Origin of the sequence: Erwinia mallotivora, from assembly GCF_000590885.1 — a bacterium.
GTDB lineage: Bacteria > Pseudomonadota > Gammaproteobacteria > Enterobacterales > Enterobacteriaceae > Erwinia > Erwinia mallotivora.
Window position 1 is genome coordinate 1 of record NZ_JFHN01000065.1, and the last position, 57,671, is coordinate 57,671.

Annotated in this window: 44 protein-coding genes, 1 tRNA gene and 3 pseudogenes (1 of these 48 running past the window's edge); 24 read left to right on the forward strand and 24 right to left on the reverse strand. The window is 51.0% G+C overall.

The annotated features are described in order from the left end of the window. Window positions 1-34: 34 nt before the first annotated feature. The 3 genes from BG55_RS17150 to rpiA all read right to left on the reverse strand — a co-directional run bounded on the left by BG55_RS17150 (window position 35) and on the right by rpiA (window position 3,529). Window positions 35-1,251, reverse strand: a protein-coding gene (locus BG55_RS17150) for an IS3 family transposase (RefSeq protein WP_152542550.1) whose coding sequence is annotated in 2 segments (ribosomal slippage) — window positions 35-904 and window positions 907-1,251 — 1,215 coding nt in all. Because the reading frame shifts where the segments join, the coding sequence is not laid out codon by codon here. Between the two features lie 107 nt (window positions 1,252-1,358). Beyond that, entirely contained in the window at window positions 1,359-2,594 is a 1,236-nt protein-coding gene (gene serA, locus BG55_RS17160) for a phosphoglycerate dehydrogenase (RefSeq protein WP_034940073.1), read from the reverse strand. Window positions 2,595-2,869: 275 nt separating this feature from the next. After that, window positions 2,870-3,529 carry a ribose-5-phosphate isomerase RpiA gene (rpiA, locus tag BG55_RS17165; protein WP_034940075.1) on the reverse strand — a complete coding sequence of 220 codons (660 nt, stop codon included), beginning with the start codon at window positions 3,527-3,529 and terminating at the stop codon, window positions 2,870-2,872. 194 nt (window positions 3,530-3,723) lie between these two features. Between rpiA and BG55_RS17170 the strand changes: the two genes are divergently transcribed. Further along, the gene (locus tag BG55_RS17170) at window positions 3,724-4,620 is read left to right on the forward strand and encodes a LysR family transcriptional regulator ArgP (RefSeq protein WP_034940077.1); all 897 of its coding nucleotides are present in this window, start codon (window positions 3,724-3,726) and stop codon (window positions 4,618-4,620) included. Window positions 4,621-4,647: 27 nt separating this feature from the next. Here BG55_RS17170 and BG55_RS17175 read toward each other — a convergent pair whose 3' ends face one another. From BG55_RS17175 to epd, 6 genes are all read right to left on the reverse strand, one after another. After that, window positions 4,648-5,373 (reverse strand): oxidative stress defense protein, encoded by a 726-nt coding sequence (locus BG55_RS17175; protein WP_034940079.1) that lies wholly within the window; start codon window positions 5,371-5,373, stop codon window positions 4,648-4,650. Window positions 5,374-5,527: 154 nt separating this feature from the next. After that, entirely contained in the window at window positions 5,528-6,142 is a 615-nt protein-coding gene (argO, locus tag BG55_RS17180; RefSeq protein WP_034940082.1) for an arginine exporter ArgO, read from the reverse strand. Window positions 6,143-6,316: 174 nt separating this feature from the next. Next, a complete protein-coding gene (gene mscS, locus BG55_RS17185; protein WP_034940084.1) occupies window positions 6,317-7,189 on the reverse strand; it encodes a small-conductance mechanosensitive channel MscS in 873 nt (290 codons plus the stop codon). 338 nt (window positions 7,190-7,527) lie between these two features. After that, window positions 7,528-8,607, reverse strand: coding sequence for a class II fructose-bisphosphate aldolase (fbaA, locus tag BG55_RS17190; RefSeq protein ID WP_034940086.1), 1,080 nt, complete (start codon window positions 8,605-8,607; stop codon window positions 7,528-7,530). Window positions 8,608-8,700: 93 nt separating this feature from the next. Next, on the reverse strand, window positions 8,701-9,861 hold the full coding sequence (gene pgk / locus BG55_RS17195; protein WP_034940089.1) for a phosphoglycerate kinase: 1,161 nt from the start codon (window positions 9,859-9,861) through the stop codon (window positions 8,701-8,703). A 22-nt stretch (window positions 9,862-9,883) separates the two neighbouring features. Next, window positions 9,884-10,930: an erythrose-4-phosphate dehydrogenase gene (epd, locus tag BG55_RS17200; protein WP_034940091.1), complete on the reverse strand. Its 1,047-nt coding sequence runs from the start codon at window positions 10,928-10,930 to the stop codon at window positions 9,884-9,886. Window positions 10,931-11,399: 469 nt separating this feature from the next. On the opposite strand from epd, the gene BG55_RS17205 reads away from it, so the two are divergent. After that, window positions 11,400-12,128, forward strand: a complete 729-nt coding sequence (locus BG55_RS17205) for a bactofilin family protein (protein ID WP_034940094.1) — start codon at window positions 11,400-11,402, stop codon at window positions 12,126-12,128. A 38-nt stretch (window positions 12,129-12,166) separates the two neighbouring features. Here the strand turns inward: BG55_RS17205 and tkt are convergent, their stop codons facing one another. Beyond that, the gene (gene tkt, locus BG55_RS17210; RefSeq protein ID WP_034940097.1) at window positions 12,167-14,158 is read right to left on the reverse strand and encodes a transketolase; all 1,992 of its coding nucleotides are present in this window, start codon (window positions 14,156-14,158) and stop codon (window positions 12,167-12,169) included. A 269-nt stretch (window positions 14,159-14,427) separates the two neighbouring features. On the opposite strand from tkt, the gene loiP reads away from it, so the two are divergent. Continuing rightward, entirely contained in the window at window positions 14,428-15,177 is a 750-nt protein-coding gene (gene loiP / locus BG55_RS17215; RefSeq protein WP_034940100.1) for a metalloprotease LoiP, read from the forward strand. 6 nt (window positions 15,178-15,183) lie between these two features. Here the strand turns inward: loiP and speB are convergent, their stop codons facing one another. Both speB and speA read right to left on the reverse strand, forming a co-directional pair. Beyond that, complete coding sequence (gene speB / locus BG55_RS17220) at window positions 15,184-16,119, reverse strand: agmatinase (RefSeq protein ID WP_034940102.1); 936 nt, start codon at window positions 16,117-16,119, stop codon at window positions 15,184-15,186. Between the two features lie 183 nt (window positions 16,120-16,302). Next, window positions 16,303-18,279 carry a biosynthetic arginine decarboxylase gene (speA, locus tag BG55_RS17225; RefSeq protein WP_034940104.1) on the reverse strand — a complete coding sequence of 659 codons (1,977 nt, stop codon included), beginning with the start codon at window positions 18,277-18,279 and terminating at the stop codon, window positions 16,303-16,305. A gap of 644 nt (window positions 18,280-18,923) precedes the next feature. On the opposite strand from speA, the gene metK reads away from it, so the two are divergent. The 8 genes and pseudogenes from metK to ruvX all read left to right on the forward strand — a co-directional run bounded on the left by metK (window position 18,924) and on the right by ruvX (window position 26,226). Next, window positions 18,924-20,075: a methionine adenosyltransferase gene (metK, locus tag BG55_RS17230; protein WP_034940107.1), complete on the forward strand. Its 1,152-nt coding sequence runs from the start codon at window positions 18,924-18,926 to the stop codon at window positions 20,073-20,075. Window positions 20,076-20,489: 414 nt separating this feature from the next. Next, window positions 20,490-21,887 (forward strand): sugar porter family MFS transporter, encoded by a 1,398-nt coding sequence (locus tag BG55_RS17235; RefSeq protein WP_034940110.1) that lies wholly within the window; start codon window positions 20,490-20,492, stop codon window positions 21,885-21,887. A gap of 69 nt (window positions 21,888-21,956) precedes the next feature. Then, window positions 21,957-22,475 (forward strand): SprT family zinc-dependent metalloprotease, encoded by a 519-nt coding sequence (locus tag BG55_RS17240; protein WP_052018923.1) that lies wholly within the window; start codon window positions 21,957-21,959, stop codon window positions 22,473-22,475. A gap of 111 nt (window positions 22,476-22,586) precedes the next feature. Further along, a pseudogene (endA, locus tag BG55_RS17245) lies at window positions 22,587-23,300 on the forward strand (deoxyribonuclease I). A gap of 75 nt (window positions 23,301-23,375) precedes the next feature. Continuing rightward, entirely contained in the window at window positions 23,376-24,107 is a 732-nt protein-coding gene (gene rsmE, locus BG55_RS17250) for a 16S rRNA (uracil(1498)-N(3))-methyltransferase (RefSeq protein ID WP_034940115.1), read from the forward strand. A 102-nt stretch (window positions 24,108-24,209) separates the two neighbouring features. Then, a complete protein-coding gene (gshB, locus tag BG55_RS17255; protein WP_034940118.1) occupies window positions 24,210-25,154 on the forward strand; it encodes a glutathione synthase in 945 nt (314 codons plus the stop codon). A gap of 92 nt (window positions 25,155-25,246) precedes the next feature. Then, on the forward strand, window positions 25,247-25,810 hold the full coding sequence (locus BG55_RS17260) for a YqgE/AlgH family protein (RefSeq protein ID WP_034940120.1): 564 nt from the start codon (window positions 25,247-25,249) through the stop codon (window positions 25,808-25,810). Beyond that, the gene (gene ruvX, locus BG55_RS17265) at window positions 25,810-26,226 is read left to right on the forward strand and encodes a Holliday junction resolvase RuvX (protein ID WP_200871643.1); all 417 of its coding nucleotides are present in this window, start codon (window positions 25,810-25,812) and stop codon (window positions 26,224-26,226) included. The genes BG55_RS17260 and ruvX overlap by 1 nt, the downstream gene beginning before the upstream one ends. Window positions 26,227-26,243: 17 nt before the next feature. On the opposite strand, the gene BG55_RS17270 is transcribed toward ruvX, so the two are convergent. Further along, a complete protein-coding gene (locus BG55_RS17270) occupies window positions 26,244-27,239 on the reverse strand; it encodes a type IV pilus twitching motility protein PilT (RefSeq protein ID WP_034940126.1) in 996 nt (331 codons plus the stop codon). A 15-nt stretch (window positions 27,240-27,254) separates the two neighbouring features. Here BG55_RS17270 and BG55_RS17275 point away from each other — a divergent pair, with 15 nt between their 5' ends. Genes BG55_RS17275 through hemW form a run of 4 tightly spaced genes read left to right on the forward strand, consistent with a single transcriptional unit; the run spans window position 27,255 to window position 30,278 of the window. Continuing rightward, window positions 27,255-27,962 carry a YggS family pyridoxal phosphate-dependent enzyme gene (locus BG55_RS17275; protein ID WP_034940129.1) on the forward strand — a complete coding sequence of 236 codons (708 nt, stop codon included), beginning with the start codon at window positions 27,255-27,257 and terminating at the stop codon, window positions 27,960-27,962. An 8-nt stretch (window positions 27,963-27,970) separates the two neighbouring features. Continuing rightward, the gene (locus tag BG55_RS17280) at window positions 27,971-28,522 is read left to right on the forward strand and encodes a YggT family protein (RefSeq protein WP_034940132.1); all 552 of its coding nucleotides are present in this window, start codon (window positions 27,971-27,973) and stop codon (window positions 28,520-28,522) included. Between the two features lie 30 nt (window positions 28,523-28,552). After that, entirely contained in the window at window positions 28,553-29,146 is a 594-nt protein-coding gene (locus BG55_RS17285; protein ID WP_034940135.1) for an XTP/dITP diphosphatase, read from the forward strand. Then, the gene (gene hemW / locus BG55_RS17290) at window positions 29,139-30,278 is read left to right on the forward strand and encodes a radical SAM family heme chaperone HemW (RefSeq protein ID WP_034940138.1); all 1,140 of its coding nucleotides are present in this window, start codon (window positions 29,139-29,141) and stop codon (window positions 30,276-30,278) included. The genes BG55_RS17285 and hemW overlap by 8 nt, the downstream gene beginning before the upstream one ends. Before the next feature lie 479 nt (window positions 30,279-30,757). Here the strand turns inward: hemW and BG55_RS21515 are convergent, their stop codons facing one another. From BG55_RS21515 to trmB, 4 genes are all read right to left on the reverse strand, one after another. Further along, window positions 30,758-35,308: a hypothetical protein gene (locus BG55_RS21515; protein ID WP_052018924.1), complete on the reverse strand. Its 4,551-nt coding sequence runs from the start codon at window positions 35,306-35,308 to the stop codon at window positions 30,758-30,760. A gap of 480 nt (window positions 35,309-35,788) precedes the next feature. Beyond that, window positions 35,789-36,517, reverse strand: coding sequence for a YggN family protein (locus tag BG55_RS17300; protein ID WP_034940140.1), 729 nt, complete (start codon window positions 36,515-36,517; stop codon window positions 35,789-35,791). A gap of 351 nt (window positions 36,518-36,868) precedes the next feature. After that, on the reverse strand, window positions 36,869-37,195 hold the full coding sequence (locus BG55_RS17305) for a YggL family protein (protein ID WP_034940143.1): 327 nt from the start codon (window positions 37,193-37,195) through the stop codon (window positions 36,869-36,871). Beyond that, a complete protein-coding gene (trmB, locus tag BG55_RS17310) occupies window positions 37,195-37,914 on the reverse strand; it encodes a tRNA (guanosine(46)-N7)-methyltransferase TrmB (protein ID WP_034940146.1) in 720 nt (239 codons plus the stop codon). Before trmB ends, BG55_RS17305 begins: the two co-directional genes overlap by 1 nt. 150 nt (window positions 37,915-38,064) lie before the next feature. Between trmB and mutY the strand changes: the two genes are divergently transcribed. Genes mutY through mltC form a run of 3 tightly spaced genes read left to right on the forward strand, consistent with a single transcriptional unit; the run spans window position 38,065 to window position 40,559 of the window. Next, the gene (gene mutY / locus BG55_RS17315) at window positions 38,065-39,156 is read left to right on the forward strand and encodes an A/G-specific adenine glycosylase (protein WP_034940231.1); all 1,092 of its coding nucleotides are present in this window, start codon (window positions 38,065-38,067) and stop codon (window positions 39,154-39,156) included. Then, window positions 39,156-39,428: an oxidative damage protection protein gene (locus BG55_RS17320; protein ID WP_034940149.1), complete on the forward strand. Its 273-nt coding sequence runs from the start codon at window positions 39,156-39,158 to the stop codon at window positions 39,426-39,428. The genes mutY and BG55_RS17320 overlap by 1 nt, the downstream gene beginning before the upstream one ends. Window positions 39,429-39,479: 51 nt before the next feature. Next, window positions 39,480-40,559 carry a membrane-bound lytic murein transglycosylase MltC gene (gene mltC, locus BG55_RS17325; RefSeq protein WP_034940152.1) on the forward strand — a complete coding sequence of 360 codons (1,080 nt, stop codon included), beginning with the start codon at window positions 39,480-39,482 and terminating at the stop codon, window positions 40,557-40,559. A 68-nt stretch (window positions 40,560-40,627) separates the two neighbouring features. Here the strand turns inward: mltC and BG55_RS17330 are convergent, their stop codons facing one another. Beyond that, entirely contained in the window at window positions 40,628-41,455 is an 828-nt protein-coding gene (locus BG55_RS17330; protein ID WP_152542828.1) for a phosphoenolpyruvate hydrolase family protein, read from the reverse strand. 2 nt (window positions 41,456-41,457) lie between these two features. Then, window positions 41,458-42,678 carry a Tm-1-like ATP-binding domain-containing protein gene (locus tag BG55_RS17335; protein ID WP_034940156.1) on the reverse strand — a complete coding sequence of 407 codons (1,221 nt, stop codon included), beginning with the start codon at window positions 42,676-42,678 and terminating at the stop codon, window positions 41,458-41,460. 305 nt (window positions 42,679-42,983) lie between these two features. Between BG55_RS17335 and BG55_RS17340 the strand changes: the two genes are divergently transcribed. Continuing rightward, entirely contained in the window at window positions 42,984-43,595 is a 612-nt protein-coding gene (locus BG55_RS17340; protein ID WP_052018925.1) for a TetR/AcrR family transcriptional regulator, read from the forward strand. A 38-nt stretch (window positions 43,596-43,633) separates the two neighbouring features. Here the strand turns inward: BG55_RS17340 and BG55_RS17345 are convergent, their stop codons facing one another. Continuing rightward, window positions 43,634-45,775, reverse strand: a complete 2,142-nt coding sequence (locus BG55_RS17345) for an ornithine decarboxylase (protein ID WP_034940161.1) — start codon at window positions 45,773-45,775, stop codon at window positions 43,634-43,636. Window positions 45,776-46,466: 691 nt separating this feature from the next. On the opposite strand from BG55_RS17345, the gene BG55_RS17350 reads away from it, so the two are divergent. Both BG55_RS17350 and BG55_RS17355 read left to right on the forward strand, forming a co-directional pair. Then, window positions 46,467-46,542: transfer RNA gene (locus BG55_RS17350), tRNA-Phe, on the forward strand. Window positions 46,543-46,702: 160 nt separating this feature from the next. Next, window positions 46,703-47,960, forward strand: a pseudogene (locus BG55_RS17355) (tyrosine-type recombinase/integrase). A gap of 216 nt (window positions 47,961-48,176) precedes the next feature. On the opposite strand, the pseudogene BG55_RS17360 reads toward BG55_RS17355, so the two are convergent. The 4 genes and pseudogenes from BG55_RS17360 to BG55_RS17375 all read right to left on the reverse strand — a co-directional run bounded on the left by BG55_RS17360 (window position 48,177) and on the right by BG55_RS17375 (window position 53,531). Beyond that, window positions 48,177-49,056, reverse strand: a pseudogene (locus BG55_RS17360) (integrase domain-containing protein). A gap of 924 nt (window positions 49,057-49,980) precedes the next feature. Next, window positions 49,981-50,196, reverse strand: a complete 216-nt coding sequence (locus BG55_RS17365) for a helix-turn-helix domain-containing protein (RefSeq protein WP_034940164.1) — start codon at window positions 50,194-50,196, stop codon at window positions 49,981-49,983. After that, the gene (locus BG55_RS17370; protein ID WP_034940167.1) at window positions 50,193-50,654 is read right to left on the reverse strand and encodes a hypothetical protein; all 462 of its coding nucleotides are present in this window, start codon (window positions 50,652-50,654) and stop codon (window positions 50,193-50,195) included. Before BG55_RS17370 ends, BG55_RS17365 begins: the two co-directional genes overlap by 4 nt. A gap of 681 nt (window positions 50,655-51,335) precedes the next feature. Then, window positions 51,336-53,531, reverse strand: coding sequence for an AAA family ATPase (locus tag BG55_RS17375; protein WP_034940169.1), 2,196 nt, complete (start codon window positions 53,529-53,531; stop codon window positions 51,336-51,338). Window positions 53,532-53,729: 198 nt separating this feature from the next. Here BG55_RS17375 and BG55_RS17380 point away from each other — a divergent pair, with 198 nt between their 5' ends. From BG55_RS17380 to BG55_RS17390, 3 genes are all read left to right on the forward strand, one after another. Further along, the gene (locus tag BG55_RS17380; RefSeq protein WP_034940173.1) at window positions 53,730-54,347 is read left to right on the forward strand and encodes a DUF6088 family protein; all 618 of its coding nucleotides are present in this window, start codon (window positions 53,730-53,732) and stop codon (window positions 54,345-54,347) included. Continuing rightward, window positions 54,347-55,414 carry a nucleotidyl transferase AbiEii/AbiGii toxin family protein gene (locus BG55_RS17385; RefSeq protein WP_084276358.1) on the forward strand — a complete coding sequence of 356 codons (1,068 nt, stop codon included), beginning with the start codon at window positions 54,347-54,349 and terminating at the stop codon, window positions 55,412-55,414. The genes BG55_RS17380 and BG55_RS17385 overlap by 1 nt, the downstream gene beginning before the upstream one ends. A gap of 183 nt (window positions 55,415-55,597) precedes the next feature. Further along, window positions 55,598-57,671, forward strand: partial view of a tellurite resistance TerB family protein gene (locus BG55_RS17390; protein ID WP_034940176.1) — the 5' portion only. It continues 254 nt past the right edge of the window; only the first 2,074 of its 2,328 coding nucleotides appear in the window; the start codon lies at window positions 55,598-55,600; its stop codon lies beyond the right edge, outside the window.

Sequence of the window (57,671 nt, forward strand, 5' to 3'; positions counted from 1 at the left end):
GACTAGTCCTGGCATAGGTTGACACTTTACGCCCTCAAAACGCCTGATGTACTGCATCTGGCGTTTTATATTTCAGCGACAGATGCGGTCGCTGGCTATTGTAGATTCTTACCGACTCCGCCACCATTATTTCTGCCTGAACGATGTCTGCCGGGCGCGTTATCAGCAGCTCGTTTTTCAGTATTCCGTTGACCCTCTCCGCAATGGCGTTCTGATAACAGTCATACCCATCCGTCATTGAGCAGATTAGCCCGTGTCTTTCATGCACCGACTGGTACATCGCTGAGCAGTACTGTATGCCGCGATCGGAGTGATGGATCAGCGGTGTCCTGCCATGCCGGTTTTTCAGTGCCATCTGTAGCGCCTTCACCACGTGCTCTGTATGAAGACTTTCATGCACATGGTAACCCACTATTTTCCGTGAGAATGCGTCGGTTACCAGGCTCACGTAAGCCGTGCCGGTTCTGACCGGAAGCCAGGTAATGTCCGCCACCCAAACCTGCTCCGGGCCGGAGATGACGGTCCGCCCCGGCCCGTCTTTCAGCAGGTTTGGATGCTTATAAAAGCGATGATGGCTGTGGGTTGTTTTATGATAAGCCCTGGCCGGACGTACCCGCAGCCCGGCCTCCCGGAGTACGGTAAACAGGCTGTCCCGCCCGATATGCAGTTCAGGTGCATCCCGACAGTTAAGGATATGGTGCAGCTTGCGCGTGCCCAGGCGCGGTTGCTGCATCCTGAGGTTTTTCACTTCCTCAGTAATGCGGCAGGCCTGCTCTGACTTACGTTGCACGCGCTGACACCCCTGATACCAGGCCTGACGGCTTATTTTTAAAAACCGGCAGACCCTGACGATGGTCAGTCCGGGTGTTTTTGCCTGCGCGATAACGAAGCTAACTGCTTTTTTGTCAGCGTGGCACCGAACTCAGTGTTCATGACCTTCACGACGGCCTCAAAGAACTGCGCCTTCACTTCGGATTCAGCCAGCTGCTGCTCAAGCTCTTTGATTCGTTGTTCAGGCGTAAGGGGAAGGGATTTTTTCATGAGTCCTCCACGTGCGCTGCGCTGCTTTGAAGAGTGCCAGTCCAGCTGGCCATATTTACGCAGCCACTTCAGAACGGTGGAGCACCCCTGGATACCGTAGCGCTCCTGAGCCTGACGATAAGTCATCTCACCTTTTTCAACCTGCTCAACGACGGCCAGTTTAAAGGACAGAGAGTAGTCGCGTTGTGTACGTTTAACATATTGCTTCATCACATTCTCCTCAGAATCGCGGGAAAATGTGTCAACGCTATTCAGGACGGGTCAAGAGCATAAAAAAGGGCGAACCTGCGTCGCCCTTTTACACTCTGAGGCCAGGCTCAGTAAAGCAGTCGGGCGCGAATCGTTCCGGGAATAGATTTCATCAGCTGAAGTGCCGTATTCGCCACATCCTGCGGCGCATCAATATCAATGACCACATAGCCCATCGATGGGGTAGTTTGCAGATACTGCGCGGAGATGTTAATGCCCTGTCCGGCAAAAATATTGTTGATGGCAGTCAGCACGCCAGGGCGGTTCTCATGAATATGCAGCAGACGACTCTGGTCGCCGTGCATAGGTAATGAAACTTCCGGGAAGTTAACCGCTGACAGCGTCGAGCCGTTATCGGAATATTTTGCCAACTTACCGGCAACTTCAATACCTATATTTTCCTGAGCTTCCTGGGTGGAGCCACCAATGTGCGGCGTCAGGATCACGTTATCAAATTCACACAGCGGTGAATTGAACGGGTCGCTGTTAGTGGCAGGCTCTTCAGGGAAAACGTCGATAGCCGCGCCGGCCAGATGTTTATCAGCCAGCACTTTGCACAAGGCAGGAATATCGACCACCGTACCGCGCGAAGCGTTTATCAACAGTGAACCCGGCTTCATCATCGCCAGCTCCTGCGCTCCCATCATGTTCTGCGTCGAGAGGGTTTCCGGCACATGCAGGCTGACCACATCACTCATGTTTAACAGATCGGACAGGTGCGTTACCTGAGTCGCATTGCCTAACGGCAATTTGTTCTCAATGTCATAAAAGTAAACATGCATCCCCAGGCTTTCCGCCAGCACACCAAGTTGCATACCAATATGACCATAGCCGATGATGCCCAGCTTTTTACCACGTGCCTCAAACGACCCTACCGCCAGTTTGTTCCACACGCCACGATGGGCTTTGGCATTGGCTGCCGGTACACCGCGCAGCATCAATAACAGCTCACCGATAACCAGTTCTGCTACCGATCGGGTATTGGAGAAAGGTGCGTTAAAAACCGGGATCCCGCGTTTCTCTGCCGCAGCAAGATCGACCTGGTTGGTGCCGATACAGAAACACCCCACCGCAACCAGCTTTTCTGCCGCTGCGAAAATCTCTTCGCTCAGATGAGTGCGCGAGCGGATACCGATAAAATGCGCGTCACGGATCGACTCTTTTAATGTTTCGCTATCCAGTGCGCCTTTATGAAATTCGATGTTGGTATAGCCAGATGCCCGCAGATTATCTACTGCGCTCTGGTGCACGCCCTCCACCAACAGGAATTTAATCTTGTCTTTCTCCAGTGATACTTTTGCCATTTCCCGATCCTATTTAGCAGACTTCAGATGTGGCTGATATAGTTAAGCCTTATGTCAAAATATCAAAATTTACGCCGCAGCAATACAAACGATTGCCTGCCAGACATCAGGTGAGAGCTTCGGGCCTGCAAAAATCGACAGATAATCAGGACGTGGCAAACATCCTTAGCAGGAACACCCTCCCGGACGTTATTTTGTGACATAAGTCACCAAATCCCAGCCACAAAAGAAAAGATGTTTTTTTGCAGAAATTAAGCGCTGTCAGGCCAGCAAGATCATTTCACAATGGTTTTCACGCCCGATGCTGTGCCAACCAGCGCAACATCTGCCCCACGAGCAGCGAACAGACCGACGGTCACCACGCCAGCAAGTGCGTTAATCGATTTTTCCAGCGCAACAGCATCCAGAATCTGCAAATTGTGTACATCAAGAATAATATTGCCGTTGTCGGTTACCACATGCTGACGATACTCTGGCAGCCCTCCCAGTTTCACCAGTTCTCGCGCAATATAGCTGCGGGCCATAGGAATAACTTCCACCGGCAGCGGAAATTTACCCAGAACGTCCACCTGTTTGGATTGATCAACAATACAGACAAATTTATCAGCCACCGCCGCGATGATTTTTTCACGGGTCAGCGCTGCGCCGCCGCCTTTGATCATCTGCATCTGACCATTAATTTCATCTGCGCCATCAACATAGACCGACAGTGCATCTACTTCGTTGAAATCAAAAACCTGAATCCCCAGGCTTTTCAGCTTAAGGGTTGACGCCTCTGAGCTGGAAACGGCCCCCTCAATCTGATGTCGCATGGTGGCAAGCGCATCAATAAAATGCGAGGCGGTTGACCCTGTTCCCACCCCAACCACGGTGCCGGGTTTAACATAGTCCAGTGCCGCCCAGCCAACGGCTTTTTTCAGTTCATCCTGCGTCATGATATTTTTACAATCCGTGCGGCTTTAGAGAGGCGACAGTATAAAGCAACCCCGCCCCTGTCATGCAGCATTTGTTGACGCTTTGCGGCCGGCCCCACAAAGCGTTGCTCTGATAAGTTCATGTTGTACAGCCCAAAGTGAGTAATCTGTGGCATAGTGCTGGTTCCACACCTGAAAGAGAGTTGAAGCAACTAATGAAACGCCCGGATTATCGAACGCTTCAGGCGCTGGATGCAGTGATCCGTGAACGTGGTTTTGAACGTGCCGCACAAAAGCTGTGTATCACCCAGTCAGCCGTTTCTCAGCGTATCAAGCAGCTTGAAAACATGTTTGGCCAGCCGCTGCTGGTGCGCACCGTTCCACCTCGTCCGACGGAACAGGGACAAAAGTTGCTGGCTTTACTGCACCAGGTTGAGCTGCTGGAAGAAGAGTGGCTGGGGGATGAAAATGGCGGCACCACGCCCCTGCTGCTGTCACTGGCGGTCAACGCCGACAGTCTTGCAACCTGGTTACTGCCTGCGCTGAAAACGGTACTGACCGACTCACCTGTGCGACTTAACCTCCAGGTTGAGGATGAAAGTCGTACCCAGGAGAGACTGCGTCGCGGAGAAGTGGTAGGTGCTGTCAGTATCCAGCCGCAACCGTTACCCAGTTGCCTGGTCGATCAGCTTGGCGCGCTGGACTATCTGTTTGTCGGATCGAAAGAGTTTGCCGCACGTTATTTCCCAAACGGCGTGACCCGTTCAGCGCTGCTGAAAGCACCGGCAGTTGCTTTCGACCATCTTGATGATATGCATCAGGCTTTTTTACAGCAGAATTTCGACCTGTCTCCTGGCAGCGTGCCCTGCCATATCGTCAATTCCTCTGAGGCATTCGTGCAGCTGGCACGTCAGGGTACAACCTGCTGTATGATCCCACACCTGCAAATTGAACGTGAGCTGGCCGAAGGTGAATTGATCGATCTGACGCCGGGACTATTACAACGCAGGATGCTCTACTGGCATCGTTTTGCTCCGGAAAGCCGTCTGATGCGTAAGGTGACCGATGCGTTGATCGCCCACGGACATCGCGTACTGCGCCAGGCACCCTGAGGTGCCTGGCCGTGAAACACTGCGGTTTTACTGATTACGTTGCAACTCGAAAACCACATCTACCTGATCGTCGAAATGAATACTCTGCTGCTCATAGGTTTGTGCAGCAGACGTCATTGGCGCTGCATCTGCTGTTTTAAACATGCGGGTAAGCGGCACAGGCTGGTAGTTGGCAACCCGGTAGCGAATACTCCACACCGGGCCAAGCTTTGCATTAAAGCCTTTTGCCAGCACCCCGGCCTGATGAATAGCGTTATCGATTGCGGCCTGCCGGGCCTGGTCCCGATAGCGGTCCGGTTCAGCCACGCCCAGCTCAACAGAACGGATTTCATTCAGACCTGATTGCAGCGCGCCGTCCAGCAATTCATTCAGCTTATCAAGCTGACGCAATGTTACCTGAACCTGACGCACAGCACGGTAGCCTTTTAACTGCGCTTTACCATCTTTAAGATAGTCATACTCTGGCTGAGTGCGCAGATTGGCGGCATTAATATCTTTTTTCTCGATGCCATTCTTAGCCAGAAAATCAAAATATTGTGCCACACGGGCATCAGCCTGTTTCTTTGCCGTCGCCGCCTCGGCGGAAGAAACACTGACTTCTATTGCCAGAGTGGCAATATCCGGCGTGGCATCCACGCTGGCCTGGCCAGAAGTAACGACATGTGGGCCATTTGGCAGTTCATCTGCCAGTGCTGCGACGGGTACGTTTGCTAATCCAATAACGGCGGCCAGGGCCAGATTAGTGAGCTTCACTCGGTTCCTCCATGGGAGCTTGATTGAATTAAGGACAAAAGCTGGTATCGCCCGAAGGCCTTTCACCAGCAGATTGTTCCACTTTAAAACAATAATTTGGCATATTGAGTGCCTGTGACTCTGCCAGGCTATGACCGCTATTTTCACACCGAGTTCACTGACATAAATCCAGCGCCAGCCTGACGGCGATCCACCACATCACCGCTCCGACCAGAAAATTTATCAGTCGCTGAACCGGGGCTCTGTTCAGTAAAGGTGACAGCCAGCCTGCCAGTAGCGCCAGACTATAAAACCACAGCAGCGACGCACTGACTGAACCGAATGCAAACCAACCGCGCGTCGTTACCGGCAGTTGCCCCCCAATGCTGCCCAGTACGACAAAAGTATCAATATATACATGTGGATTAAGCCAGGTGACCGCTATCACCGTAGCGATAATACGCCCACGCCCCGCCAGCTCCTGCTGCCGGGAGGTAACCATCACCCCACTGATGAACGCGCGACGCATCGCCCCCCAGCCATACCACAACAGAAAGCCAACGCCTGCTAAGGTGACGAATGTCAGCAGCAGAGGAGACTGCATCAGCACGGCACTTCCACCAAAAATCCCGGCGCAGATTAATATCACATCACTCAGGGTGCACAGGCCTGCCGTCATCAGATGATAATGCCGACGCATTCCCTGGTTCATGACGAACATATTCTGCGGCCCCAGCGGCAGGATCAATGCAGCGCCAAACATCATTCCTTCCAGATAAACAGACAACATCAAAACTTCCCCACTCTCAACAATTGCGCTGAGTGTAACGAAGCAAAATTATTAGCAAAAACAAAAATAACTTATTATTAATCAGTTATTCTTATAGCCAAAGCAACAAAAAAGGCGGCATTGCAGCCACCTTTGAATGATTAATTAATCATGCATGAAGTTCATGCCAACGTCTTATTCCTGTACGGCTTCTGGCGACTTAGCAGATTTGTCATGATGCAAATGTACATCCATCTGCGGATAGGGAATGCCAATGTTATTTGCGTCCAGCGCACGCTTGAAATTCTTCATCAGATCCCAGTAAACATTCTGCAAATCACCTGCATTACTCCAGCAGCGTACGACAAAATTGACCGAAGAAGCCGCCAGCTCGTTCAGACCAATCTGCACGCCCATCTCTTTCAGCACGCGTGGTTCAGCATCAACCACGCCCTGCAACAGGCTGATGACCTGATCAACATCCGCGTCATAGGCCACACCAATGATAAATTCGTTGCGGCGTACCGGCTCACGGGAATAATTCACGATATTTCCGGCAATAATTTTACCGTTGGGCACCACCACAATCTTGCCATCGGCTGATTTCAGCGTGGTGGAAAAAATCTGTACGTTGAGCACCGTCCCCATGATGCCGATATCAATAAAGTCACCGGTGCGAAAAGGTCGGAAAGTCACCAGCAACACGCCTGCGGCGAGGTTGGACAACGACCCCTGCAAAGCCAGCCCGACGGCCAGACCCGCAGCACCCAGCACCGCAATCACCGAAGCAGTCTGCACCCCAATCCTGCCCAGCGCAGCGATAAGGGTGAACGCTATCAATCCATAGCGCACAAGCGCGGAGAGAAAGTCGGCGACGGTGGCATCAATATGCCGGGCAATCAGCAGTTTATTCAGGGCATTCGAAATAATACGCGCCACGATCATCCCAAAAATGATGATGGCTATGGCCGCCACGATATTGACGGCATAGCTGAGTAGTAGCGCCTGATTGCGAACCAGCCAGCCTCCCGCGTTGTTAATGCTGTCGACTACATTAAGATCTTCCATTTACCTTTCCTGTTATTGACGAGGATTCATAACCCGTGATTCATTGCCAGCCAGGCTGACATCCCAGTCCCTAATCGTAACCAAAAATGGCGCATCCTGCCAAATTTCCAGTAAAATTAATAATTTGTTACCGTGCATGACTGATAATTATCACCAGATGAGACAGCATTGGTTTTCACAGCAGACAGCACGCGGATTGAAAGTATTGTCTGACGATCTTGCAGAAGAGGGAGAATTGAGCTGTTTTCAGGTAAAAAAACACCCTGTGAGCAGGGACTCACAGGGTGTCAATGACGCGGCTATCAGGCCGTCAGACCAGGCCTGAAACGCAAAGAAGATTACAGAACGTCTACCGCATTCAGTTCTTTAAATGCCTGCTCCAGACGGGTGATCATTGAGGTCTGAGCAGAACGTAGCCATACACGCGGGTCGTAATACTTTTTGTTTGGCTTGTCCGCGCCTTCCGGGTTACCCAACTGAGCTTGCAGATAGCCTTCGTTCTTTTTGTAATATTGCAGGATGCCGTCCCAGGTCGCCCATTGGGTATCGGTATCGATGTTCATCTTGATAACGCCATAGCTGATAGATTCTTCAATTTCCGCAGCAGAAGAGCCGGAGCCGCCGTGGAATACGAAGTCCAGCGAGTTGTGTGGCAGGTTGTGTTTCTTGCTCACATACTCCTGAGAGTCGCGCAGAATAGTGGGAGTCAGCTTAACGTTGCCTGGCTTGTAAACGCCATGCACGTTACCAAAAGAGGCAGCAATGGTGAAACGTGGGCTGATCGCATTCAGTTTTTCATAGGCATAGTCAACGTCTTCCGGCTGAGTATACAGCGCTGAAGCATCCATGTGGCTGTTATCAACGCCATCTTCTTCACCACCGGTGCAACCCAGTTCGATTTCCAGCGTCATATTGATTTTTGCCATACGGGCCAGATACTTGCTGCTGATCTCAATATTCTCTTCCAGAGACTCTTCTGACAGGTCAATCATGTGGGAAGAGAACAGCGGCTTGCCGGTTTTGGCGAAGTGCGCTTCACCTGCTTCCAACAGACCATCAATCCACGGCAGCAGTTTCTTCGCGCAGTGGTCGGTATGCAGGATAACCGGTACGCCGTAATGCTCAGCCATCTGATGAACGTGGTGCGCACCAGAAATTGCACCAAGGATTGCAGCAGCCTGAGGTTTGTCAGATTTAATCCCTTTACCGGCAATAAATGCTGCACCACCGTTAGAAAACTGGATGATGACCGGCGCTTTTACTTTCGCAGCAGTTTCCAGGACAGCGTTGATAGAATCGGTTCCCACGCAGTTCACTGCCGGCAATGCAAATTTATTCTCTTTCGCAACTTTGAAGATTTTTTGCACGTCATCACCGGTGACAACGCCTGGTTTTACGAAATCAAAAATTTTAGACATGTTTTTTGTCCTGTTTCGTCGGTCGTAGTAATGGATTTGGTGCCTGAAAATCAGGCAAATTTTCTACGGCGGAAGTCACCCTCCGCCTCAAAATTATTGTTTTGCACGCTCTTCGAGCATTGCGACTGCTGGCAGTTTCTTACCTTCAACAAACTCCAGGAAAGCACCACCGCCGGTAGAGATGTAAGAGATCTTATCTTCAATACCAAACAGATCGATCGCTGCCAGCGTATCACCACCACCAGCGATAGAGAATGCGTCACTGTCTGCAATGGCTTTTGCGACAATCTCGGTGCCTTTACGGAAGTTAGGGAATTCAAACACTCCGACGGGGCCGTTCCACAGGATAGTTTTGGCTTCTTTCAGCAATTTAGCCATTGCCAGCGCGGTTTCATCGCCAAAATCCATGATCTCTTCGTTATCACTGACTTCGGAGACTTTTTTCACCGTGGAGGGCGCAGTTTCAGAGAATTCTGTGCCTACGCGGGAGTCAGTTGGCACCGGAATTTTGAATTCATCGCGCAGTTTTTTTGCAGCTTCAACGAAATCTGGCTCATACAGCGATTTGCCGACATTGTTATCGATAGCAACGAAAGTGTTAGCAATACCGCCGCCGACAATCACTGTGTCAGCGATTTTCACCAGCGAATTCAGTACGTCAAATTTAGTGGAAACCTTGGAACCACCCACCACGGCTACCATAGGACGAGCAGGTGTTTTCAGTGCTTTACCCAGCGCGTCCAGTTCATCCGCCAGCAGGGGGCCCGCGCAGGCGATCGGGGCAAATTTACCCACGCCGTGGGTGGAAGCCTGCGCACGGTGAGCCGTACCAAATGCATCCATCACATAGATATCGCAGAGGGCCGCATATTTTTTCGCGAGGGTTTCGTCGTCTTTCTTTTCGCCTTTGTTGAAGCGGACGTTCTCCAGAACCACCAGCTCACCGGCTGCAACCTCAACGCCTTCCAGATAGTCCTTCGCCAGACGCACAGGCGCGGACAATTTATCTTTCAGATAATTAACGACGGGGAGAAGGGAGAACTCTTCATTATATTCACCTTCGGTCGGACGCCCCAGATGGGAGGTAACCATTACTTTTGCACCCTGTTTCAGGGCGGCTTCGATGGTCGGCAGCGAAGCACGGATACGCGCATCTGATGTAACCTTCCCTTCTTTCACCGGCACGTTTAAATCGGAGCGAATCAGTACACGTTTCCCGGCAAGATCCAGATCGGTCATCTTAATTACAGACATGGTGAGTCCTCTCGTTGATTCTCTAAATTTTAAAGGCGCAACCCGCGCCCTGGCTGAAGCCGCTTGCGGCCATCGCTAACGTGGTGTCAAGCATCCGGTTAGCAAAGCCCCATTCATTGTCGCACCAGACCAGTGTTTTGATCAGATGCTGACCGCTGACCCGCGTTTGCGTGCCGTCCACAATGGCACTGTGCGGATCGTGGTTAAAATCTATGGAGACTAACGGTAATTCCGTGTAGTCAACTATACCACTAAATGCTCCCTCTGCGGCATTAAGCAGCAACGCGTTGACCTCTGCGGCATTGACCGCTGCTCTCACACTTACGCTCAGGTCAATTGCCGTCACGTTTATCGTCGGGACACGCACGGCAATGGCTTCAAAACAGTCGCTGAATTTCGGAAAAATACGCGAAATGCCAGCGGCAAGACGGGTATCAACCGGAATGATTGACTGACTGGCCGCTCGGGTTCGCCGCAAATCGGTATGGTAGGCATCAATGACCTGCTGATCGTGCATGGCAGAGTGAATGGTGGTGACAGTGCCTGACTCAATACCGAAAGCATCATCTAGTAGTTTGATAACAGGAATTATACAGTTAGTCGTGCAGGAGGCATTGGAAACGATTCTGTCGTCAGGCTTGAGGGCCTGTTGATTCACACCGTAAACCACTGTGGCATCAAGATCGTGACCACCCGGATGTGAAAACAGGACTTTTTTTGCCCCGGCAGCAAGATGTGCCTCGCCGTCGGCTCGGCTGCCGTACACGCCGGTGCAGTCCAGCACCACATCCACATTCAGTTCATGCCACGGAAGGCTGTTAATCTCTGCCCGGTGCAGCAGGCGAATGCAATCCTCACCCACCCACAGAGAATCGCTTTGCTGGCGAACAGGCCAGGCGAAACGGCCATGACTGGTGTCGTATTTCAGTAAATGCGCCATACCGGCAGCTTCAGCCAACTCATTAATGGCAACGACTGTGATTTCGTCATGGCGTCCTGTTTCATAAAGCGCACGCAGTACATTACGTCCAATACGACCAAAACCATTTATGGCAATGCGAACCGTCATATCACCCCTGCATCAGAATTCGGTACAAAACTGGAGCGTTAGCCTGAGGCAGACGTTTACGCTTGTACAGAGAATTCTTACGCACTCATTAAGACTCTTAAGCTCACTTTCAGCCGTGATAACAACAACTGAAACGGTTCAGCTACAATAGAGATTATCAGGAATAATTGGAATGGATACCTGTCGCAATAAGCTAAAAATCTGACCAGGATCACATTTAGTAACCTCACAGTTTAAAATTTTAACCACGACCCTGGGCTGCGGAGTAAAGTAAATGACGCTAAATGTAACCAGTGTGTCGCCGGATGTTAGTATTAACGAGGCTGGTTACCGCACACTGGCCACGTCACAATCGCGGCGACTCAGTAATCGCTCCAGGGAAGGAGTGCCGGGTTGAGAAATATCAGATCGCCATTGCGGTGATTGCTGCCCTCCTCTCTCCTTCCTCTGGTATTAACCGCACCGGAATATGAATTACAACCTGCTTTGGTTTGTCTGGCTAATCTGGCTCCTGGTACTGATTACATTCAGCCTGGGCTGGGAAACCTCACTGGAACTGATCCGCCAGTTCAAAGGCTTGTTGTTCGGGCTGGTTTCGACCATTGTTGCCGGAGCAACATTCAGGAATTTATTGTTTAATAAGGAAATAACGATGTTTAAACGCAAAGACAACATAATCATCCCACCGCAATCCTCCCTTCCTCCCTCATCAGCAGCTGACGCAATGCCTGAGAGTGAAATCATGGAGCATGAGGAAACGGTTTCTGCAGTCACCGTACACAATAAATCAGATACCACCACTATCCCGGAAACCTGTCTGATTGTGGGGGAAATCAATGCAATCGGTGACATCCATATTAATGGTACGGTCAATGGTGTTATCAATTCTGAAAAAACCGTCTTTGTGCAGAAAAATGGTCGGGTGGATGGAGAGGTCTATGCAAATCGCATCGAAATCAGCGGCGAGCTGAAAGGAGTTTGTCGCAGCCATGAGCTGGCAGTGAATGCGAACGGACATCTGGACGGCACTATCGAGTGCGAGTCGCTTTCGGTAAACCAGAACGGACGCTTCTATGGTCATTCCAAACCTTATCAGCAGGAGCCAAAGGAAGAGGAAAAAGCATCGGTACAGAAAATTACGGAACCCATGTTTCCGCTAAGTCAGGATTTTCACCTGCGGGAACAGACCGTGGGGTAAAAGAGGAAAGGTTCGCCCGCAAGGGCGAACCTCAGATATCAGAGCAGGCCTTTGGCCGTGGCGACCACATTATCCACGGTGAAACCAAACACTTTAAACAGCTCACCTGCCGGTGCGGACTCACCAAAGGTGGTCATACCGATGATTGCACCATTCAGACCGGTGTATTTGTACCAGTAATCGGCAATCCCCGCTTCAATCGCCACCCTTGCGCTGACCGCTTTCGGCAGGACAGATTCGCGGTAAGCCGCATCCTGCTTATCAAAAGCATCAGTCGATGGCATGGAAACCACCCGAACCTTACGACCTTCCGCGCTCAGCTTTTCATATGCGCCAACGGCAAGTTCAACTTCCGAACCTGTCGCGATCAGGATCACCTCTGGCTGACCTTCGCACTCTTTCAGCACGTAACCGCCCCGCGCCACATTTGCCAGTTGCTGTGCGTCGCGTGGCTGCTGTGCCAGATTCTGACGGGAGAAGATCAGGGCTGTAGGCCCGTCCTGACGCTCAATAGCGTATTTCCACGCCACCGCAGACTCCACCTGATCACAAGGACGCCACAGGCTCATACCCGGCGTCACGCGCAGACCGGCCATTTGCTCGACCGGCTGATGGGTGGGACCATCTTCACCCAGGCCAATAGAATCATGGGTGTAGACCATCACCTGACGAATCTTCATCAGTGCCGCCATGCGCACCGCATTACGGGCGTATTCGACGAACATCAGGAAGGTAGCGGTATAAGGCAGGAAACCACCGTGCAGCGTAATGCCATTGGCGATAGCCGTCATGCCAAATTCACGCACGCCATAGTGGATGTAATTACCCGCAGCATCTTCGTTGATGGCTTTTGAACCGGACCACAAGGTCAGGTTGCTGGGTGCCAGATCGGCAGAACCGCCAAGATATTCAGGCAGCAGCTTGCCGAAAGCTTCCAGGGCGTTCTGAGAAGCTTTGCGGCTGGCGATGCTTGAAGGATTAGCCTGCAACTGCTCGATAAATTTCTGTGATTCTGACTGCCAGTTTTCCGGCAGCGCGCCACTCATGCGGCGTTTATACTCTGCGGCCAGCTCCGGGAAAGCCCGGGCGTAAGCGGCAAATTTCTCGTTCCAGGCAGCTTCTTTCGCCTGACCGGCTTCTTTTGCATCCCATTGGGCATAAATGTCCTGCGGGATTTCAAAGGGCGCGTGGCTCCAGCCCAGCTGTTTACGAGTCAGTGCGATTTCATCATCACCCAGCGGCGCGCCGTGTGAATCGTGAGTTCCTGCTTTATTTGGCGAACCGAAACCAATCACGGTTTTGCACATCAGCAGTGAAGGTTTACCACTGACCGACTGCGCTTGTTCAATTGCCTGTTTGATTGAATCAGCATCATGACCATCCACGCCACGGACCACATGCCAGCCGTACGATTCGAAGCGTTGTGCCGTATCGTCGCTGAACCAGCCCTCGACGTGACCGTCAATTGAGATGCCATTATCGTCGTAGAAAGCAACCAGTTTACCGAGTTTCAGCGTTCCGGCCAGCGAGCAGACTTCATGGGAAATCCCTTCCATCATGCAGCCATCACCCATAAACACGTAAGTGTGATGATCGACAATATCGTGGCCCGGACGGTTAAACTGCGCTGCCAGGGTGCGTTCGGCAATTGCCATCCCTACAGCGTTAGCAATCCCCTGCCCCAACGGGCCAGTGGTGGTTTCCACGCCAGCGGTATAACCATATTCAGGGTGACCTGGAGTTTTGGAATGCAGCTGACGGAAATTAGCCAGCTCAGACATCGGCAGATCATAACCGCTGAGATGCAACAGGCTGTAAATCAGCATCGATCCATGGCCGTTAGACAGCACGAAGCGGTCACGATCGGACCATTGCGGGTTGGCCGGATTGTGGTTGAGGAAATCGCGCCACAACACTTCAGCGATATCCGCCATTCCCATTGGCGCACCCGGGTGGCCTGATTTCGCTTTCTGTACCGCATCCATACTTAACGCGCGAATGGCATTGGCAAGCTCTTTACGAGAAGACATTTTCTACTCCAGGTCGGATTAAACGCCTCTACACCTTAGCCTTTTTAATCAATACGTTAGGTGAAGAGGTTGTAAAGTCGACCCTCAATGTACATGAAAAACAGGGGCCATGTACATGGAGAAAAGTGCAAAAAAACAGGCGTCTGGTTGCATTTTTCAGACCTCAGAGCTATGCATTCATCGTTAACTGATTAACATGTTGTTGTTTTCTCTCTGCCTTTTAAGGCAGGTATTTGTTTTTATTACCTTGTTATCTAATGGATGGATAGATGAAACTGATTAAATCATTGACCGCACTGACCGTGGCGACGGTTCTTTCTGGCTGCCAGAATATTAACAGCACCGCGCTGATGCAATCCGGCAGTCAGGCATTTCAGGCCGCTTCGCTGAACAATGAGCAGGTTAAAGAGCTGAGCGTCAAGTCCTGTGAGCAAATGGACAGCAAAGCACAGATAGCACCTGCCAACAGCGTGTACAGTCAGCGCCTGGCTAAGATTGCCGCCGCGCTGGGTGACAATATTAATGGTACACCGGCTAACTATAAGGTTTACCTGACCAAAGAGGTCAACGCCTGGGCGATGGCCAATGGCTGTATTCGTGTTTACAGCGGGCTGATGGACCTGATGAACGATAACGAAGTGGAAGGCGTTCTGGGTCATGAAATGGGGCATGTGGCGCTGGGCCATACCCGGCGGGCAATGCAGGTGGCATACGGTACAACGGCGTTGCGCTCCGCTGCATCCTCGCTCGGCGGCGTAACGGCGACCCTCTCACAGTCACAGCTGGGAGAACTGGGCGAAAAACTGGTTAACGCACAGTTCTCTCAGAAGCAGGAAGTGCAGGCGGACGACTACTCGTTTGATTTGCTGAAAAAACGCGGTATCAGTCCACTCGGTCTGGAAACCAGCTTCGAAAAGCTGGCTAAGATGGAAAACAGCACTAACAGCATGTTCGATTCCCACCCTTCTTCACAGTCCCGGGCACAGCATATCAAAGACCGGATCGCAGCAGGCAAATAAGCCTGTTCAGCCCTGCTGGCCTGCGCCTTTGTTCACTGCCTGAACGTGCAACATATCCAGTGCCAGCGTGGCTGCCGCCAGTGAGGTCAGATCGGACTGATCGTAACCAGGCGCCACTTCAACCAGATCCATGCCGACAATGTTCAGCCCCTGCAAACCCCGCAGCAGTTTGGTGGCTTTGTCGGTGGTCAGGCCACCAATCACCGGCGTGCCCGTGCCTGGAGCATGCGCCGGATCAAGACAGTCGATATCAAATGTCAGGTATACCGGCAGAGAACCTACGGTTTTTTTCACTTCAGCGATAAGGTCATCAACGCTACGATCGTTCACCTGCGCGGCATCGATTACATTGAATCCCAGCGTGGGATCAAATTCAGTACGGATACCAATCTGCACCGAATGTTCAGGAGAGATCAGCCCTTCCTTCGGCGCGGTCCAGAACATGGTGCCGTGATCAAACGTTGGACCGTTTGAGTAGGTGTCGGTGTGCGCATCAAAATGAACCAGCGCCATTTTGCCAAAATGTTTTGCATGGGCACGTAACAGCGGCAGCGTCACGTAGTGATCGCCACCAAAAGTCAGCATCCGCTTACCCTTTTCCAGCAGCTTTTCTGCATGTGCCTGTAATTTGTCACTCAGGTCCTGCGAATCGCCAAAGGCATAGACCAGATCGCCACAATCGATCACCTTCAGATGTTGGCGCAGGTCAAATTTCCACGGCCAGCGGCAGCCTTCCCACGCCAGGTTAGTGGAGATCTGGCGAATGGCGCCGGGGCCAAGACGGCTGCCCGGACGGCCCGATGTGGCCGCATCGAAAGGAACGCCGGTGATCACCCATTCAGCATCGCTGTCATAAGGCTGAAAATTAACCGGAAAACGCATAAAACCAAAAGCGTTCGAAACCAAAGAGTTATCGTACTGGTTGCCCAGGGTGTTATTCATAGCAACGCCTCTTGTGCTGTCAGCCAGCCTGATGCCGACTGTACCATTAAAAAAAATCCCCGCCGCGTCGTTAAGCCCGACGAGGAAGGGATGGGATTGTGGACCGCCTTAAACTGTTTCAGCATCGGGCGAGGTGACTAATAAACAGAGATGAGTCTCGCCTGACTCTGACGGTGCAGTCGATTACTCATCTTCCAGATAGGTATAGCCATACAGGCCCGATTCAAACTCCGCCATAAACTGCGCACGGAGATCCTCGTCGAGATCGCTCTGTTTGACCTGATTGCGGAAATGCGTCAGCAGCTCTTTCGGATCAAGCTGAACATATTCCAGCATGTCGGCAACGGTATCCCCTTCATCAGAAAGCTGAACTTCCACATTGCCGTCAGCAAAAGCAAAGACATCTACCGCTTCCGTGTCGCCAAACAGATTGTGCATATTACCCAGAATTTCCTGGTATGCCCCCACCATAAAGAAACCTAACATCGGGGGATTATCCACATCGTACTGCGGCATCGGCATGGTGGTGGCAATGCCATCGCCGTCCACATAGTGATCGATGGTGCCGTCAGAATCACAGGTAATATCCAGCAGCACCGCCCGACGCTCCGGCGATTTGTTCAAACCTTCAAGCGGCAGAACCGGGAACAGCTGATCGATGCCCCATGCATCCGGCATTGACTGGAAGAGCGAGAAGTTGACGTAAATTTTATCCGCCATACGTTCCTGCAATTCGTCAATAATTGGCCGGTGGGCACGGTTACTTGGATCAAGGTGCTGTTGAATATAGTGGCAAATGCTCAGGTAAAGCTGTTCGGCCCACGCACGCTGCGTCAAATCGTAGGTTCCCTGCGAATAGCCGGTATGGATATCGAACAGGTCCATCTGACTGTCGTGCAGCCATTCCCGCAGCGAGCGGCGATTGTTCGGCTGATGCATCTCCTGCCAGGTATCCCACATGCTGACAATCGGGCGCGGGGAGTCCTCAGACGGGGCTACCGGCGTGCTGAATTCATTCCGCTCAACCCCGATAATGTTGGAGACCAGCACGGTGTGGTGCGCGGTAACAGCGCGACCCGACTCGGTGATCACCGTCGGATGCGGCAGATTGTGTTCATCACAGGCATCACCAATGGCCCAGATAACGTTATTGGCGTATTCGTTCAGACCGTAATTTACCGAGCAGTCTGACTGTGAACGTGTACCTTCGTAGTCAACACCTAACCCGCCGCCCACATCGAAGCACTGAATATTAACGCCCAGTTTAGCCAGCTCGACATAAAAGCGCGCCGATTCGCGCACCCCGGTGGCGATGTCGCGAATGTTTGCCATTTGCGAACCAAGATGAAAATGCAGCAATTGCAGACTTTCCATACGTCCGGCATCGCGCATGATATCCACCAGTTGCAATACCTGCGATGCTGACAGACCAAATTTCGATTTTTCACCGCCGCTGGACTGCCATTTACCGGAGCCTTGCGAAGCCAGACGTGCACGGATCCCCAGTCGCGGGATGACGTTGAGCCGCTCGGCTTCTTCCAGCACCAGCTTCACTTCGGTCATTTTTTCCAGCACCAGATAGACCTTATGGCCCATCTTCTCGCCAATTAGTGCCAGACGAATATACTCACGGTCTTTGTAGCCGTTACAGACAATAACTGACCGGGTCATACCGGCATGGGCCAGCACCGCCATCAGTTCCGCTTTCGAGCCGGCTTCCAGCCCCAGAGGTTCACCGGAATTAATCAGCGATTCAATCACGCGCTTGTGCTGATTAACCTTAATCGGGTAAACCAGAAAGTAGTCGCCGCGATAACCGTATGATTCACGGGCACGTCTGAACGCAGCATTAATGGAACGCAGGCGATGTTGCAGGATTTGTGGGAAGCAAAACAGTGCAGGCAACCGCTGCCCCTCGGCTTCGCGCTCTTTAACCAGCTTAGCGAGATCGACACGCGCTTCCGGCACATCAGGATCGGGGCAGACGCTGATATGACCCAGTTCATTGACGTCATAATAGTTATTACCCCACCAGGCGATATTGTAGGTGCGCAGCATTTTACTGGCATCCTGATCGCTTATGGCCACCTCCTGCATGGAGCGGAGTCCCCCCTGTTCGCCTGCTGACGAACTTTTGATTGTCTTGATGTCGTCAGACATTGCGAGCCTCAACTTTCAATGATGTGGAACAGTCGACTACTATTGCAGGGAAAAACTGTAACAACAAGCCAACAGCACGGCTAAAATTCAGCAGAATAAACTGAAAGGCGGCATTAAACAGTTTCAGAAGTATAACATTAACCACGTCGCACTCCGGATAACGGCTCAGAGAACCGGTAGCTAATTGCTCTCAGATGATATGAACAGCCTGAAAGCGTCCGTAGCGAAGAGTTTCGCCGCTACAGGTGTCGGGAAAATGAATCACCGCAGCATAGTACTGGCAAAGTTCGCTTAAAAAGAAGGTATTTCACGGAGAAAGCCACCGGGAGTAAAGCAGCAGAGCCTTATACAGCGGGTCTGATGGTATTGCAAAATCAAATCGTGCGTACCCGCGCCGTTGCCAGCAAAATTTGCCACTTTTACCGGGGAAAGAAACATGCTTTCAATAAAAAATACTGGCAATCCGCCAGGCGACTACCCTAAAATAGCCGTCCAGATGTTAATCCATCTAAACTGGTTAACTTCCAGGCGTCTTAAGTTATCTACTGTTGATGGCTTTGCCTGAGGGGGCGCTGAAACAGTCATCCGTTTCTGTCTGAGCGCTGTGTAGTCGATTTCAACCCGTTTCAGTAAGGTAAAGAATAATGGCCAAACACCTGTTTACTTCCGAGTCCGTCTCAGAAGGACATCCTGATAAAATCGCCGACCAGATTTCCGATGCCGTGCTCGACGCCATTCTTGAGCAGGATCCAAAAGCCCGTGTCGCCTGCGAAACCTATGTGAAAACTGGCATGGTGCTGGTCGGTGGCGAAATTACTACCAGCGCATGGGTCGATATTGAAGAGATCACCCGCAATACCGTGCGTGAAATCGGGTATGTCCATTCCGATATGGGCTTTGATGCCAACTCCTGTGCCGTACTGAATGCAATTGGTAAACAGTCCCCGGATATCAATCAGGGTGTTGATCGCGCCGATCCTCTCGAACAGGGTGCGGGCGATCAGGGCCTGATGTTTGGCTATGCCACCAACGAAACCGACGTGCTGATGCCAGCGCCGGTGACCTATGCTCACCGTCTGGTACAGCGTCAGTCAGAGGTGCGTAAAAATGGTACGCTGCCGTGGCTGCGCCCGGACGCCAAAAGCCAGATCACCTTTCAGTATGACGACGGCAAAATTGTCGGTATCGACGCGGTAGTGCTGTCCACTCAGCATGCAGAGGATATTTCTCAGAAAGATTTGCAGGAAGCGGTGATGGAAGAAATCATCAAACCGGTTCTGCCCGCAGAGTGGATTAACGCCGGCACCAAATATCACATCAACCCAACGGGTCGCTTTGTTATCGGTGGTCCGATGGGGGATTGTGGTCTGACCGGTCGCAAGATTATCGTTGATACTTATGGCGGTATGGCGCGCCACGGCGGCGGGGCTTTCTCGGGTAAAGATCCATCGAAAGTTGACCGTTCAGCCGCTTATGCTGCCCGCTACGTCGCGAAGAATATTGTGGCGGCCGGTCTGGCCGACCGTTGTGAAATTCAGGTTTCCTACGCCATCGGCGTAGCCGAGCCGACGTCAATCATGGTGGAAACCTTCGGTACGGAAAAAGTGCCCACCGAGCAACTGACCCTGCTGGTGCGTGAATTCTTTGACCTGCGTCCGTACGGCCTGATCCAGATGCTGGATCTGCTGCACCCCATTTACCGTGAAACCGCGGCATACGGTCACTTTGGTCGCGAACACTTCCCGTGGGAAAAAACCGACAAAGCCGCATCGCTTCGTGAGGCTGCCGGTCTGTAACCGTCTTCATTTCGCTTCTCAAGGGCACCTTTCGGGTGCCCTTTTTGTTGCCCGCAGAAACGGCTTACGTGTAGCTGAAGCCCTTATTAAATCGCGGTATCGCTAAATAATGTTAACGATTACAGTAAGAAACATTTTATTTCTCTGATAATTAAGAATTTCCAGCCTTAACAGCTATCATCAGAATGCGCTATTTTCAGCGCTGTCTGATAGAGAGACACCAGAAAAGCAAGAGAAACTATTTAGTGCTATGACTAACTGGTTATAAAGCGTAAGCGCGTGTGAAAATTCCATTTTCAAGAAAGATCCTGTGTGTAACCGATTACACCATTGTGATCTACAGCACAGTCTTACCTTCCGGGGTTTTCTAACATTCATAACAACAATAAGCAGTACCACTAATATGGAGGCTTCATGCCTGTTAATAAGAAATCAAGCAGAACATCGAATAAGGCCATGACCTTTTTCGTCTGCTTCCTTGCCGCTCTGGCCGGACTGTTGTTTGGCCTGGATATCGGCGTGATTGCAGGGGCATTACCTTTTATTGCGAAAGACTTTAATGTCACCGCGCATCAGCAGGAGTGGATTGTCAGCTCAATGATGTTTGGTGCGGCCGTCGGCGCGATTGGCAGCGGCTGGATGTCTTCACGGCTTGGGCGTAAAAAGAGCCTGATGATCGGTGCTGTGCTGTTTGTCATCGGTTCGTTATGGTCGGCGCTCTCTCCGAACCCGGAAATGCTGATCCTCGCCCGTATTCTGCTGGGCCTGGCGGTTGGCGTGGCGTCCTACACGGCACCTCTGTACCTTTCAGAAATTGCGCCTGAAAAAATTCGCGGCAGCATGATTTCGCTCTACCAGTTAATGATCACCATCGGCATCCTCGGTGCTTATCTCTCTGACACCGCTTTCAGCTTTACCGGTGAGTGGCGCTGGATGCTGGGCGTGATCACCATTCCTGCGATCCTTCTTCTGGTGGGCGTTTTCTTCCTGCCTAACAGCCCTCGCTGGCTGGCGGCGAAAGGCGACTTCCGTACCGCACAGCGGGTTCTGGATCGGCTGCGTGATACCAGCGAACAGGCAAAACGCGAACTGGATGAAATTCGTGAAAGCCTGAAGATCAAACAGTCCGGCTGGAGTCTGTTTAAAGACAACAGCAATTTCCGTCGTGCGGTATACCTGGGCATCCTTTTGCAGGTGATGCAGCAGTTCACCGGCATGAATGTGATCATGTACTACGCGCCAAAAATTTTCGAAATTGCCGGTTTCACTAATACCACCGAACAGATGTGGGGAACGGTAATTGTTGGTCTGATCAACGTGCTGGCGACCTTTATTGCTATCGGCCTGGTAGACCGCTGGGGACGTAAACCTACGCTGATTCTGGGCTTCCTGGTGATGGCGCTTGGCATGGGGGTTCTGGGAACCATGTTGCACATGGGCATCCATTCGGCTGGCGCGCAGTACTTTGCCGTCGCCATGCTGCTGATGTTTATTGTCGGCTTCGCGATGAGTGCAGGTCCGTTAATTTGGGTACTTTGCTCTGAAATTCAGCCGCTGAAAGGCCGCGACTTCGGCATCACTGTTTCCACAGCAACCAACTGGATTGCTAACATGATTGTCGGCGCGACCTTCCTGACGATGCTGAACTCCCTGGGTAATGCCAACACCTTCTGGGTCTACGCGGCGCTGAACCTGTTCTTCATCGTGCTGACGGTTTGCCTGATCCCGGAAACCAAAAACGTTTCGCTGGAACATATTGAACGTAACCTGTTAAGCGGCAAAAGGCTGCGCGATATTGGTCAACGAGACTAAGCATTACTGGCCGGGGAAACCCGGCCAGATTCATTGTATTCCCGCCCACCGCATCGTATTCTCTGCCTGATGAAACCTTTACGACTCCCGATAGCCCTGCAACAGGCGGTGATGCGCTCACTGCGTGAAAAACTGCATATGGCAAACCAGCGCCTGGCGCGCGATTACCCCGAACCTGAACTGGTTTATCAGCAGCGCGGAACAACCGCAGGCACGGCCTGGCTACAGCAATGGGAAATCCGCCTCAATCCGGTATTGCTGATGGAAAATCAGCAGGCCTTTATCGATGAAGTGGTGCCACATGAGCTGGCTCATCTACTGGTGTGGAAGTATTTCGGTCGTGTCGCACCGCACGGGAAAGAGTGGAAATGGATGATGGAGAACGTTCTGGGTGTCGCAGCGCAACGCACTCATCAGTTTGAGATAAGTTCGGTAAGTCGTCGTTCTTTTCCTTATCGTTGTGGTTGCCAGCAGCATCAGCTGACCATCAGACGTCATAATCGGGTGGTGCGCGGCGAGAGCGAATACCGCTGTGTGCACTGTGGTGAACGCCTGTGCGCCGGGAATTTCCCAACGCAGGAAAAATAAAAAACCTGCCCCAAAAAAGCACACTGCCCTCTGATTTGTTGCAGCTCATTTCATGTCTTCGCCAACATCTGTTACTCTCGCATCCCCGCACAAATGACAGATATTTGAACTATGTTTCGTAAAATAATCAGCCTGTTCACTTTCTCACTACTGTTACCCGCTTCATTTTCTTATGCCCTCACCGCGGGCAATTATCACCAGAACAGCTTTGCTCAGGCGAAGGCGTATGCGGCTGAAATCAATGCCGATGCACCGGGCACCTTCTATTGCGGTTGTAAAATAAGCTGGAAAGGAAAAAAAGGCGTACCGGACCTCGCCTCATGCGGCTATTAGGTCAGAAAAAACAGTAACCGTGCCAACCGCATCGAGTGGGAACACGTGGTCCCGGCCTGGACGTTTGGTCATCAACGTCAGTGCTGGCAACAGGGCGGCAGAAAGGCCTGTGCTAAAGACGCGGGCTACCGTCAGATTGAATCCGACCTGCACAATCTTCAGCCTGCCATCGGTGAAGTGAACGGTGACCGTGGCAACTTTATGTATAACCAGTGGAACGGCGGCGAACGGCAGTACGGCCAGTGTGAAATGAAGATCGATTTCAAAAACCAACAGGCAGAGCCACCTGCACGAGCCAGAGGCGCGATTGCCCGTACCTGGTTTTATATGCGCGACCGCTACCAAATCACTATGTCCCGCCAGCAGACACAGTTGATGACCGCGTGGGATAAGCAATATCCGGTCAGCGCATGGGAGTGCGAACGTGACAGGCGCATTGCCCGTGTTCAGGGCAACCATAATCCCTATATACAGCAGGCTTGCCAGCGGTAAAATCACTGTCCTAAACTGAATATCAACTTTTGGCCATGCCAGCGTGGGTGGCCAGTTACTTTTATCAGGATCCTCATGCGCATACCCCGCATCTTTCATCCCGAGCCACTGACCGTCAGCAGTGAAATTGCGCTTAGCGAAGACGCCGCGAATCACGTGGGCCGCGTTCTGCGTATGACCGCCGGACAGCCTCTGGAATTGTTTGATGGCAGTAATCTGACTTTTGCTGCCGAAATTGTGCGGGCAGACAAAAAAAACGTCCGCGCTTTCATTACAGAAAGCCGTAACGACAACCGTGAATCCCCATTGCACCTGCATTTAGGTCAGGTTATGTCTCGCGGTGAGAAAATGGAGTTCACTATTCAGAAGGCCGTCGAACTGGGGGTAAACACCATTACCCCCTTGTTTTCTGAACGCTGTGGCGTAAAGCTGGATGAAGAGAGACTGGCAAAAAAAATTCAGCAGTGGCAAAAAATTGTCATAGCCGCCTGCGAACAGTGCGGCAGAAACAGCATTCCCCTGGTACGCACCGCAATGACGCTTGCAGCATGGTGTGCTGAAGAAGAGTCCGGTTTGAAACTGAATCTGCACCCGAGAGCCAGTCAGAGCATTAATACGCTCCCACAGCCGGTTGAGCGTGTGCGATTATTGATTGGTCCTGAAGGTGGTCTGACTGCCGACGAAATCAGCATGACGTCTGAGTTTGGTTTTACCGATATTTTACTGGGCCCGCGCGTATTAAGAACTGAAACCACCGCGCTGACCGCTATTACCGCATTGCAGGTTCGCTTCGGCGATTTAGGCTAAGCCAGAAATGAGCAAACCGAAAAGCGTCACAGCCGGTCTGAAATTGCAGAACTCATCCTGCGTTAACCACAGCAATCTCAGACAGCACACTGGAGAAACAGAATGATAAAGCTTGGCATTGTGATGGACCCGATTAACTCCATCAATATCAAAAAAGACAGCAGCTTCGCCATGCTTCTGGAAGCACAGCGTCGGGGTTATGAAATTCATTATATGGAAATGCAGGATCTCTATCTGCGGGGTGGTGAAGCCCGTGCACACACCCGCCAACTGAGTGTGCAGCAGAATCCGGAAAAATGGTTTGAATTTGGTCGTGAGCAGGATATTGCTCTGGCCGAGCTCAACGTGGTGCTGATGCGAAAGGATCCACCTTTTGACACTGAGTTTATCTACGCTACCTATATTCTTGAGCGTGCCGAAGAGAAAGGAACGCTGATCGTTAACAAACCGCAAAGCCTGCGTGACTGTAATGAGAAACTGTTTACCGCCTGGTTTGCTGAACTGACTCCGGACACGCTGGTCACCCGTAGCGCAGCGCAGATTCGGGCCTTCTGGCAGGAGCACGGGGATATTATCCTTAAACCTCTCGACGGCATGGGTGGCGCTTCAATTTTCCGTATTGGCAAAGAAGATCCGAATCTGCCGGTAATTATTGAGACACTGACCGAACACGGCAGCTTTTACTGTATGGCACAAAACTATCTGCCGGCGATCAAAGACGGCGACAAGCGAGTGCTGGTGGTGGACGGCGAACCGGTGCCTTACTGCCTGGCGCGTATTCCCAAATCGGGGGAAACCCGTGGCAACCTGGCAGCAGGTGGCCGTGGTGAGGCCCGTCCACTGAGTGACAGCGACTGGGAAATTGCCCGGCGCGTTGGCCCAACGCTGAAAGCGAAAGGGCTGATTTTTGTTGGCCTGGACATCATTGGCGATAAGCTGACTGAAATTAACGTTACCAGCCCGACCTGCATTCGCGAGATTGAAGCGGCATTCCCGGTTTCCATCACCGCTATGCTGATGGATGCCATCGAAACACGTCTTGCCTGAGATGCTGAACGGGGCCGTAAGGCCCCGCTTACAGCTCTCCATTCAGGCTTTTAACTGATATTAAGCGGTTAACACGGAAACAGAATCTTGATATGAATTTACAGCATCATTTTTTGATTGCCATGCCAACGCTACAGGACCCGCTATTTAAACGCTCGGTGGTTTATATCTGTGAGCATAACGAAGACGGCGCCATGGGACTGATTGTCAATAAGCCAATGGAAAATCTGAACGTGGATGGCATCCTGAAAAAATTAAAGATCGCACCGACGCCGCGCGATCCGGAAAACAAACTGGATAAACCGGTTTTTGCCGGTGGGCCGCTGGCGGAAGATCGTGGCTTTATCCTGCATTCCGCCCAGAGCACCTTTGCTTCCAGCATCCGGGTTTCTGATAACACGGTAATCACCACCTCGCGTGATGTACTGGAAACGCTCGGCACACCGAAGCAGCCTGAGAACGTCCTTGTTGCCCTTGGCTACTGCGCATGGGAGAAAGATCAGCTGGAAAATGAACTGCTGGAAAATGCCTGGCTGACCACACCGGCCAACAGCAATATTCTGTTTAAAACACCGATTGCCGAGCGCTGGCGAGAAGCAGCAAAAAGCATTGGCGTCGATATTCACAGTATCACCAGCGATGCAGGACATGCCTGATGAGTCATATGACGCTGTTAGCCTTTGACTATGGCACCAAAAGTATTGGCGTGGCGATTGGTCAGCAGCTGACCGGTACCGCCCGCCCACTGGCGGCGCTGAAAGCACAGGATGGCATCCCGGACTGGAATAAAATTGAGGCGCTGTTAAAAGAGTGGCAGCCAGACCGTGTGGTCGTCGGGTTACCGCTGAATATGGACGGAAGCGAACAACCGCTAACCGCACGGGCACGTAAGTTCGCCAACCGTCTGCACGGACGTTTTGGCGTACAGATATCCCTGCACGATGAGCGTTTAAGCACGGTAGAAGCACGTGCCGACCTTTTCTCCCGTGGCGGTTTTCGCGCGCTGAACAAGGGCAGCGTTGACTCTCTTTCGGCCGTGGTTATTCTGGAAAGCTGGTTCGAAAACACCTGACCTTAAGCTGCTCCATGCTAAGCCACCAGCCCTGACTTTCGCCTTTCGGCAAGACTCTGTTCAAAGGATTGCATTCCGAATGGTAATCCCGTCTGGAGCACGCCAGCCAGCTGATGCGTTTTACCTTCACGGATTAAACTGGCCACGGCTGGCGTATTCACCAGGATTTCAAACAGCGCCACCCTGCCTGATTTGATTCCCGGCACCAACCGCTGAGCAATTACCGCCTTCAGGCTGCCAGCCAGCTGCGTGCGGATCAGGTTCTTCTCCACGCCGGGAAACACATCCACCAGCCGCTCAACCGCCTGTGCTGCGCCCCTGGTGTGCAGCGTCGCCAGCACCAGATGCCCGGTTTCTGCGGCAGTGAGCGCCTGCTGGATAGTATCGATATCCCGCAACTCTCCCAACAGGATCACATCAGGATCTTCGCGCAACGACGCCCGCAACCCCTCACTGAACGAGCGGCAGTGCAGACCAATCTCCCGTTGCTGAACCAGTGAGCGCTCGCTGTGGTGAATAAATTCGATGGGATCTTCCAGCGAAAGAATATGTTTTGCCTGCTGCTGGTTGATTGCCCCTGCCAGCGCGGCCAGCGTGGTGGACTTACCACTGCCTGTTGCTCCCGTCACCAGTACCAGACCATCGTGCAGTTGCAGCAACTGGCTCACCACCGCAGGTAGCCGGAGCTGTTCAGGTTGAGGACAGTGGCGGCTGATAACACGCAGCGCCAGAGAAAGCCCCAGCCGCTGACGAAACAGATTCGCCCGCAGCCGTATACCACCGGGAAACGTCAGGGCAAAATCAATCTGCCCATCCAGGGCAAACTGCTTATGCTGCACGGTATCCAGCCAGCACTCCACAGCGTTTGACAGCATCTCATCACTGACCGGCGGCGTATCGGGAATTTTCTGCAATCGCCCATCAAGCCGCCAGAATGGCACATGGCCACTGCAAAGGTGCAGATCCCCCGCGTTATGCTTTACACTAAGGGCCACTATGTCCTCAATATCCATAATTTTTCCCTGACTATGACCTCGATTGAGCACAACTTACAGCAAGTCCGCGACAGAATCCTCGCGGCAGCAAGGCTTTGCGGCCGCGATCCGGCAGAAATTACGCTGCTTGCAGTGAGCAAAACAAAACCTGCGAGCGCAGTCGCAGAAGCAGCGCTTGCCGGGCAGTGCTGCTTTGGCGAAAACTACGTACAGGAAGGCGTTGATAAAATTGCGCAGCTCAAAAACCACAGGCTGGTCTGGCACTTTATTGGCCCATTGCAATCCAACAAGACCAGGTTGGTTGCTGAGCATTTTGACTGGTGTCATACCGTCGACAGACTGAAAATTGCCACCCGGCTCAGTGAACAGCGGCCTGACGATGCCGCACCACTTAACGTGCTGATTCAGGTAAACATCAGTGACGAACAGAGCAAATCTGGCATTATGCTGGAGGTATTACCTGAACTGGCAAAAGAGATTGACCGATTGCCGCACTTAACGCTGCGTGGGCTGATGGCTATCCCCGCGCCTGAGACAGACTATCAGCGTCAACTGACAGTCTGTCAGCAGATGGCTGACGCGTTCAGCGAACTGAAAAATGTCTTTCCGTCCGTTGATACGCTGTCTTTGGGGATGAGCGATGACATGGAAGCCGCGATTGCAGCAGGCAGTACAATGGTGCGAATTGGCACCGCTATTTTTGGTGCCCGAGATTACGGCATCACTCACAACAATTATTGAGGGAACCCATGCTGACGTTGACCTTTCTCGTTTCAACGGTAATTAACCTGTATGTAAAAGTGCTGCTGCTGCGCATCTGGATGCAGTGGGCAAGATGTGATTTCTACAATCCCTTTTCACAATTTGTGGTTAAGGTTACCCAGCCGGTGGTCAAGCCGCTACGCCGGGTCATTCCTTCCATTGGTCCGCTGGATACCGCCTCGCTTTTACTGGCTTATGTACTGAGCGTACTGCTGTTTACGGCAATGTTCGCCCTGCAAAGCCAGGTGATGATTTTTGACCCGGTCTTCCTCTATTTCGGACTGGTATCACTGGTGAAAGCGGCCGGGGTACTGGTGTTCTGGGCCATCATTGTCCGCTCACTGCTGAGCTGGGTAAGTCAGGGGCGCAACCCGGTAGACTATGTGCTGATCCAACTGACTGAACCCCTGATGGCTCCCATCCGCCGGATCATCCCGGCAATGGGTGGCATCGATTTCTCCGCAATGGCGGTGATTCTGATCCTCTATATGCTGAACTATCTTGGAATGGACTTTATTCCTGGCTGGTCACAGCTGTAATTCTGTCGCTGTAAAGAGTGCAAACCTGATATGCAAAAAGTTGTGCTTGCCACCGGTAATACCGGCAAAGTGCGTGAACTGGCTGATTTACTCACCGCCTTTGGTTTCGACATTGTTGCCCAAAGCAGCCTCGGCGTGGAATCTGCCGAAGAAACCGGTCTGACTTTTATCGAAAACGCGATCCTCAAAGCGCGTCACGCATCAGCAGTCACCGGCCTGCCGGCGATTGCTGATGATTCCGGACTGGCAGTGGATGCGCTGGCTGGCGCGCCAGGCATATACTCCGCGCGCTATGCCGGAGAAGATGCCAGCGATCGGCAGAATCTTGAAAAACTGTTGCAGGCGCTGGCTGCCGTTCCCGATGGTCAGCGTCAGGCAGAGTTTCACTGCGTGCTGGTTTTTCTCCGCCATGCGAATGACCCTACACCACTGGTGTGCCACGGCAGCTGGCGGGGAGAAATTGCCCGCACTGCTGTGGGAGAAGGCGGATTTGGCTACGATCCAATTTTTTACCTTCCGGAACTGGGCAAAACCGCCGCCGAACTGAGCAAAGATGAAAAACGCGCCATTTCCCATCGCGGCAAAGCGCTGGCACTGCTGCTGGATGCAATGAGTCATGCATAATCTGCCGCCGCTTAGCCTGTATATCCATATCCCCTGGTGCGTACAAAAATGCCCTTACTGCGATTTCAATTCGCACGCTCTGAAGGGAGAAGTGCCGCATGAAGAGTATGTACAACACCTGCTGGCGGATCTGGATGCAGACCTTCCTTTGACCTCGGGTCGCACCGTAAGCACGATTTTTATCGGTGGCGGAACGCCAAGCCTGCTGAGCAGTGAAGCAATGCAGGGGTTACTGGATGGGGTTCGATCGCGCCTGCCACTATCGCCGCAGGCAGAGATCACCATGGAAGCCAATCCGGGCACCGTTGAAGCCGATCGTTTCAGCGCTTATCAGCGCGCCGGGATTAATCGCATCTCGATTGGCGTACAGAGTTTCAGTGAGCCAAAGCTGCTGCGGCTCGGGCGCATCCACGGCCCGGATGAGGCAAAACGTGCAGCGAATCTGGCAAAGGGGCTGGGGCTTCGTAGCTTTAACCTGGATCTGATGCATGGGCTGCCCGACCAGTCGCTGGAAGAAGCGCTTGACGATCTGCGCCAGGCCATTGCGCTGGAGCCTCCCCATCTTTCCTGGTATCAACTGACCATCGAGCCAAACACTCTGTTTGCCTCGCGACCTCCGTTGCTGCCGGACGATGATGCGCTGTGGGATATTTTCGAGCAGGGACACCAGTTGCTGACGGCAGCGGGCTACCAGCAATATGAAACCTCAGCCTATGCCCGACCGGGATATCGTTGCGAACATAACCTCAACTACTGGCGTTTTGGCGACTATCTGGGTATCGGCTGTGGCGCGCATGGCAAGCTCACCCAGCCCGATGGCCGGATTATTCGTACCAGTAAAACCCGCCATCCACGGGGCTTTATGGCGGGAAACTATCTTGACCGTCAGTATCAGGTGGCTGATAACGAAAAACCCTTCGAATTTTTTATGAACCGTTTTCGGCTGCTGGAAGCCGCTCCCAGGGAAGAATTCCGACGTTACACAGGTTCAGACGAGAGTGTCATCCGTCAACAGCTGGATGAGGCACTAAGCAAAGGCTTCCTGACGGAAACAGCAGAAAACTGGCAGGTGACGGAGAAGGGAAAACTGTTTCTCAATTCACTCCTTGAGCTGTTCCTGGCGGAAGAATAGTGCGGCGGTCAGAAGGCCAGGTTGATTGTCTGGCAGGCTTACAGGGCCGGGTGCCAGTCATTTCCTGACCGGACACCACCCTCTCCGTACCCTGAATAATTTAAGTTATATACCCTTCATACTTCAGGTTGCAGGTGCATTGGCTGCAACAGGAAATATGACGGGGACAACAGCGGCATTGCAGACCCTGTCTGACTGTTATCTGTGTATTTTCAGACAGGGTTTAAGCTGACAATAAATGATCGGGTGCGAACCAACGTCTTTTTAAGCAAACTTCTGGCGGTAGAGAAATATAAATATTATCTTTGCCGCTGTCATGCCCGCCTGACCTTCAGAGCCTGACCCACCCGGCGTTATTGTCACAGTCAGTCTGGAGACGAACAGCGCGCAGAAACCGGAGCCTACACGGAGTACGTGAGGATTTCGGGCACTGCCCGGGTTCAAAATGGCAAGTAAACCAGCCCTGATGGGCCAGGCTCTTAATGACCGGAACTTCCACCAGGTTTAATGCCCTGTTCCGTGTAGGTCACACTGGGATTTTTACTCCAGCCATCCTTGATTACCGCACCTACATTTTTGTAATACTCAGCCAGCTCATCCTTATTTTCAATTAGAATCCACTTGCCGCGATCCAACATCATAATCGGGAATTCCCCCGGGTTCGCTACGGCAGGCACTAACGGTTTATTTTCAGCACGTTCAAACTCAATCATATGACTGGGGTAATTTACCTGCGGTCCATGCTGAATAACACGATGAGTATGTGAAATATGACGCCGTGGGGCATCGACCTTTTCCACCGCATCATTGAGAATTTTAATCACAGACTGCTCCTCAAGAGAATCACTCAATACTTTCCTCGGCCTTCCTGCACCATTAAATATGATGACATCATGCGTATCATAATCACCTGTGTAACATCTGGACTTCCAGTTTTTTACACGTTTAAGATTAGCAAGCGATCCTTCGAGATTGGACATATCAATGGGATAAACAACATGCTCACCAACGGCTATCAGTTCGCTTTCAATTTCCTCATTAGTTGTTAAATACAATCCAACTAAACCTTTTTCATCATCCCAGTGCCCAACCAGCCCTTCAATATTTGCATTTTTAATTTTTGCTGCAACCTCTGAGTAATTTTCAGAATAATATTTTTTCAGAGAGCTTTCTTTAATAGTTTTTTCCAGAATTGAATGAGGTTTAGCACCTGCACCATCTTTAAGACAATCCAGAGTTGGTTTCCCTGCCTTTCTGAAGCTGACAGCAAAATTAGATTTCAGCGATGCTTCTTCCAGAGGTTTGATATGTTTTTCGAGAACAAACTCTTTTTTTACTTTGCCCATTGTAGCTTTGGAGGTCTTTTGAGGTAACCCTTTGGGCCAACCACCCTTTCCGGGTAAATCAGCATGAACAACCCACTTGCCGTTATCTAACTTTATCGGAACTGCATACATCCAACGACTCGGGTTGTCAGGATTGATAACCCGCCAGGTATTTGCATATTCATCCCACCTGAGATGGTAAACAGCACTATTCTGGCGGATATAATATTCGGCCTCACCGGCTTCTGATAACACCGTGTAAACCCCCTTCATTCGCCCTTCCAGGCCAGACTGTGTTTTGTCAATCAGGGCTGAAATTGCATCGTGGTTATTTTTTATCTTCCATTTGTCGGATAATTTACCTGTTGAAACCTGATCGATAAGACTGTTCAGAGAAAACTGCTTTTCACAGGTGGTATCATCGATACTAATCACCTTTTTATACATTTTTCTGACGGTTGAAACATCAGAACTCTTCTGGCCATTCAGAAATACGGGTAAGATACTTTCAATCATCATTTTCATTATAAAATCATTGAGGATGCTCTCTTTTTGTTCATTACTGTCTGAAGCAAGATATCCAGCCATAAATGACGTAGCCCTCAAAGAGACATAGGCCATGAGCTTCATCTTATCTGTAAAAGTTGACAGTTTACTGATGATAAGATGATCGGCGACAGTCCCCAAAATATAAGCTGCTCTGCGCGCCAGTAGTTCATTGGGCGATTTGACAATAACATCATAATCACTTTTTATTTGTTCAATAAAGCTACTGGCCTGCCCGGCGAGAAAATTCTCATTCACCGCTTTTAGCTCAAAAGGCGACTTATCGAAACCGACGATCGCCCCATTCTGCATTTTAGTGCTGAACTGGTAGCCAAAACATTTTTTTATAATATGTTCTTTGCTGTCACTCAGCATGTTTAGTGGAAGATGGCGGCGAATAAAATTCTGGAACGCAACATTGTCTTCTGTCCAGGCTTTCTTTTGAGGCTGAACAATATTAATACTATCTCTACCCGGACCAACGGGTGCAACAATATGACTCTCAGGAAAATGGAGGGGCAGTATAAAAAAACGCTCCTGATCAGCACTTTCAGGAAGTAATGATATGATAACCCCGGCTTCTCTCCTTGTGCCAAGATACATTAATGAACCCGCATTAACACCATTAACTGAAATAATTTTTGGTGTTATCTTGCCATTTAAAAAATCATCCATAATTTTTAACACAGTACCATGGCGATCCATACTGCGATTATAATTAACAATAATTTTTATTATTGCCTCTGCGGCAGCTTGCCTGAATCCACTTTCAAGCACCTTCTGATAGCGCCCATCGTTAACTAATTTTGACAGTTCAGCATCCAGATGATGATAAAAATCACCACCCCTGATTTTTTTTATCAGACTTACAGGGTAGAAGGAGGGGAATTTGAAATCCAGAATGGTATTTTCAGAAATGTAATCATGGTAACGACCTGTAATAATATCAGCGACGGTAAACTGCTCATCGATTGTGTAAACACTACCCTGAGAATAGTGAGAAGGTTTGGAGATGGTTAATGTTACCGGTATTTTTTCATTCAGACTGATACGTTGCCGAAACTCATTTTCCACGCCGGTTTCGTCAATCTGACTTTTAAGCCAGTTGGCGATAAAGGCATCAGGCTGGAAAACAGAATAATCATTCCTGATGTCAGGAAAATTATCGCTGCCGATGGTTGATATTTCGTCATCCGCATCGTTATCAGCCGGAATAATTTTATTTTTTTGAGCATGGTCAAGTTTCATTGCTTTCAGAAGGAAACGTTCTGCTTTCATTAATGCGCTGGGGGAGTTCTCTTTTTCTACAAAAGCATTAACAATTCCCGGAAATTCATTTTTAAATGAAATTATAACATCATGAGATTTTTCCTTAATTTTTTTGTATAACTCACTTCTTTTATAATAGTTTTCTTGTACGAACCGGTCACTGAAATAATAATTATTGTTAATTTCATATAACTTTAACCAGAATGATAATTTGTTAACTACCTTTTCATCTTTAAAATTAACAGCCTGTAATGCATCGTTCCAGATGGCATTGACAAGATTACGATCGATTTCAGTAACACATGATTCAGCTAATTTATCAAATCCTGTTTCAGAAGCATACTGAGCACGCTGTTCGAACTTTCCGACAGGAAGGTCGTATTTTTCGCTGTCCTCTGAACGGAATTTCTCCGGTGGATTATAATGCGCAGTATTTTCAGGTTCCGGGCTGAGATGCGTTTTCAGGCTATCTTTAACCACAGCTTTATTTTCATCCTGACTCTCCCCCAACAGGCTATTCCACAGCAATCTTCCACCGGCAACCAGTCCGGTTAATGCCAGCGCGGATGTGGCTACCATTCCTGATTTACTTTTTATGCTGTTTATAAATGAAGGTGCCGAAGTCACTGCCGCCGCAGTAGCAACTAAGGGCAGAAGAGTATCTCCCCCGGTTCTTTCTGCCGGTGAACGTACCGGCATCTCCTCCCTGTTCATTTTCGCTGTTATTTGCAAAGCGTTGTCGGACATCGCAGGCAAATTTGCTACTGCATCACATTTGGTGTTGAAGTGCGTATAGCGAATACTCTTTTCACCATCCCGCTGACAGGTTTCTGTTTTATGGCTGCGACAATCAGTCAGTTCTGACAACTTACTCTCCCTGCCAGAGTTATATATCGCCGCAGCATGCATTCCCTCAGCAATCATACTGTCAGTAACCGACAGGGTATTTGCTGTACCAGCCGGGGCTGATGGAGAAAATTCGTTATTCACCACCGTGGCTTTAATGAGAAGCTCAGGCCTGAGAGTGGAGTTAGAAACAAAAGAGGTAATACGCGGTATTGTCTTACCGCGGATTAAGCTATTGGGCTCCTGATTACAACTATCAGTGGCTATTGCAATACTTGTATCCACCTCATAAGCAGCGCTATTTATTGCTGAATCTTTATCAGCGGAGGGGATCAAAGCAGGTGCGTTCGACGCCATATAACACAGCGCACTCCAGTAGTGACTGGAACGTACCATCAGTTTTGCAATAATTGCAGGAACCCTGAGAAAGCCTCGCTGGGGGGCATTTTCTCCTGTCATCCAGTATCTTGCCACTACCGCTGCTGTGGCAAGGGCAATGAAAAGGTGCCGCGCAGTCTGGCATTCATTGCTCCCCAAAAACTGCCTGAGAAAAGACACATCACACCATTCAACAATCGTGTTCTGAATATAACTGGCAAGCTGGGAAATTATATTGAGTTTATCCGGAAGATAACAGGATGCCAGCCCAAGGGCACTCAACATGGCACTGTCAATTTTATGTCCTTTTGTGATTGCCAGATACAAACAGTCTGCCGCCTGAATTACGCCTGGAGGTACACCAGGAAGTATTGCTGCCAGACCGGCAGAGATCATCTGCCCTTGTTGATATTCACTGAGAATTTTAATCAGTTGCTTAATACTTCGACGACAATCTTCTGTTAGTGGTATGCCCGCATCGGGCATCTCTTTGTGACCAGCAGACTGGCCAGGATATTCATCTTCTGCATCATGCCAGGTATTTTCCATATTTACCCAGTCAACAGCGTCAAACCATATATCATTCTTTTCAGAAGCTGGGGCATCATTTGAGGTGGATGTTTTTTGGTTATTAAATGCAATTTTATCGGAATCAACTGTAAACATATATTCAGTTAATATAGTCAGAATAAGGAGGGGTTATTTTGTTTTTTTTAAATATATAATTCTTTCAAAAAACAACTCTTTCGATTTAATTCAGACTTTATAAAAAAAGACTTATAAGAATTTCGTAAGAAAATAACAATCTGGATTTATACGAATCATTTATCATAAGCAACAGTATGCTGTCGTCAGACTGAATAAATTTGCAATTAATTCGAATTTTAATAATTAATAAAGCGTGCTGGACGAGTTATTTGCCATTAATATATTTTTGAGATTATTCTTTAATATGCTATGGCGACAACCTGTCTGTTGAAATGCATGAGTGTGAAACAATGAGCAGGCTGCCACCCTTTCCTGTCAGGTGGTGTCAGCCAAATAAAATGATTAACAGTGACCAGTCAGCTCAACTGTTTTAAAAATTCCATCCAGCGCAGTCTGCCAGAAAAAACCTATCTGCCAGTATTCGGGATGAACATGAAGTCATCCCTGGTGGCTCTGATTTAATCCCGCCAACAATGCCTGACGCTGTTGTTCCAGCCGGGTGACCCGATTGCATACCTCATGACCAAAGTTCTGGAAATCCTGCTCCTGATTGCTCCATTCGGCCTGAATTGACTGTTGCAAACCGCCCAGATTGCCCATTAATGCCTGAAGAGGATTACCACCGTTACCGGTCTGCTTATTGCTCATTTCATTAAGGCTGTCCTGCACCACGCCACCCATGGTGCTTTGCACCAGCTTCTCGCCGTCCTGACGTACCTGATCAATGGCCTGATGGTGGAATGTCAAACCGTCACTACGGTGTTCAATGATGCGGTTCATCTGCTGTTTCAGCTGCGTATCCAGACTGACCAGGCGCTGGCGTACTTTGCTGTCAGCCCCCAGCTTTTCCACCACCACTTTATCCAGCGCGATGCGGCCTCTTTCAAGACGCTGGCGGCCTCCCTGATCAATCCAGGGCAGATCACGTCTTAGTGCAGCCTGATACTCTGTCGCTTTCTGACGGGTGGCATTATCCACCGTGACGGGCTGTCCGTTTCGTTGCACATCCCCAGCGGGCGTAATCTCCAGATTGCCACTGGCCCCTACCACCTGCACCGCCTGTGGCGTGATCACTATGTCATCCTGGGGTTTAACGCTGCACTGATAATCCGCCTGTGCCGAACCTGCTGCCAGTAACAATGCGCCAACCATTATCGCTTTATGCATTTTGCCATCTCCTGAGAAGAAAAATTATGGCCGGCTTACTGATGCATCATCGTCTTAAAAAGCATCCTGCCGGAATGTCTCTCGTCATACTTTATTGTCGCGCTGAAGTTAAACCGTCCAGCCCAGGATAACCTCAGGCAGTTAAAGGGCTGAACGATTGTCATTATTACAAAAACGTCGCAGGGATACTCTCAGAGCCTGTCCCGGCAGGCGTTGTTGTCGAGCCAGTCCGGACAGGGACAATGCGCAGAAACCGGAGCGTAGACGGAGTACGTGAGGATTTTGAACATTGACCAGGTTCAAAATGGCACCCCGATGGGCCAGGCTCTTAAACTCCGCCGCTTTTGGTGCTCAGCCCCACCAGACGTCAAAAAGCTCAGTTACCTGAATATTGTTCAACTGACGATCGGACAACCACTTACGCACCAGCTCCCGGTGCTCTTCAGTACATTTCCCGGTCTGTTGCAGGCAAATCAGCCCTTCCCATTGCAGATAACCGCTGCCGTCAAAAGCCAGGCCATTCGGATCAATCACCTCGTTAATCAGCGCGTCAAGGGTAGTATCAATCGTCTCTTCGCTGGTTCCCTCAGGAAACGCAAAGCCGATGGAGAAACCCAGTTCCTGGAATTCAGCGATATGCATTTTTTTGCGCAAACGACGACTGCGTTGGATAGCCATTATTTAATCCTCTCAAACATCAGATCCCACACACCGTGGCCCAGACGCTGGCCACGTTGCTCAAATTTGGTCAGCGGACGCGATGCCGGTCGCGGCACATAATCCCGCGTTTCCGACTGGTTTTTGTAACCCGCAATATCATTCATTACCGACAGCATATGTTCGGCATACGCCTCCCAGTCGGTTGCCATATGAAATACCCCGCCCAGCTTCAGTTTACGCAGCACCAGCTCGGCAAACGGCAGTTGTACAATACGCCGCTTATTGTGACGCGCTTTGTGCCAGGGGTCGGGGAAAAACAGCTGCACCATGCGCAGTGAGTTATCCGGAATCATATGGTTAAGCACGTCCACCGCATCGTGGCACATCACGCGCAGATTCTCCACGCCAGCCTCATCTGCCGCACTGAGACAGGCACCGACGCCCGGTGAATGCACCTCAATGCCCAGAAAATTCTGCTGTGGATTGGCCTGCGCCATGCTTACCAGCGAGGCTCCCATCCCAAAACCTATCTCCAGCACTACCGGCGCGTCGCGACCAAAAAGGGTTGGCAGATCAACAGGCTCTGACTGATATTCCACTCCCTTCACCGGCCAGAAATGGTCCAGCGCATGTTGCTGGCCTTTGGTCAGACGGCCCTGACGACGCACAAAACTACGAATACGGCGTAACGGACGACCGTTTTCATCAAACTCCGGTGAAATGACATCATTCTTCATTTTTTTGCCTGTTGGTCAGCACTATGCGGAAAACGGGCATTATGCAAAGTTACAGCAGTTAAGCAAGCCCCGGAAACTTCCGGTTTACAGCTTAGTTGCTCTGTGCTGGAATCCCAGCCTGATTTTCAATTATCCGGGGTTTTATCTGAAATGATGCAGGCGCAGCAGTTTGCAAGCCAGGTTCTTGACTGGTATCAGCGCTTTGGTCGCAAAAGTCTGCCCTGGCAGCTGGAAAAAACACCCTATAAGGTCTGGCTCTCCGAAGTGATGCTGCAACAGACCCAGGTGGCGACGGTGATCCCCTATTTTGAACGGTTTATGGCCCGTTTCCCCACCATCAGCGATCTGGCTACTGCCCCGCTGGATGAAGTGCTGCATTTGTGGACCGGGCTTGGCTACTATGCCCGTGCCCGCAATTTACACAAAGCCGCCGTGCAGGTAGCAGAGAAACATCAGGGTATCTTTCCCGAAAACTATGACGATGTGGCGGCGCTGCCCGGCGTGGGACGTTCCACCGCCGGGGCCATCCTCTCTCTGTCACTGGGACAACATTTTCCGATCCTCGATGGCAACGTTAAACGGGTGCTGGCACGCTGTTATGCCGTGGCTGGCTGGCCCGGCAGGAAAGAGGTGGAAAAACGCCTGTGGCAGATCAGCGAGCAGGTCACCCCAGCCGCCGGTGTCAGCCAGTTTAATCAGGCGATGATGGACCTGGGGGCGATGGTTTGCACCCGTTCAAAGCCGAAGTGTGGCATTTGTCCGTTAAGCAACGGCTGCATCGCCCATGCCAACAGCAACTGGGCAGAGTATCCTGGAAAAAAACCGAAGCAGACATTGCCGGAACGCACCGGCTGGATGTTGATGATGCAGGATGGTGACAACGTCTGGCTGGAACAACGTCCCCCCGTCGGCCTGTGGGGCGGCCTGTTTTGCTTTCCACAATTCAGCAATCGGGAGGAACTGGTGCAGTGGCTTGCAACCAGGCATATCGACAGTAAAGCACTGCAACAAGAAGTGGCCTTTCGCCACACCTTCAGCCATTTTCATCTGGATATTGTCCCGATGCACTTACGGCTTGCAGGCGCAGGAGCAGCAATGGATGAAGGTGCAGGTCTCTGGTATAACTTAGCGCAGCCCCCGTCCGTCGGGCTGGCAGCCCCGGTGGAACGCCTGCTAAAACAACTACGGCAGCCGCAACAAAATGCGCTGAATCTGCCTGTGACAGAAGAAGAGGAAGAGTAATGAGCAGAACCATTTTTTGCACGTTCCTGCAACGTGATGCTGAAGGACAGGATTTCCAGTTGTATCCGGGCGAACTGGGAAAACGCATTTATAATGAAATCTCTAAAGAAGCCTGGTCGCAGTGGATGAGCAAACAAACCATGCTGATTAACGAGAAAAAACTCAGCATGATGAACCCGGAAGATCGCAAACAACTGGAACAGGAGATGGTGAAGTTTCTGTTTGAAGGTCACGAGGTTCATATTGAAGGTTACACCCCGCCAGAAGAATAATCGTCAGGCCTCCGCGTCGGGGCCCTCTCAATACAGGCGAAGCACGACACAATGAATAAAAAGCTGATTAGTTTACTGGTCATCGCACCCTTGTTGATCTCCTGTTCTGGCAATAAAAAACCCACGTTCAATGAAGACTGGGTCAAGGATACCAACGGATTTGACATTCTGATGGGGCAGTTTGCCCATAATATTGAGAATATCTGGGGCATTAATGAAGTACTGATTGCCGGTCCCAAAGATTACGTTAAATACAGCGATCAGTATTACACTCGCAGCCATATTAACTTCGACGCCGGTACTATCACCATTGAGACTATCGCCGGTACCAACCCCGTTGCCAGTCTGCGCCAGGCCATTATCACCACCCTGCTGATTGGTGACGATCCCGGTAATGTCGATCTCTATTCTGATGCCAACGACATTGAAATCGGCAAAGAACCGCTACTTTATGGCCAGGTCCTTGACAATACCGGACAACCGATTCGCTGGCAGGGACGTGCAGGCAGCTTTGCTGACTATCTGCTCCAGAACAAACTGCAACGACGCAATTCGGGCCTGCACGTTATCTGGTCGGTTACCATCCCAATGGTGCCAAACCATCTGGACAAACGTGCACACAAGTATCTGCCAATGGTGCGGGAAGCCGCCGCAAAATATGGCGTCGATCAATCGCTGATCCTCGCAATTATGCAGATTGAGTCCAGCTTTAACCCGTACGCCGTCAGCCATGCCGATGCGCTGGGTCTGATGCAGGTGGTGCAGCACACGGCCGGTGTCGATGTGTTCCGTATGAAAGGTAAATGGGGCAAGCCAAGCCGCAGTTATCTGCTCGACCCGGAAAATAATATTGATGCGGGCACGGCCTATCTTTCTCTGTTGCAGGACAGCTATCTGTCAGGAATTGTGAATCCAACCTCACGACGTTATGCGGTGATCACCGCCTACAACGGTGGGGCGGGCAGCGTACTGAGAGTCTTTTCCAGCGACAAGAATCGTGCCTTTGCCACTATCAATAATCTGTCGCCTTCAGAGGTATATCAGACGCTGACCACTAACCACCCATCCGCAGAGTCACGTCGATATCTGTATAAGGTCAGCAGTGCTCAGAAGAGCTACCACCGTTACTGAAGCCAACAAAAAAAGGCGGATCCTGCGATCCGCCTGACGATAACGAGCTTCCCTGGTGAGGGTGAGTACTAACGCTTTATATTTTTAAACTGTCTGGTGGTTTCTGTCAGTGCGATCTCGGTGGGTAAACGCTCCATCGAACTTGCACCATAAAAACCGTCGCATTGCGGGCAGTTATCGAGAATATATTGCGCGTCTTCCGGACTGGAAATCGGTCCTCCGTGACACAGCACAATCACATCCTTACGCACTGCCTTTGCCGCCTCTGCCCACTGATTAATAAGCGACACACAATCCGCTAAATTAAGCGCGGTCCCGGCTCCAATTTTGCCGCCGGTGGTCAGCCCCATATGTGGCACGATAATATCAGCGCCAGCCTGCGTCATGGCGACAGCATCGGCAGTACTGAAAACGTAAGGTGTGGTCAGCATATCTTTTGCCGCTGCCATGCGGATCATCTCCACCTCCAGCCCGTATCCCATACCGGTTTCTTCCAGATTAGCGCGGAAATTACCATCAATCAGGCCAACCGTCGGGAAGTTTTGTACGCCGGAAAATCCCATTGCCTTCAGAGAGTCGAGAAAGGTATCAAACTGACAGAAAGGATCGGTGCCATTGACTCCGGCCAGCACCGGCGTGTTTTTTACCACCGGCAGTACTTCTTTCGCCATCTCCACGACGATGTCATTAGCATTGCCATAGGCGAGCAGTCCGGCCAGTGAACCGCGTCCGGCCATACGATAACGACCGGAATTGTAGATGACGATCAAATCGATACCGCCTGCTTCCTCACATTTAGCGGACAGGCCGGTCCCGGCGCCACCTCCGATGATTGGTTCACGGCGTTCAATCATTCCTTTGAATTTATTCAGTATTTCCGTACGGGTAAAAATCACGTTCAGAACTCCTTCTCTGCAAGCTGACGAAAATGTTGCGCTGCCGCCTGAGCAAACTCAGGGGCATTGATGTGGTAAGGCAGACGGATAATTTTACGCCGTGCGCTCGGTTGTAGCTGTGCTTCCAGGGTGGCGATAAAAGCCTGATTAGCCTCTGGTGACCAGAATGGTTGTCCGGGAGCATCCAGCGCAGAGAAGCCGCCTTCGGGGATAAGAAACACGATATTTCCTTCACAACGATTCAGCTTAGCGGCAATCCACTCTGCCATCTGCACATTCTCTTCCGGCGTGGTGCGCATCAGCGTTACCTGAGGATTATGCTGATAAAACACTCTTCCGGCATATTTCTGCGGCACGCTGGCAGGATCGGCAAAATTAACCATATCGAGAGCGCCACAGGACAAAACAGCGGGGATTCTGTTTTTCTCCATCGCATCAAAACGGGTTTCATCACAGGCCAGCACACCACCAAAAAGCAAATCGCACACTTCTGTGGTGGTGAGATCCAGTAAGCCATTCAGCATCCTGCTCGCCACCAGCTTCTCCATCGCTCTGCCCCCGCTGCCGGTAGCATGAAACACCACACAATCGTAATGCCTGCTCAGTCTCTCACTGACCATCTGGATGCAGGGCGTGGTAACACCAAACATCGTCAGCCCCAGAGCCGGTTTCTCCTCAATATCGCTCTCCACTGCAAACAGCACCGCGCCGGCAATCTGATGAGCTGCATTGGCCAGTACCTGGCGAGAGATGCGGTTCAGGCCGGAAACATCGGTTACCGAATAGAGCATATTGATATCACTGGCCCCGACATAAGCCGCAACATCCCCGGAAGCCATGGTTGAAACCATGACTTTAGGCACACCGATGGGCAACGCCTGCATGGCAGGTGTAATCAGCGCGGTGCCACAGGAACCACCCAGCCCAATGACCCCAATCAGGTCCGGGCGGCGACTGAGAAAAATCTTAAATGCCAGGGCCATTGCCTCAATAGCTTTACCCCGCTCTTCAGAGAACACCGCATCGCGCCCCTGAGGGTGAAAATCAGCAATCATTTCGGGGGGGAAATCTGCCCGGGAAGGCGGGCTAACTAATTGAGTTGACAGGTCAACCGTTAAAACTTCAGCGCCTGTTCTGGCGATGCATTCGCTGAGGTAAAACAGTTCTTTTCCTTTAGTATTCGCGGTCGCAACAGCATAAATATAGCCGGTATCTGTGTTCATAGTCGTAACAACACCCTGTTATCAGACGTAATAAAGACTTGATTAAAATACAATAAAGATGCAAATAACGTCAGGGCAGTTTACAACCCTGAGTTATGAGATAACAGTATCACCTCCATCAATGATAAATCAATTGAATGGAATATGCGTCTCACAGGGATGTTAGCTATGCTAATTGATAACTGTTCTGATGGTCCGACAGTTGAGAGCAGATGCTGTCACCTGTCTGTATTAATTAATTGATTAACATTAAATTTTACCGTTGAAATGAGGTTATTGTGAAGCAAAGGGATCCCGCTGAGGCTATGCCGTTAACCGCCACACGCGCCAAAACACGTCGCTTACTGATTGGAACTGCAATGAAAATGTTCGACAGCGGCGCGTTCCCATCCATCACCGAAGTTGCCACGGAGGCTAAGCTCTCCCGTGCAACCGCCTATCGCTATTTTCCTACTCAGAGCGCACTGGTTTCTGCCATTGTGACTGAAACACTCAGTCCGATTAAAAGCTGGCGTCCTACCTGTAAGGAAGCATCAGAGCGCATCGACGAACTGCTGAGTTTCGCCTTTCCGCGAATGCTGGAGCATGAAGGAACACTGCGGGCAGCACTGCATCTTTCACTGACACAGTGGGCACAGTCACGCTCCTCAGGCCACAACGAAAAAGAACGTCTGGTAAGAGGTAACAGGAAAGCGTTACTGCAACACGTCGTTGAGCCACTGAAAAGTGAGCTGCCACCGGAAATGATGGAACGGGTGATTAAGTCGCTGTCACTGGTGTATGGCTCTGAGATTTTCCTGGTGATGAAGGATATCTGGGGATCGGATAATGAGCAGTTGCAGGACATCGGCAAATGGATAGCCAAAGCGATTGTCCGCCAGGCCAGAGAAGACTGCCGGGAAATGGCAGCCAGTTGAACAGATGCGGGGGACGCGGTTAAGGTCCCCCGGCAACACTACTTAATCATATAGCCAAACAGCCGCTTCACGCCTTCAGCATCCGCCTCCGCGTAAACCCCCTGCAATTCCGGCGAGAAACCTGGCAGCAGGTTAAGCCCCTCCTCCAGCGCGAGAAAATAGCGTTGGACGGCTCCGCCCCAGACTTCTCCCGGCACCACACAGAGCACGCCCGGAGGATAAGGCAGCGCGCCTTCGGCAGCAATCCGCCCCTGCGCTTTGGCAATTGGCACCAGTTCAACGTTGCCACGGATAAACTCCATATTGGCATCCTGCGGGTTCATCACCACTTCAGGCAGGCTCTGCTGACGGAACATCGCTTTTTGCAGATCCTTCACGCCATAGCTGACATAGAGCTGATGCATTTCCAGACAGAGACGGCGTAAGGTATAACCCGCGTAGCGTGCGGCGTTCTTACGGTAAATGGTGGGCAGTACATCGCTCAGCAACGCATCCTCCTGCAAATGTTGCTCAAACTGCGCCAGCTTCGCCACCAGATAAGCCATTTTCTCGCTGCTTTCTGCCGGGGTCAGCAGAAACAGAATCGAGTTCAGATCGCACTTTTCTGGCACCACACCATTCTCACGCAGATAGTTGGCGAGAATGGTTGCCGGTACGCCAAAATCAGCATACTGCCCGCTGGCAGCGTCAATGCCGGGCGTGGTCAGCAGCAGTTTGCAGGGATCAACCAGATACTGGTCTTGCTGGTAACCTGCAAAACCATGCCAGGCCGCATCCGGCTCAAAGCTAAAGTAACGCGGATCGGTAGCGATCACTTCGGTCGGCGTCTCCAGCCAACTTTTGCCATCAACCTGGTCGGGAATAAACGGCTTGATCATCGAGCACTTTTCGAGGATCGCCTTACGTGTGGCAATGCCTAAGGTGACACATTCGTGCCATAAACGGCGTCCGGCCTCGCCCTGATGCATCCGGGCATTGACGTCCAGCGCCGCGAACAGCGGATAAAACGGGCTGGTTGACGCATGTAGCATAAAGGCATTATTCAGGCGTTTATGGCTACAAAAACGCTGCTGCCCCCGGATATGGTTATCTTTTTTGTGGATCTGCGAGGTCTGGGAAAAACCCGCCTGCTGCTTATGTACCGACTGGGTAACAAAAATACCGGGATCGTTTTCATTCAGCTCCAGCAGTAGAGGAGAGCAGGCCTGCATCACCGGAATAAACTGCTCATACCCCACCCACGCGGAGTCAAACAGAATGTAGTCACACAGATGGCCGATGCTGTCCAGCACCTTACGGGCGTTATAAACCGTGCCGTCATAGGTTCCCAGTTGGATAACCGCCAGCCGGAATGGGCGCGCATCTGCGGCACGTTCCGGTGCCGCCTTTTTGATCAGCTGGCGCACATACTCTTCATCAAAACAGTGCGCATCAATGCCGCCAATAAAGCCAAACGGATTACGTGCTGTTTCCAGATAAACCGGCGTTGCGCCAGCCTGAATCAGCGCGCCGTGATGGTTAGACTTATGATTGTTACGGTCAAACAGCACCAGATCGCCACGCGTCAGCAACGCGTTGGTCACCACCTTATTGGCACTGGAGGTGCCGTTCAGCACAAAATAGGTTTTGTCAGCATTAAACACCTTTGCCGCAAATTTCTGCGCGTGCTTGGCTGAACCTTCGTGAATGAGCAAATCACCCAGTTTGACATCGGCATTACACATATCGGCGCGGAAAATATTCTCACCGAAGAAATCATAAAACTGACGTCCGGCCGGATGTTTTTTAAAGAAAGCCCCGCCCTGATGCCCTGGACAGGCAAAGGTACTGTTATCCATCGCCACATATTTGGTCAGCGTATTAAAGAACGGTGGCAACAGGCCCGCCTGATAAGCGGAAGCTGCCGCTTCAAGACGGATGGCATCATCTGCTGCGCCGGTCAGCAGCCCGGTCACCTCAGGCAGATCTTTCGCCTGGTTCGGTGAATCAACGGAGATAAACACCGGCAGATTAAAACCGGTATGTCGCAGCAGCGACAGCATTCCGCTGCGCGAATCCGCCACGGAGACGCCCACCGCCGCCACATCAGTAAAATCAGTTTTTTCCAGCGTAACGACCTCACGGCCAGTCTGGAGGTGGAAAGCCACGGTGGTGCTGGCTGCAATTTTTAAAGGTGTCATAACACAAATCCTCAGGCGTCAAGGATGAGTGGGTGCCAGAGGCACAGCAATAGGCAAAGGCATTGACCCTCGCCCGGCGAAAGGTGTCAGGGTGGCTCAGGGTTTGTAAGGTTCAGCCCGCACCAATAGACATCAGTAAAATCAGATTACCCTGCTTTTACTCATAGCCATAAGTCAGGCCAGTGAACGGCTCACCGCATGGTGAGAGATTTTTTCAACAAAAGGCCACAATTGCATCGGCAACTTTGCAACCTGATGTGACGGTGATGGCGGCTGTGTGACAGCAGTGTGACTTGCATGGCAGCAACCCCGGATTGCAGTAAAGACGGCGGGCGTCAGAAAGTGCGCAATAATGGCACTTTTCCGGGGCAGGTTCAAGACGGACAGGAAATCAGCCGGGTTGAAAGCTGAATGATAATCAGTTGATTTATATGACGATAAAAGTGCCTTTCAGCTGATTATGATTATCTTTTCGCGGAAAGATACAAATCGGTAGCAATTTGACGCCAGTAAACCCGATAAGCGGGTGAAATAACCACCAGCGCCGATAACGAACCCGTTTGAAAATGAGAGGAAGGTGTAACTGGATTGCCTGTTTTAGCACCTGTTGATGGAAAAGAATGCAATCGCACCTGTTTTTGCAATAAAGCCGTTGACGCCTTTCAGACACCAGGGTTTAATGCGCTCCGTTGCCCGGATAGCTCAGTCGGTAGAGCAGGGGATTGAAAATCCCCGTGTCCTTGGTTCGATTCCGAGTCCGGGCACCACTATTTAGTTTCATGATGTCCCTGTAGGTCATGAAACGTTAGAAATCAGCAAGTTAAAAACCTGATGGTACTGAAAATTTCCATCAGGTTTTTTGACACCCAGAGTTTTTGGGGGCTTAATTGGGCGCCTGTTGGTTCGATAAACTCTGGAGCCCCCGCTATTCCACTCACCGATACCGCCATCCACAACGCAAAACCGCTCGATAAACCTTACAAACTCAGCGACGCGCAGGGTTTGTACCTGCTGATTAAACCCAATGGCTCTAAGCTCCGGCAACTCAAGTACCGCTTTGGCGGCAGGGAGAAGAAGCTGGCGTTTGGCGCTTACCCGACCGTTACGTTGGCGAATGCGCGTAAGCGACGTGAAGAAGCCCGCTCGGTACTCAGCGCGGGTGATGAGCCGGGGGTGAAAAAGCAGCAGGAGAAACAGGCGAAGAAAAGTGGCAATACCTGCCCGTAAGTGGCTGGCAGGAAATATCCGCTGGACGGAGCATCACGCGGCGAAGATCCTGCGCTAACTGGAACTACACGTATTTCCGCTGATTGGCAAAATCCCCGTTGCCAACCTGAAAACCGCCGATCTGCTTATCCCGCTGCGTGTGGCGGAAAGAAAAGGCAATCTGGAGACTGCTGCACGCATTCAGCAGCGCACCACGGCGATCATGCGCTATGCAGTGCAGGAGGGACTTATTGCCAGCAACCCTGCCAACAATCTGGCCGGAGCCATTGCGCCGCCGCCAAAAAACCACGACCCAGCCCTGCCGCTGGAGAAGCTGCCGGAGTTGCTGGAGCATCTGGAGGGCTATTCCGGCAGGCTGTTAACCCGTCTGGCGGTACAGCTTAACCTGCTGATCTTTATCCGCTCCAGCGAGCTGCGCTTTGCCCGCTGGACGGAGATCGATCTGGATGGCGCAATGTGGACTATCCCCGCCCAGCGTAAGCCGATCCCCGGCGTGCGTTATTCAGAGTGTGGCGCAAAGATGAAAACGCCGCATCTGGTGCCGCTGTCAAAACAGGCAGTCACGGTGCTAAAACAGTTGAAGCTGCTGTCCGGCAACGTTGAATTGCTGTTTCCCGGTGACCACGATCCGCGTAAGCCGATGAGTGAGAACACCATCAACAAGGCGCTACGGGTGATGGGCTATGACACAAAAGTGGATATCTGCGGCCACGGCTTTCGCACCATGGCCTGTAGCGCGCTGATTGAGTCCGGGCGTTGGTCAAAAGATGCCGTGGAACGGCAGATGAGCCATCAGGAGCGTAACAACGTGCGTGCCGCGTATATCCACAAGGCGGAATACCTCGACGAGCGCACGCAGATGATGCAGTGGTGGTCGGACTATCTCGACGCCTGTCGGCAGAAATTTATCCCGCCGTATCGGTATGACAGGCAGGTTCAGGCCGTCTGCGCCAGTTAACGAGTAACGCCGGAAAGCAGATCTCAGCGGATCTGCTTTTTTATTTGAGCCAGCACCAAAATCCATTTCGCTGCGCCAGCTCCCCTCTGGTTAAACGTCGATCTGCACCAGTTACAGCCTTTTCAGCCCTTTGGCCTTTTCCGGGCTGGCGCTGTTACCCTTAGCGCCCCTTACCCTTCAGCCTTTTGCTTTTCATGATTGCACCAGAACAGGAAATTATTCCTCCTCCCGTCGCCCGTAAACCTGCTTCAACCAGCGCCCACGCCCGTCACCGTGGCCTAAATCCATCGCGGTCAGCGCCAGCGCTTCCTTATCGCTGAATCCCTATGCCAGATAGCGGCGGATATCGTCCTGCGCCCAGGCGTAACGCAGTGAATGCGGGGTGTAAGCCCCCGTCAGACCGGCCTTTGCAATCTCCCCCGCCAGTAGTTCATCGCTTTCTGGAGGTTAGGTTGATCGATCAGTCTACCGTCACGTTGCTCTGCGACAGATAAGGCATTATCCAGCGCTTTTTTAACTGCGCCAGCATCTTGTATTTCGGTCTCGCGCGAGCGCTTACCTTTGGTGCCGAACACCACTTTCAGCCGGGTTTCGCCGCGCTCCAGCGCCTGCTTCCATGTTTTCAGTGACTGACAGCACTGCACCGCCTCCTGAGAGCCCAGCCCCATCAGCCTTGCCAGTTCCAGCGTTGCCGCCAGCCCGGCGTCTTTCTCGCGGGCGGCTTGCAGCACCTGCTGGAAGTATTCCGGCGTGATGGCCCGGTTGGTGCCGTTACGGGATGCGCCAGCGAGCCCTAACGATTTATTAGTCAGCCGTCCATGTTCCGCCACCTGCTTACGCCCGGCCTGTTGCAGCACACCGCGCAGCGCGGCCATTTCATTTTGCAGCGTCCGTTACCGATCTCCTGCGCCAGCCGCGCCTGAATATAGCATTCGATATGGCGAACCTTGATCTGCTCCACCCGCTGGATCTGGATATTCAGCGCGCGTAAATGCCGGCTGAACCGCTGCGCAATATGAATGCGGTCATCCACCGTTTTAAAACTGCCGCCCTCTTTCTTCGCCAGCGCCTTCATTTCACCGCTTAATTTGCCCATAGCTCCCCCTTGCAGCTTGATAAAAAGCACAATCTGGCCCCGGCGTATGCTTTGTGGCTGCGCCAGAACGATACCTTCACGCCGGGGTAACAGGCTGTTGAGGTATAGGGAGTTTCAGACTGTACGCGGTACAGGCTGCCTGCGTGAGCAGGAAATTCTCCGGGGCGTTATGCCCCCCTCGGTATCGATCTTTTTCTCCTTTTCTGAACCGACAGCAGCCTGAAAGCAGCGTGTCAGTGTGGGGGATTGAGGGCGCAGGCCAGACTTTCCGTGGCTTGCGTCGGCGTGGTGGAACGGCGTCACTTGCGCCCGTAATACGGCACTCAAGTGACGCCCGGTAAGGTGTCGTGCCCTGAAAGAGCACATTCTGGTGCAGGTTTACGGTCACGTGGCAGCAAAGCCTTGCGGCAATGCAGGCCTCAGCCCGTAACGTAAAAGGCGCTGATGTGGCAGCAGGTGCAGGATTTACCGGAAAGTTTCCGGCGCGGTGCAGCATTGACCAAAGACCTGGCGCAGGTAAAAGGCGCTGAAATTCAGCAGGTGTAAGCGAGCCGTTAAATCGGGTGATTTCCGGTTGGGTGGAATGACAGCCGATGAACTGGCGCAGTGAAGGAATGTATCTGAGCCTCCGCCGCGATGTTCTGTGACCCGGTGTTTACAGAGGTCTGCACCGGTAAAGGGATCAACCGTCCTGACGGAACTGCTTCTTTCAGGTTGCGAAGCAAAGGGCGCTGTCGACGACAGCATAGAGCAGGGGGAAGATTACACCCGGTTTTCGCGGATGAAAAGGGGAAACCTTTTTTCCGGAAATTGAGTTGTTTGTGGATTTTTTCGCGATTTTATGAATGGCAGTCTGCCGCGCTTCGCTTGTCTTCTCCCGATCTTCCGCCAGCATAAGCTGACAGAAGATCGGGAGAGTCTGTTTTAACGTGGTCTGAGATAACGGGAAGGCCAGATTTGCTCTGGCGCAATACCCAACGCTTCGGCGATCAGCCTCTCACCTTTGGGCCAGTGCCTGATCAGCGCATTTGCCAGCGTGGAGGATGCCAGCCCTGAGCTGCGGGAAACCGCAGACAGCGACGTTCCGCGCTTTTTCAGCGCTGCAATTATGTCGGCAGAATGCCAGTCCGGTTGCATCATGCCGCCACCCCGTCAATAAACTTCACACCGTCGGCGGTGCGTAGCCAACGCGGGGCTTTCATTTCCGCCGCAAAGTAGTTGATCAGGTCATACAGCAGCCAGCTAAGGAATTTCTCCGTTTCTGAGGAAAACCCCTGCCCCGCCAGCGTCTGCGTCAGGGCAAGGCAATAACTACAAAGCTCGGTGCATTCGGGCCCAAATTGAGGGGAGTTTGTCGGAAGAGTATCAACGGTCAGGCTTTCAACAAGATGGGGCGGGACGGGGTCTAACAGCGTGGGCTTGAGCAGCGTCAAAGCGGCGTTGATCCTGCCGAAAAGCGCCATTTTTAACGCTAGATCTTTACTTTCAATCAGGGTTTCGGCGAAGTTTTCGCAGTGGCTGGCAAGGATAGTGAAGTCCGTGGCGGCATTGAAGGGAACTGCAAGTAACGGGTGTGTCTGGATTGGGGTAGTAGCCATGATGGCAGCCTCCAGTAAGTGATTGTTTGTTTGAACCACCACCGAAGAGACCAATCTTACGGGTGGTGGAACCGGACGGAGTTGGTCTTACCGGCCTTACTGGACACCGGCGCGTCTTGCGACGCCTCCGCCCGGCCCACCATTGAGATGCAACCGGATGAACGACATAAAAAAGACGCAAAGCGCGTCATATGTCGCCAGTAAGGAATATCTTCAGGAGACCAATCCCGGCACCTGAATTTGCAGGTGCTAAGAAAAGATCCCGCGTTTGGTTTTGCCAGACAAGGAATTTTCGGGGGGCCCATTACACTTATCTGAACAATAATGCCGGCAGAAAAACAGTGACTGAATTTGCCTCAATACAAAAACACGACCATCTCAATTAATTGTTATTCAAAGCAAAGATTGAATCATCAGATGAAATCGCCTACGATAGCGGAAGCCATCCCCCCGGGATCCTTAGCCTCTACACGATAGTCACGCTCGTACGAGGTGTGCGGGGCTCGCCGACAGCTTGTCGGCGTCGAAAGAAAGGAGCCCGGTATGAAACAGAAAACTGTGCTGGTTCACCAGTATCTGCGTTTCCGTTTTGGTCGCTGGGAGCACGTGTGTCAGCACATGCGCTCTTTGCCGAACTGCTAACGGTTAATCCCGGGGGGGATGGTCCTCTTCTATTGTTAATTAGGCCGCTTGTGTCGTCTTTTCCATCATTGATGTGTAATGTTCTTCATCTTTCGCTGCCTCGAATACTTTCTTAAACCAGGCAAGATAACGTTCAACCGAAGCCCCCTCATGAAGAGAGATATTGCGGGCATCCTGGTGAGAATGTCGATTCAGGTAACGAGCAAATATACGGAAACCAGGTTCACCCTCAGGTCCGCTAGCCAGTGTTTCAAGCGCCCGGTGAAGCGTTTCACTTTTCCCCGAAAAACCAAAGTAGTACTCAAGTATTTGCCGCATCGTATTTGGGATCACCACACTGGCAATGTCATCTTTTTGGGCGTGGCGTAAGACATACCAGAGAGCCTGATAGTCGTTCAGTAATTCTTTTTCGGAAACAAGAGAAGCAGAACTATGTAAGGATTTGGATACCCGATAAAGCGTCCATTCTGGTGGACAAGAACCCGCTGCTCTTTTCTTCCGTTCCGCAGAAAGCAGTAACTCCTGAAAGAAAAACAGGCTGTGCGTCAGAATAATCACTTTCTCAGCAATTCTGGCACGTATAACCTGATGCTGGATCAACGATGCTATTTCAAAAACATAGTTTTGCGACAGGCTGGATATAGGATCATCAATAACAATTAAACGTTTTCGTTGGTCATTGTCATCACGACTTTTCCTCCCTGTGCAAGTCTCCAGAAAATAGAGAAAAGCAATCAGCGTTTTTTCACCTTCACTCAGACTACCAAAAACAGGCGTATCGCTGTTTTCACCTTCCCGTACCAGACGATAATCATCCCGATCGTCATAGGGAGCAATGCGGAATCCAGTGATCCCAAGGCTATCCAAACTGTGATTAATACGTTCAATCGTTTCCTGCGTATTGACGATCAGGCTGGATTTATCGCGAATGGTTGCGTTCAAAGTATCAAGCTGGGCCGTAATTTCATCCCGAGACACCGTTAATTTTGCTAATTTTTCAGCAAGTTCTGCTAGTTGTTCATCATGGTTAATTATCATATCGGTAGCCAGCTTTCGGATATGACCAAGTAACCTCTGTTTCAGTCTTACCCGCTCAGTCTGATAATTTTCAGCCTTTCGGTTATGTTCGCTTATTACTGCATTAATACTGGCGATCTGCACAGAGACATTGCCAGCCAGAGCAGAAAGATCCTTAACAGCAATCGACGTAGAGGGTGATGTTAATTTCTCATCGATATGCAATTTATTTCTTTGATAGGCCTGCTCCAGTTCAAGCAAACAGAGATAAACAGGATGTTCCTGATCAACTAACGGACACGCTTTTATTAACTGCCGCATATGTTCGGGTTTATCGTGCCAGAGTTGATATCGTGCCTGAAGTTCCCGCAACTGGCCCATCGCGGCTTCCCATGAGGTATCAAAAAGGGCAGTGATTTCCTGTTGAAGTTGCCAGGCATCTATCGGCGTTTGACAAAATGGGCAAATGTCATCGCTCAGCCACTGCTGTCCATTCCTCACCCAGTCAATGTTGCCCAATTGGTTAATTGCGGCAGCAAGACGGCTATCACCTGCTGGAATAAGAGGTTGCATCAATAGCGCAATATCATTGTCATTCAAAGGGGATGCTGGCAATGCTTCGAGCAAAGCGTGAGGGTTGCCTTTACTGGCCTCAAGTCGGTGTAGTTCTTCGGTTAATTCCTGCGTCGAAGTATCTTCAACTTCAGTGTGTTCAAGGATGGTCTGAAAAAGTTTGTCGGTCTGTTTAGTTCCAGACATCAAATCCCATAAATCTGTTTTTCTGATTTCTGCGGTAGAACTATAAATCTGTTTTGCGGAGCCATTTTTAATACTTTCTTCCATGCCCTCAACGTCGCGTTTTTGCACGTCCAAAGCATCACGCCGGGCAAACAAAACTTTACTCTCCGCTTCCAGAGCATCTATTTCAGTTTTAATTTCTGCATTTTCACTATTTAAAGTGAAAATGCCCGGCTGAGAAGGTTGGCTGAAAATATCGTCTACATACTCCTGATTAAACACTAAGTAGTTCATATCCAGTGGAGGCCGCAGGCTGCACTGGCTGTAATCTGGACGACCATGCTTATAAAAGTAACCAGAAACGGTTGATTTTCCTGAGCCGTTTTGTCCATAGATAAGAGTGACATACTTACTCAAGTCGAACTCCACTGGCCTTTCGCCCTGATAACTGCGAACGCCGTGGATGGAGAGAATGCTCATGCTATATCCTTATCACCGCCTGCTGTATGTGGGTATTTTATCGTCGGAATTCCCTACAGCAAGCTACCTCACTGATATCTGCCATTTTAAACATTGTCATATAATAAATGTTACTGACATTTTTTAGGTTAGACTCCTTGCTACACAAGGGATATAATGAAAGTACATATCAATGAAAACGTCAGTACAGGAGAATCAATGTCTGTTGCCGCTCTGGCCCGCCAGCGGGTTCACCGCATGAAGCGGGGCATCCCCTTTTCCATCAGCGGATTTTACTCGCTGGGAAGTCGTGCGTCAGTACAACAGGCAATGAGTCGTCTGGTCAAAGAAGGCCTGCTGGTCCGGGTTGAACGCGGTTTTTACTCCCGGCCAAAACCATTGAAAAATCTTCCATCCGTAAACGTTGTCGCCAGCGCCAATGCCGTAGCCGCAGCATGGGCAAAAGAGCGCGGTTACAAAATCACTCTTCAGGGACTGGAAGCCGCTTACCGGTTAGGGCTACAAACGCAGGCGCCGGTTAAACGCATCTACTGGTCAAACGGCCCTACGCGAGAGTTCCGTGTCGGTAATGAGTTGGTACGGATCCAGCATAAATCAGCAAGCCGATTACGTTGGCTGAACCGGCCTGAAGGAGAGCTAATGCGCGGTTTGCTGAGTCTGGAGCAGGAATATACCCCGCCGGAAACGCTGAAGAATGCTTTTCATCGGCTGAGCATCCCGCCCGCTAAAGCCCGACAGATTGCCGGAAAGTTAATGAATGAGCCTGCGCTTCACGCATGGCGCTCACAGCTGATAACGTTGCAAAAGGCGCTCTGATGGACATTTTTGATTACTACCGGAGCGCATCGCAACGCCGTGAGCTTCAGGAAATCCTCTCTTACGCGGCGGAACAGCATCCCTCCGGGCTGGGAGCCAGCTTTCTGGAAAAGGATCTCTGGGTAACGGAGATCCTTCGGCTGCTTTTTAATGAGGATCTGCTGGGAGATTTATCTGTCGCGTTTAAAGGTGGAACAGCGTTAAGCAAATGCTGGAACGTGATTGAGCGTTTTTCTGAAGATATCGATCTTTCTGTTCACTGGGCCGATCTGGCAGGTCACTCAGAAGAGGAAGAACAGCAGGCGTGGGAGCAAAGCACGCTAAATAACAGCCAGAATCGCCGGTTCAGAGAGCAGCAGCAAGAGCGCTTAACAGAATGGACAAACGCGCTGGCAGAACGGTTAAACCAACGCTTTCAGGCTTATGAAATTCCGTGCCTTGAAGCAAAAATGGAACCCGACAGCGGTGGCGAAAAAGTCGATATCTATTTCCCACGGATGAAAGAAGACAGTATGGCCTATCAGCGCGATCATATTCTGTTAGAATTTGGCGGACGAAATCGTGGCAAGCCAACCGTTCTGATGCCTGTTGTGAGCTATCTGTCCGGGATTGCTGGAATGGATGCACTTCTGTTACCCGCCGCGACCGTAAACGCTTATGACACCGGTTATATTCTTTGGGAAAAGCTGACGGCGCTGCACCAGTTCTGCACGCAAACCAAAGCGCCAAATCCGGCCCGACTGGCACGCCACTGGTATGATGTGGATTGTCTGCTGCGTAATCATTTTGCCAGCCCCTATGAAACGCTGGAAGCCATGCGGAATGTGGTTGAGATGAAGCAACGCCGCTGGTCTGTGCCGGGCGTGGATTTTACTCAGGTGATTGTCGGAAACTTGCAATTGTTGCCTGATGATGCTGAACGATTCGCCGCGATCGCGGGGGATCATCAAACGGCGGTGGAAGGGGGAATGTTCTTTCGTGATCCTGACAGATTTGCTGACATTGCCGATCGTCTTCGTCATGCACAAGATGAAATCAATCGTTTTATGTGTGATTCACAGGTATAACCTGGCCCTGCCAATTGCTCCCTCAACCATATGGCATAATCCTTTTGAATAACAGGGTTTTTATGCTTGTACTCCAGCCCATTCGCGGTATCATTTTACGATCTCTCTTCCAGTTTTATGCTTACCGCCTTTGCCGCTCGTAGAACAATGCCGGGAAGCATTATCAGCGATTAAGGGCACGGAATGGGCTTCTGGATATTCGTTATTGCACTGGCTGTTATCTGGCTTCTGTTTTCCAAAAAGAAAAAGTCGCCGCCCCCCAAAGTAAACAGCAAAATCATCACCAAAATAAATCATTCATCTCAACACAAATATCCCAATAAGCCAGCCAACAGCGTGACAAATATGCATTCTCAGGCATCCGATGATGACGAACTGGCAACCTTTAGCTTTGTTAATGGACAGGCGGTCGAATACAGCACCAGCCGCCAGCCATTGCGAGAAAGCGCCGCCCGGCGCAATACTACGCCAGCACGATGGGTCAAACCGGGAGAAAGCATCACCATTCAAAACGTCGTCATTAATCACGGTCATTTTTATTTCGGCGGACGATTAAAAACACATTCATCAGGGGAATATGGCTATCTTTATAACGATGGTTCCGACGCTTCGCTGGTTAACGACGCTTTCCCCATCGAGCCTGGTTCACGGCATTATTATGATGAATCGCTGGGATACTGGCCCAGCTTTGCCACACTCTCCCCTCGCTGCCGTGGCGCCTATCTTGACTGGCTGGCAAGCGATCGTAGCGATGCAAGCTGCCCTGTTGGTTATGTTTTTATCTATTTTTACGGTCTTGAACGCCGCGTACTGGCGGATGGCACACAAGAAGCCATTTCTGACGATGAATTCAAAGCATTATTCGAAGAGATATCGCGCCTGAGAACCGTATTTCAGGCAAGCGGTTCCTTCCGTCATTATGCAACACAGTTGCTGGAAATGATGATCATTCTCAGACCGAAGTTACTTTCTATACATATCGAAAACGAATATTTCTCATCGAGGAGTTCATTACTGTTCAGACTGAATCTGGCGACGGTGGTTGATAAAGGACAACCTGTTTATGCCGATCTGGCACTGGCATGGATACACTATTTTCCTGATTACACCCTGCGCACGCCTGCCCGTCGATGTCATTCTGAATTTTCCGCGTTATTCAAACAGCGTTATACCCAAAAATATGGTGACGGTATTGTCGTCAAACCCAATAAAACACGGTTGTATTTAAGCTATACCCCCGCCAGTGGTACGCTTCGGGAACTTCAGGTAAAAAAACAGATGGATCTTCCCGATCCCAGCGTTTTAAAAGCCCCAGTTCAGAAATTAATTCCTGTTGCAGAACCCTGTATCAATGCGCTGGATGCCTACAGTCGCTATCTCGGTAAAAAAGATGCCTCAGCAAGCGATGTCGCCGCCATCATGCTGCTTCCCGATGAAATACTGACCGAAGATGCAGAACGTTTGTTTGCTGAATTTAAACACTGGGCAGATGAGAAAATCAGTAAACATTCAGGACTGACGACAGTGGCTGATTTCTGGGCCAGACTGGGTATGCCTGTACCGGATAAGGTCAATAAGAAAGAAGCCGAGCTGATGCAAAATTTCGCCCGGCGAGCAGGCTACGGCATTGCGCCGGATATGCGCTACCACCTTGTCCGGCCAGAACCAGAAGGACACGTTGTTTTATTTCCCGAAGGACATGCGGAATTCTACGTACCGTCAGCGGAATTTACGTCAGTCTCCGTGGCGCTTCGGCTGGGTGCCATGATTGCACAAATGGACAAGCGCGTGGATGTTGCTGAACGGGCTGCGCTGGAGAGAACGATTAATCATAACGACGCGCTGTCGCCAACAGAAAAACGTTCGCTGCACGCCTACCTCACCTGGCGGCTCAATACGCCTGCAAATCAAGCCGGTCTGAAAGGTAAAATTGAGCAACTCAGCGATAAAGATAAATCCACTATTGGCAACGTTATTATCAACGTCGCCTGCGCGGATGGAAAAATCGATCCGGCTGAAATTAAGCAACTGGAAAAAATCTACGTCAGCCTTGGTCTGGACAGCAGTACCGTCACCAGCGATATCCACCGTCTGTCAACCGCAGAAACAACGCCGACAGCTACGTTGCAAACCCCATCAGCGACGAGCGGCGCGTTTTCTCTTGATGAACGGATCCTTGCCCGTCATGAGTCTGATACCACGGACGTACGCCAGTTACTGAACACCATCTTCACGGAAGATGAACCCGCAGACGAAT

Excerpts from the sequence above, each read along its gene's own strand:
- serA (WP_034940073.1), bottom strand. The coding sequence starts at position 2,594 with ATGGCAAAAGTATCACTGGAGAAAGACAAGATTAAATTCCTGTTGGTG.
- rpiA (WP_034940075.1), bottom strand. The coding sequence starts at position 3,529 with ATGACGCAGGATGAACTGAAAAAAGCCGTTGGCTGGGCGGCACTGGAC.
- BG55_RS17170 (WP_034940077.1), top strand. The coding sequence starts at position 3,724 with ATGAAACGCCCGGATTATCGAACGCTTCAGGCGCTGGATGCAGTGATC.
- argO (WP_034940082.1), bottom strand. The coding sequence starts at position 6,142 with ATGTTGTCTGTTTATCTGGAAGGAATGATGTTTGGCGCTGCATTGATC.
- mscS (WP_034940084.1), bottom strand. The coding sequence starts at position 7,189 with ATGGAAGATCTTAATGTAGTCGACAGCATTAACAACGCGGGAGGCTGG.
- fbaA (WP_034940086.1), bottom strand. The coding sequence starts at position 8,607 with ATGTCTAAAATTTTTGATTTCGTAAAACCAGGCGTTGTCACCGGTGAT.
- pgk (WP_034940089.1), bottom strand. The coding sequence starts at position 9,861 with ATGTCTGTAATTAAGATGACCGATCTGGATCTTGCCGGGAAACGTGTA.
- epd (WP_034940091.1), bottom strand. The coding sequence starts at position 10,930 with ATGACGGTTCGCATTGCCATAAATGGTTTTGGTCGTATTGGACGTAAT.
- BG55_RS17205 (WP_034940094.1), top strand. The coding sequence starts at position 11,400 with ATGAATTACAACCTGCTTTGGTTTGTCTGGCTAATCTGGCTCCTGGTA.
- tkt (WP_034940097.1), bottom strand. The coding sequence starts at position 14,158 with ATGTCTTCTCGTAAAGAGCTTGCCAATGCCATTCGCGCGTTAAGTATG.
- loiP (WP_034940100.1), top strand. The coding sequence starts at position 14,428 with ATGAAACTGATTAAATCATTGACCGCACTGACCGTGGCGACGGTTCTT.
- speB (WP_034940102.1), bottom strand. The coding sequence starts at position 16,119 with ATGAATAACACCCTGGGCAACCAGTACGATAACTCTTTGGTTTCGAAC.
- speA (WP_034940104.1), bottom strand. The coding sequence starts at position 18,279 with ATGTCTGACGACATCAAGACAATCAAAAGTTCGTCAGCAGGCGAACAG.
- metK (WP_034940107.1), top strand. The coding sequence starts at position 18,924 with ATGGCCAAACACCTGTTTACTTCCGAGTCCGTCTCAGAAGGACATCCT.
- BG55_RS17235 (WP_034940110.1), top strand. The coding sequence starts at position 20,490 with ATGCCTGTTAATAAGAAATCAAGCAGAACATCGAATAAGGCCATGACC.
- BG55_RS17240 (WP_052018923.1), top strand. The coding sequence starts at position 21,957 with ATGAAACCTTTACGACTCCCGATAGCCCTGCAACAGGCGGTGATGCGC.
- rsmE (WP_034940115.1), top strand. The coding sequence starts at position 23,376 with ATGCGCATACCCCGCATCTTTCATCCCGAGCCACTGACCGTCAGCAGT.
- gshB (WP_034940118.1), top strand. The coding sequence starts at position 24,210 with ATGATAAAGCTTGGCATTGTGATGGACCCGATTAACTCCATCAATATC.
- BG55_RS17260 (WP_034940120.1), top strand. The coding sequence starts at position 25,247 with ATGAATTTACAGCATCATTTTTTGATTGCCATGCCAACGCTACAGGAC.
- ruvX (WP_200871643.1), top strand. The coding sequence starts at position 25,810 with ATGAGTCATATGACGCTGTTAGCCTTTGACTATGGCACCAAAAGTATT.
- BG55_RS17270 (WP_034940126.1), bottom strand. The coding sequence starts at position 27,239 with ATGGATATTGAGGACATAGTGGCCCTTAGTGTAAAGCATAACGCGGGG.
- BG55_RS17275 (WP_034940129.1), top strand. The coding sequence starts at position 27,255 with ATGACCTCGATTGAGCACAACTTACAGCAAGTCCGCGACAGAATCCTC.
- BG55_RS17280 (WP_034940132.1), top strand. The coding sequence starts at position 27,971 with ATGCTGACGTTGACCTTTCTCGTTTCAACGGTAATTAACCTGTATGTA.
- BG55_RS17285 (WP_034940135.1), top strand. The coding sequence starts at position 28,553 with ATGCAAAAAGTTGTGCTTGCCACCGGTAATACCGGCAAAGTGCGTGAA.
- hemW (WP_034940138.1), top strand. The coding sequence starts at position 29,139 with ATGCATAATCTGCCGCCGCTTAGCCTGTATATCCATATCCCCTGGTGC.
- BG55_RS21515 (WP_052018924.1), bottom strand. The coding sequence starts at position 35,308 with ATGTTTACAGTTGATTCCGATAAAATTGCATTTAATAACCAAAAAACA.
- BG55_RS17300 (WP_034940140.1), bottom strand. The coding sequence starts at position 36,517 with ATGCATAAAGCGATAATGGTTGGCGCATTGTTACTGGCAGCAGGTTCG.
- BG55_RS17305 (WP_034940143.1), bottom strand. The coding sequence starts at position 37,195 with ATGGCTATCCAACGCAGTCGTCGTTTGCGCAAAAAAATGCATATCGCT.
- trmB (WP_034940146.1), bottom strand. The coding sequence starts at position 37,914 with ATGAAGAATGATGTCATTTCACCGGAGTTTGATGAAAACGGTCGTCCG.
- mutY (WP_034940231.1), top strand. The coding sequence starts at position 38,065 with ATGATGCAGGCGCAGCAGTTTGCAAGCCAGGTTCTTGACTGGTATCAG.
- BG55_RS17320 (WP_034940149.1), top strand. The coding sequence starts at position 39,156 with ATGAGCAGAACCATTTTTTGCACGTTCCTGCAACGTGATGCTGAAGGA.
- mltC (WP_034940152.1), top strand. The coding sequence starts at position 39,480 with ATGAATAAAAAGCTGATTAGTTTACTGGTCATCGCACCCTTGTTGATC.
- BG55_RS17335 (WP_034940156.1), bottom strand. The coding sequence starts at position 42,678 with ATGAACACAGATACCGGCTATATTTATGCTGTTGCGACCGCGAATACT.
- BG55_RS17340 (WP_052018925.1), top strand. The coding sequence starts at position 42,984 with ATGCCGTTAACCGCCACACGCGCCAAAACACGTCGCTTACTGATTGGA.
- BG55_RS17345 (WP_034940161.1), bottom strand. The coding sequence starts at position 45,775 with ATGACACCTTTAAAAATTGCAGCCAGCACCACCGTGGCTTTCCACCTC.
- BG55_RS17365 (WP_034940164.1), bottom strand. The coding sequence starts at position 50,196 with ATGATGCAACCGGACTGGCATTCTGCCGACATAATTGCAGCGCTGAAA.
- BG55_RS17370 (WP_034940167.1), bottom strand. The coding sequence starts at position 50,654 with ATGGCTACTACCCCAATCCAGACACACCCGTTACTTGCAGTTCCCTTC.
- BG55_RS17375 (WP_034940169.1), bottom strand. The coding sequence starts at position 53,531 with ATGAGCATTCTCTCCATCCACGGCGTTCGCAGTTATCAGGGCGAAAGG.
- BG55_RS17380 (WP_034940173.1), top strand. The coding sequence starts at position 53,730 with ATGTCTGTTGCCGCTCTGGCCCGCCAGCGGGTTCACCGCATGAAGCGG.
- BG55_RS17385 (WP_084276358.1), top strand. The coding sequence starts at position 54,347 with ATGGACATTTTTGATTACTACCGGAGCGCATCGCAACGCCGTGAGCTT.